The 49,979-nt window shown below is 69.2% G+C and carries 49 protein-coding genes (1 of these 49 running past the window's edge); 25 read left to right on the top strand and 24 right to left on the bottom strand.

Annotated elements, in window-relative coordinates; genetic code table 11:
- Positions 1-120 precede the first annotated feature (120 nt).
- From Q1A98_RS19550 to echA20, 6 genes are read right to left on the bottom strand one after another with little or no spacing between them, the layout of a single operon-like run.
- On the bottom strand, positions 121-867 hold the full coding sequence (locus Q1A98_RS19550) for a class I SAM-dependent methyltransferase (RefSeq protein WP_299576546.1): 747 nt from the start codon (positions 865-867) through the stop codon (positions 121-123).
- Positions 864-1,898: a TIGR03617 family F420-dependent LLM class oxidoreductase gene (locus Q1A98_RS19545; RefSeq protein WP_299576544.1), complete on the bottom strand. Its 1,035-nt coding sequence runs from the start codon at positions 1,896-1,898 to the stop codon at positions 864-866. Before Q1A98_RS19545 ends, Q1A98_RS19550 begins: the two co-directional genes overlap by 4 nt.
- A 19-nt stretch (positions 1,899-1,917) precedes the next feature.
- On the bottom strand, positions 1,918-2,994 hold the full coding sequence (locus Q1A98_RS19540; RefSeq protein WP_299576542.1) for a nitronate monooxygenase: 1,077 nt from the start codon (positions 2,992-2,994) through the stop codon (positions 1,918-1,920).
- Positions 2,991-3,755 carry a CoA-transferase subunit beta gene (locus Q1A98_RS19535; protein ID WP_299576540.1) on the bottom strand — a complete coding sequence of 255 codons (765 nt, stop codon included), beginning with the start codon at positions 3,753-3,755 and terminating at the stop codon, positions 2,991-2,993. The genes Q1A98_RS19540 and Q1A98_RS19535 overlap by 4 nt, the downstream gene beginning before the upstream one ends.
- The gene (locus Q1A98_RS19530) at positions 3,752-4,696 is read right to left on the bottom strand and encodes a CoA transferase subunit A (protein WP_299576538.1); all 945 of its coding nucleotides are present in this window, start codon (positions 4,694-4,696) and stop codon (positions 3,752-3,754) included. The genes Q1A98_RS19535 and Q1A98_RS19530 overlap by 4 nt, the downstream gene beginning before the upstream one ends.
- Entirely contained in the window at positions 4,693-5,451 is a 759-nt protein-coding gene (gene echA20, locus Q1A98_RS19525) for a (7aS)-7a-methyl-1,5-dioxo-2,3,5,6,7,7a-hexahydro-1H-indene-carboxyl-CoA hydrolase (protein WP_299576536.1), read from the bottom strand. The genes Q1A98_RS19530 and echA20 overlap by 4 nt, the downstream gene beginning before the upstream one ends.
- An 82-nt stretch (positions 5,452-5,533) precedes the next feature.
- Between echA20 and Q1A98_RS19520 the strand changes: the two genes are divergently transcribed.
- The 4 genes from Q1A98_RS19520 (at position 5,534) to katG (ending at position 10,147) form a co-directional block, all read left to right on the top strand.
- Positions 5,534-6,322, top strand: coding sequence for an SDR family oxidoreductase (locus tag Q1A98_RS19520; RefSeq protein WP_299576534.1), 789 nt, complete (start codon positions 5,534-5,536; stop codon positions 6,320-6,322).
- Positions 6,319-7,239: an SDR family oxidoreductase gene (locus Q1A98_RS19515; RefSeq protein ID WP_299576532.1), complete on the top strand. Its 921-nt coding sequence runs from the start codon at positions 6,319-6,321 to the stop codon at positions 7,237-7,239. The genes Q1A98_RS19520 and Q1A98_RS19515 overlap by 4 nt, the downstream gene beginning before the upstream one ends.
- Positions 7,240-7,263: 24 nt before the next feature.
- The gene (locus tag Q1A98_RS19510) at positions 7,264-7,617 is read left to right on the top strand and encodes a hypothetical protein (protein ID WP_299576530.1); all 354 of its coding nucleotides are present in this window, start codon (positions 7,264-7,266) and stop codon (positions 7,615-7,617) included.
- 274 nt (positions 7,618-7,891) lie between these two features.
- On the top strand, positions 7,892-10,147 hold the full coding sequence (katG, locus tag Q1A98_RS19505) for a catalase/peroxidase HPI (RefSeq protein WP_299576528.1): 2,256 nt from the start codon (positions 7,892-7,894) through the stop codon (positions 10,145-10,147).
- Positions 10,148-10,211: 64 nt separating this feature from the next.
- Here the strand turns inward: katG and Q1A98_RS19500 are convergent, their stop codons facing one another.
- The 4 genes from Q1A98_RS19500 to Q1A98_RS19485 all read right to left on the bottom strand — a co-directional run bounded on the left by Q1A98_RS19500 (position 10,212) and on the right by Q1A98_RS19485 (position 14,106).
- Positions 10,212-10,886 carry a GNAT family N-acetyltransferase gene (locus tag Q1A98_RS19500; protein WP_299576526.1) on the bottom strand — a complete coding sequence of 225 codons (675 nt, stop codon included), beginning with the start codon at positions 10,884-10,886 and terminating at the stop codon, positions 10,212-10,214.
- 61 nt (positions 10,887-10,947) lie between these two features.
- Complete coding sequence (locus tag Q1A98_RS19495) at positions 10,948-12,321, bottom strand: wax ester/triacylglycerol synthase family O-acyltransferase (protein WP_299576576.1); 1,374 nt, start codon at positions 12,319-12,321, stop codon at positions 10,948-10,950.
- A 111-nt stretch (positions 12,322-12,432) separates the two neighbouring features.
- Entirely contained in the window at positions 12,433-12,927 is a 495-nt protein-coding gene (locus Q1A98_RS19490; protein ID WP_299576524.1) for a nitroreductase family deazaflavin-dependent oxidoreductase, read from the bottom strand.
- A gap of 12 nt (positions 12,928-12,939) precedes the next feature.
- The gene (locus Q1A98_RS19485; protein ID WP_299576522.1) at positions 12,940-14,106 is read right to left on the bottom strand and encodes a steroid 3-ketoacyl-CoA thiolase; all 1,167 of its coding nucleotides are present in this window, start codon (positions 14,104-14,106) and stop codon (positions 12,940-12,942) included.
- Positions 14,107-14,230: 124 nt separating this feature from the next.
- Here Q1A98_RS19485 and Q1A98_RS19480 point away from each other — a divergent pair, with 124 nt between their 5' ends.
- Genes Q1A98_RS19480 through Q1A98_RS19470 form a run of 3 tightly spaced genes read left to right on the top strand, consistent with a single transcriptional unit; the run spans position 14,231 to position 16,660 of the window.
- Positions 14,231-15,508: a cytochrome P450 gene (locus Q1A98_RS19480; RefSeq protein ID WP_299576520.1), complete on the top strand. Its 1,278-nt coding sequence runs from the start codon at positions 14,231-14,233 to the stop codon at positions 15,506-15,508.
- A 10-nt stretch (positions 15,509-15,518) separates the two neighbouring features.
- The gene (gene bla / locus Q1A98_RS19475) at positions 15,519-16,424 is read left to right on the top strand and encodes a class A beta-lactamase (RefSeq protein WP_299576518.1); all 906 of its coding nucleotides are present in this window, start codon (positions 15,519-15,521) and stop codon (positions 16,422-16,424) included.
- Positions 16,421-16,660 carry a GNAT family N-acetyltransferase gene (locus Q1A98_RS19470; RefSeq protein WP_299576574.1) on the top strand — a complete coding sequence of 80 codons (240 nt, stop codon included), beginning with the start codon at positions 16,421-16,423 and terminating at the stop codon, positions 16,658-16,660. The genes bla and Q1A98_RS19470 overlap by 4 nt, the downstream gene beginning before the upstream one ends.
- A gap of 52 nt (positions 16,661-16,712) precedes the next feature.
- Here the strand turns inward: Q1A98_RS19470 and Q1A98_RS19465 are convergent, their stop codons facing one another.
- The 4 genes from Q1A98_RS19465 to Q1A98_RS19450 are packed head-to-tail and all read right to left on the bottom strand — an operon-like array spanning position 16,713 to position 20,375.
- Positions 16,713-17,150, bottom strand: coding sequence for a nuclear transport factor 2 family protein (locus Q1A98_RS19465; RefSeq protein ID WP_299576516.1), 438 nt, complete (start codon positions 17,148-17,150; stop codon positions 16,713-16,715).
- Positions 17,147-18,316 carry a thiolase domain-containing protein gene (locus Q1A98_RS19460; RefSeq protein WP_299576514.1) on the bottom strand — a complete coding sequence of 390 codons (1,170 nt, stop codon included), beginning with the start codon at positions 18,314-18,316 and terminating at the stop codon, positions 17,147-17,149. Before Q1A98_RS19460 ends, Q1A98_RS19465 begins: the two co-directional genes overlap by 4 nt.
- 2 nt (positions 18,317-18,318) lie before the next feature.
- Positions 18,319-19,359, bottom strand: a complete 1,041-nt coding sequence (locus Q1A98_RS19455) for a thiolase domain-containing protein (protein ID WP_299576512.1) — start codon at positions 19,357-19,359, stop codon at positions 18,319-18,321.
- Positions 19,356-20,375 (bottom strand): OB-fold nucleic acid binding domain-containing protein, encoded by a 1,020-nt coding sequence (locus Q1A98_RS19450; RefSeq protein WP_299576510.1) that lies wholly within the window; start codon positions 20,373-20,375, stop codon positions 19,356-19,358. Before Q1A98_RS19450 ends, Q1A98_RS19455 begins: the two co-directional genes overlap by 4 nt.
- Before the next feature lie 59 nt (positions 20,376-20,434).
- Between Q1A98_RS19450 and Q1A98_RS19445 the strand changes: the two genes are divergently transcribed.
- Both Q1A98_RS19445 and Q1A98_RS19440 read left to right on the top strand, forming a co-directional pair.
- The gene (locus tag Q1A98_RS19445) at positions 20,435-21,472 is read left to right on the top strand and encodes an LLM class F420-dependent oxidoreductase (protein WP_299576508.1); all 1,038 of its coding nucleotides are present in this window, start codon (positions 20,435-20,437) and stop codon (positions 21,470-21,472) included.
- Between the two features lie 71 nt (positions 21,473-21,543).
- Entirely contained in the window at positions 21,544-23,106 is a 1,563-nt protein-coding gene (locus Q1A98_RS19440; protein WP_299576506.1) for an acyl-CoA synthetase, read from the top strand.
- A 169-nt stretch (positions 23,107-23,275) separates the two neighbouring features.
- Here Q1A98_RS19440 and Q1A98_RS19435 read toward each other — a convergent pair whose 3' ends face one another.
- A complete protein-coding gene (locus Q1A98_RS19435; RefSeq protein WP_299576504.1) occupies positions 23,276-24,691 on the bottom strand; it encodes a cytochrome P450 in 1,416 nt (471 codons plus the stop codon).
- A 64-nt stretch (positions 24,692-24,755) separates the two neighbouring features.
- Between Q1A98_RS19435 and Q1A98_RS19430 the strand changes: the two genes are divergently transcribed.
- Positions 24,756-25,406, top strand: coding sequence for a TetR/AcrR family transcriptional regulator (locus tag Q1A98_RS19430; protein WP_299576502.1), 651 nt, complete (start codon positions 24,756-24,758; stop codon positions 25,404-25,406).
- Here Q1A98_RS19430 and Q1A98_RS19425 read toward each other — a convergent pair.
- Complete coding sequence (locus tag Q1A98_RS19425; protein WP_299576500.1) at positions 25,393-26,190, bottom strand: crotonase/enoyl-CoA hydratase family protein; 798 nt, start codon at positions 26,188-26,190, stop codon at positions 25,393-25,395. The genes Q1A98_RS19430 and Q1A98_RS19425 overlap by 14 nt on opposite strands.
- Positions 26,191-26,265: 75 nt before the next feature.
- Between Q1A98_RS19425 and Q1A98_RS19420 the strand changes: the two genes are divergently transcribed.
- Both Q1A98_RS19420 and Q1A98_RS19415 read left to right on the top strand, forming a co-directional pair.
- Positions 26,266-27,924, top strand: a complete 1,659-nt coding sequence (locus Q1A98_RS19420) for an acyl-CoA synthetase (protein ID WP_299576498.1) — start codon at positions 26,266-26,268, stop codon at positions 27,922-27,924.
- A 26-nt stretch (positions 27,925-27,950) separates the two neighbouring features.
- Positions 27,951-29,096 carry a nitronate monooxygenase family protein gene (locus Q1A98_RS19415; RefSeq protein WP_299576496.1) on the top strand — a complete coding sequence of 382 codons (1,146 nt, stop codon included), beginning with the start codon at positions 27,951-27,953 and terminating at the stop codon, positions 29,094-29,096.
- Between the two features lie 10 nt (positions 29,097-29,106).
- Here Q1A98_RS19415 and Q1A98_RS19410 read toward each other — a convergent pair whose 3' ends face one another.
- From Q1A98_RS19410 to Q1A98_RS19400, 3 genes are read right to left on the bottom strand one after another with little or no spacing between them, the layout of a single operon-like run.
- Complete coding sequence (locus tag Q1A98_RS19410) at positions 29,107-30,669, bottom strand: long-chain-fatty-acid--CoA ligase (protein WP_299576494.1); 1,563 nt, start codon at positions 30,667-30,669, stop codon at positions 29,107-29,109.
- Positions 30,666-31,775, bottom strand: coding sequence for an acyl-CoA dehydrogenase family protein (locus tag Q1A98_RS19405; RefSeq protein WP_299576492.1), 1,110 nt, complete (start codon positions 31,773-31,775; stop codon positions 30,666-30,668). Before Q1A98_RS19405 ends, Q1A98_RS19410 begins: the two co-directional genes overlap by 4 nt.
- Positions 31,776-31,785: 10 nt before the next feature.
- Positions 31,786-32,988 carry an acyl-CoA dehydrogenase family protein gene (locus Q1A98_RS19400; protein ID WP_299576490.1) on the bottom strand — a complete coding sequence of 401 codons (1,203 nt, stop codon included), beginning with the start codon at positions 32,986-32,988 and terminating at the stop codon, positions 31,786-31,788.
- Positions 32,989-33,122: 134 nt separating this feature from the next.
- Here Q1A98_RS19400 and Q1A98_RS19395 point away from each other — a divergent pair, with 134 nt between their 5' ends.
- The 12 genes from Q1A98_RS19395 to Q1A98_RS19340 all read left to right on the top strand — a co-directional run bounded on the left by Q1A98_RS19395 (position 33,123) and on the right by Q1A98_RS19340 (position 45,040).
- A complete protein-coding gene (locus Q1A98_RS19395; RefSeq protein WP_253647153.1) occupies positions 33,123-33,311 on the top strand; it encodes a ferredoxin in 189 nt (62 codons plus the stop codon).
- 78 nt (positions 33,312-33,389) lie between these two features.
- Positions 33,390-34,280: a 3-oxoacyl-ACP reductase gene (locus Q1A98_RS19390; protein ID WP_299576488.1), complete on the top strand. Its 891-nt coding sequence runs from the start codon at positions 33,390-33,392 to the stop codon at positions 34,278-34,280.
- A gap of 221 nt (positions 34,281-34,501) precedes the next feature.
- The gene (locus tag Q1A98_RS19385) at positions 34,502-35,266 is read left to right on the top strand and encodes an ABC transporter permease (RefSeq protein WP_299576486.1); all 765 of its coding nucleotides are present in this window, start codon (positions 34,502-34,504) and stop codon (positions 35,264-35,266) included.
- Positions 35,267-35,268: 2 nt separating this feature from the next.
- A complete protein-coding gene (locus Q1A98_RS19380) occupies positions 35,269-36,117 on the top strand; it encodes an ABC transporter permease (RefSeq protein ID WP_299576484.1) in 849 nt (282 codons plus the stop codon).
- Between the two features lie 3 nt (positions 36,118-36,120).
- The gene (locus Q1A98_RS19375) at positions 36,121-37,293 is read left to right on the top strand and encodes an MCE family protein (protein WP_299576482.1); all 1,173 of its coding nucleotides are present in this window, start codon (positions 36,121-36,123) and stop codon (positions 37,291-37,293) included.
- The gene (locus tag Q1A98_RS19370) at positions 37,286-38,359 is read left to right on the top strand and encodes an MCE family protein (protein ID WP_299576480.1); all 1,074 of its coding nucleotides are present in this window, start codon (positions 37,286-37,288) and stop codon (positions 38,357-38,359) included. The genes Q1A98_RS19375 and Q1A98_RS19370 overlap by 8 nt, the downstream gene beginning before the upstream one ends.
- On the top strand, positions 38,356-39,522 hold the full coding sequence (locus Q1A98_RS19365) for an MCE family protein (RefSeq protein ID WP_299576478.1): 1,167 nt from the start codon (positions 38,356-38,358) through the stop codon (positions 39,520-39,522). The genes Q1A98_RS19370 and Q1A98_RS19365 overlap by 4 nt, the downstream gene beginning before the upstream one ends.
- Positions 39,519-40,811, top strand: a complete 1,293-nt coding sequence (locus Q1A98_RS19360) for an MCE family protein (RefSeq protein ID WP_299576476.1) — start codon at positions 39,519-39,521, stop codon at positions 40,809-40,811. Before Q1A98_RS19365 ends, Q1A98_RS19360 begins: the two co-directional genes overlap by 4 nt.
- Positions 40,808-42,088, top strand: a complete 1,281-nt coding sequence (locus Q1A98_RS19355) for an MCE family protein (RefSeq protein WP_299576474.1) — start codon at positions 40,808-40,810, stop codon at positions 42,086-42,088. The genes Q1A98_RS19360 and Q1A98_RS19355 overlap by 4 nt, the downstream gene beginning before the upstream one ends.
- The gene (locus Q1A98_RS19350; RefSeq protein WP_299576472.1) at positions 42,085-43,518 is read left to right on the top strand and encodes an MlaD family protein; all 1,434 of its coding nucleotides are present in this window, start codon (positions 42,085-42,087) and stop codon (positions 43,516-43,518) included. The genes Q1A98_RS19355 and Q1A98_RS19350 overlap by 4 nt, the downstream gene beginning before the upstream one ends.
- The gene (locus tag Q1A98_RS19345) at positions 43,515-44,363 is read left to right on the top strand and encodes a hypothetical protein (protein WP_299576470.1); all 849 of its coding nucleotides are present in this window, start codon (positions 43,515-43,517) and stop codon (positions 44,361-44,363) included. Before Q1A98_RS19350 ends, Q1A98_RS19345 begins: the two co-directional genes overlap by 4 nt.
- On the top strand, positions 44,360-45,040 hold the full coding sequence (locus Q1A98_RS19340) for a hypothetical protein (protein WP_299576468.1): 681 nt from the start codon (positions 44,360-44,362) through the stop codon (positions 45,038-45,040). The genes Q1A98_RS19345 and Q1A98_RS19340 overlap by 4 nt, the downstream gene beginning before the upstream one ends.
- 3 nt (positions 45,041-45,043) lie before the next feature.
- Here Q1A98_RS19340 and Q1A98_RS19335 read toward each other — a convergent pair whose 3' ends face one another.
- The 4 genes from Q1A98_RS19335 to mhuD form a co-directional block, all read right to left on the bottom strand.
- Positions 45,044-45,661 carry an FKBP-type peptidyl-prolyl cis-trans isomerase gene (locus Q1A98_RS19335; RefSeq protein WP_299576466.1) on the bottom strand — a complete coding sequence of 206 codons (618 nt, stop codon included), beginning with the start codon at positions 45,659-45,661 and terminating at the stop codon, positions 45,044-45,046.
- 45 nt (positions 45,662-45,706) lie between these two features.
- Positions 45,707-47,188 carry an aldehyde dehydrogenase gene (locus Q1A98_RS19330; protein WP_299576464.1) on the bottom strand — a complete coding sequence of 494 codons (1,482 nt, stop codon included), beginning with the start codon at positions 47,186-47,188 and terminating at the stop codon, positions 45,707-45,709.
- An 83-nt stretch (positions 47,189-47,271) separates the two neighbouring features.
- On the bottom strand, positions 47,272-47,925 hold the full coding sequence (locus Q1A98_RS19325; RefSeq protein WP_299576462.1) for an LON peptidase substrate-binding domain-containing protein: 654 nt from the start codon (positions 47,923-47,925) through the stop codon (positions 47,272-47,274).
- Positions 47,926-47,984: 59 nt separating this feature from the next.
- Positions 47,985-48,293, bottom strand: a complete 309-nt coding sequence (mhuD, locus tag Q1A98_RS19320; RefSeq protein ID WP_299576460.1) for a mycobilin-forming heme oxygenase MhuD — start codon at positions 48,291-48,293, stop codon at positions 47,985-47,987.
- 19 nt (positions 48,294-48,312) lie between these two features.
- Here mhuD and Q1A98_RS19315 point away from each other — a divergent pair, with 19 nt between their 5' ends.
- Complete coding sequence (locus Q1A98_RS19315) at positions 48,313-49,119, top strand: alpha/beta hydrolase (RefSeq protein ID WP_299576458.1); 807 nt, start codon at positions 48,313-48,315, stop codon at positions 49,117-49,119.
- Here Q1A98_RS19315 and Q1A98_RS19310 read toward each other — a convergent pair.
- Positions 49,074-49,979 carry the 3' portion of an A/G-specific adenine glycosylase gene (locus Q1A98_RS19310; protein ID WP_299576456.1) on the bottom strand. 48 nt of this gene lie beyond the right edge of the window, so the window shows 906 of its 954 coding nt (coding positions 49-954); the start codon falls outside the window, past its right edge — the gene reads right to left on this strand; the stop codon is at positions 49,074-49,076. The genes Q1A98_RS19315 and Q1A98_RS19310 overlap by 46 nt on opposite strands.

Here is a 49,979-nt window from a genome sequence, read left to right as displayed (position 1 = left end):
CCGCGAAATCCACCACCACATCACCGCACCACATGCCCCGCTGGCGACTTGACTCTTATAGGAGCATCGCTCGGCGGACATTGTCCGCACGGTCGGCGGGATATGGTGCACGGTCGAAGGTCAGGTCGGCCATGCGTCGATCCAGTAGGTGTGTGCGGTCACGGTGAGACCGTCGGGCCCGATCGCGGCGGTCAGATCCGAGCGCAACCGCTCCGCCGCATCGGGTTCCAGCACGATGTGGTTGGAGAAGGTGAACGCGGTGTCGAGCCACTCCTCGGCGGTGACTCGGCGATCCGAACTCGTCGTGTGATCGACCAGATCCCATCCGGCCGTCCGCAACTGGTCGCTGATCGACGGGGTCGCCGACGGTCCGACGAGCTCCTGCATCTCCGACGCGGCGTACACGGCGTCGATCCGCTCCTTCGTCGGCCCGCTCGGGACCGTGGCGTGCCAGAAGAGCACGAGGTGTCCTCGGGGCGCCAGGATGTCCCGGATCATGGGCAGGGTTGCCTCCGCGTCGACCCAGTGCCACGAGTTCGCGAACGTGACGACCGAGAAGGTCCGACCGGACGGGTCCCAGGTCTCGGCGGTCGCCTCCTCGACGTCCAGGCCTCTGCCCCGTGCGACCTCGGCCATCTCGTGGTCGGGTTCGACACCGAGCACGGCGAGACCGCGACGTGCCAACGGGTCGGCGAGCAGCCCGGTCCCGCAGCCGACATCGAGCACCCGACCGCCGCGGGCCAGGGCCGCGATCTCGTCGACGACGTCGTCGGGATAGCGAGGCCGGTACCGGTCGTAGGCGGCGGCAACGGAGCCGAACGAGTCCGCGCGGTCCCGGTGCGCGTGCAGGGGTCGGTCCTCGGTCACCCGGCCGATGGTACGACCGGTTCCTGCAGATGCCGGACGAGTGCGGACAGATCCGACGAAACCGGCTCGTAGTGCGGGAAATAGCAGCAGATCTCCGACGCGAACTCCCCGAACCGCCGTCGGATCTCCGCCGCGCACTCGGCCGGCTGTCCGACGATCGCGAACGTGGCGACGTCCTCGTCCGAGATCAGGGCACGCATGTCCGCGAACCGCCCCTGCTTCGACAGGGCGTTCAGCTGCGGTTGCAGGTCGCCGCGACCCTCGGCGTCGAGCACGGGGCGGTACGCGGGCGTCGAGGCGTAAAACGCGATCAGCATCGCGACGCCGTCGACCGCCGTGCGTAATGACGATTCATCGGACCCGACAGCGACCATCGCCTGCCCGATGACCGAGAGCCCACCTCTGCGGTCCCGCAGCGACAACCCGGCCTCGACCGCGGGGAGCGTCCGGTCGACGAGGTGCCGCGCACTGTGGAACGGCATCACCAGGAGCCCGTCGGCGACCGCGGCGGCGGTGCGTGTCATCACCGGACCCAGTGCGCCCATGAGGACGTCGGGGCGGCCGTGTCCGGTGGGTGCCGGGATGAAGTTCGGTGGCATCAGGGTGTGGGTGGTGAACTCGCCCCGGAAGTCGAGCGGCGCACCGGTCTCCCACGTGTCGAAGATGGCGCCGATCGCCCTGACCGTCTCGCCGAGTCGCGCGGCGGGCCGTCCCCAGGTCGCGCCGTAGCGCTTCTCGATGTGTGGTCGGATCTGCGAACCGAGTCCGAGCCGGAAACGACCGCCGCTGTAGGACTGCAGATCCCAGGCGATGTGCGCCAGGTGCAATGGGCTACGGGGTCCCGCGATCGCGACGTTCGTCATCAGGTCGAGGTCACGGGCCTCGTCGACGGCTGTCGCTCGTACCAGGGGTGCGAACACGTCGTGCGGACCCTCGAACGTGAAGACCCCGTCGACGCCGAGTCTGCTCAGCGCGACGACGTCGTCGGTGACAGCGCGGGGATCGCCGGTCAGCTGCAGGTGAACGCGCATCGACCCATCCGGGGCCTCGTCAGCGGAGCTCGTCGAGTCGCGAGATGCGCTCGCGCGCCCCGGTGACGATGGACTGCATCAGGTCATCGCAGCTGGGCAGATCGTCGATCATCCCGACCACCTGGCCCGACGCGAGCACGCCGGCATCGGTGTTGCCCTCCACCAGTCCGGCTTTGAGCAGCATCGGGGTGTTGCCGGCCATGATGATCTGCTGCCAGGTGCGATCACCCGACTTCCGCATCGACCGACCGTCGCGCAGCATCGTCGTCCACTTCATGCCGGTCATCTGCTTGAAGTCGTTGGCGTTCTTCGCCGCCGCGGCCAGTGCCGCCGCAGGGTTGCCGCCCTCCAGCTTCTCGACGAGGGAGGTCTTCAGCACCCGGTGCGGCATGCCGTCGACCTTGGTGGAGACGACCGTGTCGTTGAGGCTGCGTTGCAGGTACTCCTGCTTGACGGAGTCGGGCACGGTGGAGTCGGAGGTCAGCAGGAACCGCGTGCCCATGGCGACACCCTCGGCGCCGTAAGCCAGCGCCGCGGCGAGACCGCGACCGTCGAAGAACCCGCCCGCGGCGACGACCGGGATCCCGTCGGCGCCGAGAGCGTCGAGCACCGACGGCAGCAGCAGCGTCGTCGCGACGGGTCCGGTGTGTCCGCCACCCTCGCCGCCCTGCACGATGACGGCGTCGGCACCCCAGGACGCGACTTTCACAGCATGTTTCGCAGCGCCGATGGACGGGATCACGACGACGCCGTTGTCCTTCAGCTTCGCGATGAGGTCCTTCTTCGGCGCCAGTGCGAACGATGCGACCCGCACACCCTCGCGGATCAGGAGGTCGATGCGCTCCGCGGCGTCGGTGGCATCGGCCCGGATGTTCACGCCGAACGGTTTGTCGGTCAACGATTTCGTGCGGGCGACGGCCTTCTCGAGCTCCTCGAAGGTCATCGTCGCCGACGCCAGGATGCCCAGGCCGCCGGCGTTCGACGTCGCCGACGTCAGCGATGCCCCGGACACCCACCCCATCCCCGTCTGCACGACGGGGTAGTCGATCCCGACGAGGTCGGTGAACCTGGTGCGCATCGGCGCGGCACGGGTCATCGTGCGGCCCCCACCGGCGCGACCTCTTTGTCGCGCAGGCTCGTCGGGTCGATGGTCTCGCGGATCAGCGACAGCTCCTCATCCGTCGGCGCGCGGGTCTCACCCGCGTCGGCGAGGCCCGCGACCTCGAAGCCGGTGTTCTCTGCGACCTCGTCGGCCGTGACGCCGGGGTGGAGTGACAGCGCCCGGAACGTGTGCCCGGGACCGCCGAAGTCGAACACACCGAGGTTGGTGACCACGCGATGGATGTTCAGGAACCGGAAGGCCGGGTTGCTCGGATCGACGTTGTCGTAGCCGACGCCGGAGACGATGTCGACGGTCTCGGTGAACACGCGGGCGGAGTGCTTGGCCACCCAGTAGCTCGTGGGGTGGTTGATCGTGTTGCCCGGAGCCCCTCGCACACCGAACATCTGGCGCTTCGGGTGCTGCAGGGGGCCGAACGCCGACAGATTCTGGTTGCCGTGCTGGTCGATCTGGTTGGCGCCCATCACGACGTGGCGGCGTCCCGACGCCACGACGTCGAACACCTTGCGGAACGGCATCCACCCCTCGATCGGCGCCGACTTCCCGACCGCCGGGGTGTCCGCGAAGATCAACGCCTCGCCGTCGGTGATCAGCAGGTCGGGCTCGGTGGTCATGCGCGCCAGGCGGGCACCGATGAGCGGGGTGGTCGCCATGGGGGAGGCCATGATCTCGCCTGCGCCGGAGAAGATCTCCGCACATGCGATGACGCAGGTCTCGGCCCGGGTCACGTCGCTCATGCGGGCGCCCCCTCCTTCTGTGCGGTGGCCTTCTGGGCCGCGCGCTCACGCGTCCACTCGACGACGCGCTCCTGGTAGGTCTGTTCGTCGACGTCGAGGAAGTGCTCGCGGAACGCCGCCCAGGAGTCGGGGTCGGCGGCCGACGCCGCGTAGTGCTTCTGGAAGGCCTCGTCGCGGCGGTATTCGCCGGCGAACGTGAAGTGTGCGCCGTTGGGGGCGTGGATCACCCGGTCGACGTTCATGCGGTTGAGCAGCAGGCGCTGCACCTCGACGGACTCGATGAGTTCGGCGGTGTCGACGACGCGGTCCACCTCAAGGAACCGTCGCCGTGCCGCACCGCAGAACAGGTCGTCGAAGTACGGGTCGACCCCGGTGTACGCGGCGTTGCCGTGGACGTCGGCCACGTCGAGATGGACCAGCGCGACGTCGAGGTCCAACGCGGGCATCGCGACGAGCGTCTCGATGCGACCGTCGGCGTCGGGATAGGGGGAGTCGACGGTGCGCAGCTCGTCACCCCAGAACTCGCGGACGGCCGAACCGAGCCCGGCGCGGATCGGCAGGAACGGCAGTCGCGCCGCGGCCGCCTCCAGACCGCACTTGACCATGCCCTCGTCCATCTCCCGCACCTCGATCGCGCCGCTGGTGCGCGCGGCGGCGAACCACGGGTCGTAGAACGGCGGGGAGTCCAGCGAGACGAAACCGTAGTAGGCCTTGCGCACCTTGCCTGCGGCGCACAGCAATCCGAGGTCGGGGCCGCCGTAGGTGACGACGGTGAGGTCACGGACGTCGGACCGGGCGAGCGCGCGGACGAGCGCCATCGGCTTGCGTCGTGACCCCCAGCCGCCGATGCCGACGGTCATGCCGTCGCGGATCTCGTCGATCGCCTCGTCGAGCGTCGAGGTCTTGTCCGTCTGGGCCCGACGGGTGCCTGCGGTGGTCACCGTCGAGCCCCCTTCGACGTGCCCGCGAACGCGTCGCGGTGCTCGTCGGCGACGCCCGCGAGGTTCAGCTCGAAGGTGTAGCCCTGCTCGAGGCGATAGCTGGTCTTGACGTCCACGGGATCGATGCCGTTGATGGCCTCCTTGGCGGCCCGGATCACGCGGGTGTCCTTGGCAGCGATGAGCCGCGCGACCTCGAGCGCCGCGTCCAGCAGACCCTCGCGGGGCACCACGCGATAGACCGAACCGAAGTGGTGGAGTTGCGCGGCGGTGACGTTCTGCGCGGTGAAGTAGAGGGTCCGCATCATGTGCTGCGGCACGAGGCGGGCCAGGTGCGTTGCCGCTCCCAGCGCTCCGCGATCGACCTCGGGCAGGCCGAACACGGCGTCGTCGGAGGCGACGATGACGTCGGCGTTGCCGACGAGACCGATCCCGCCGCCGACGCAGAACCCGTTGACCGCGACGATCACCGGCACCTTGCAGTCGTAGACGGCGCCGAAGGCGTGAGCACATCCGCGGTTCGCGCCGATGAGGGCGTCGAAGCCGTCGGTGTTCTGCATCTCCTTGATGTCGACGCCGGCGTTGAAGCCGCGACCCTCGGCCCGCAGGACCACGACGCACGTCGTCGGGTCGGCCCCGGCGGCCAGGATCGCGTCGCCGAGCTCGAACCATGCCGCCGACGGCAACGCGTTGACCGGCGGGAAGTCGACGGTGACCGCCACGATCCCCGGCTCGATCGTCGATGTGGTGATGGGCACGGGTGTCCCTCTCGCTATGGTTACCAACCAAACACTTGCTTGGTAGCGTAGCAGGGACACCGACGGCGAAATGGGGCAGCGGATGACGGACCTCGGTCTGCAGGGGCACGTCGTGGTGGTCACCGGCGGTGCGCGTGGGGTCGGTGCCGGGATCTGCGCGGTGCTCGCCGGGCTCGGGGCGACACCGATCGCCTGCGCGCGACGCCCACCGGACGACCCGTCGCGTCTCGCCGGGGCGGAATTCGTCGTGTGCGACGTGCGCGATCCGGTCGCCGTCACGGCGATGGTCGCGGACATCGTCCACCGGCACGGGCGTCTCGACGCCGTCGTCAACAACGCCGGTGGCGCTCCGTTCGCCCTGGCGGCCCAAGCGTCGGCGAGCTTCCACCGCAAGATCGTCGAGCTGAACATGCTGGCGCCGTTGACGGTGGCGCAGGCGGCGCGGGAGTTCCTGGCCGCACAGCCGGGCGGGGGTTCCATCGTGAACGTCTCGAGCGTCAGCGGTCATCGACCGTCGCCGGGCACGGCCGGGTACGGGGCGGCCAAGGCCGGTCTCGACAGCCTCACCGGGTCGCTGGCCGTGGAGTGGGCGCCGGCCATCCGGGTGAACAGCGTCGTCGCGGGTCCCGTGGAGACCGAGCTGTCGGTCATGCACTACGGCGATGCCGAGGGTGTGGCGGCGGTCGGGCGCACCATCCCGATGGGCCGTATGGCCGTACCCACCGACGTCGGCAACGCCGTCGCGTTCCTGATCTCACCGCTCGCCGCGTACATCACCGGCGCGTGTCTCACCGTCCACGGCGGCGGCGAGCGGCCGGCGTTCCTGGACGCCGGGACCACCGACAACCGATTGGAGCAGCAGACACCGTGAGTGGGATCAATGCGGGACGGGTCGTGGTCGTCACCGGTGCGGGGCGGGGCATCGGCCGCGAGCACGCCCTGGCCTTCGCGGCCTCGGGCGCGAAGGTCGTCGTCAACGACATCGGGGCCGGACTCGACGGCAGCGAGACCGGCGAGTCGCCCGGCGAGCAGGTGGTCGCCGAGATCACCGCGGCCGGGGGCGAGGCCGTCGTCAACGGCGCCGACGTCGCCGACTGGGAGGGCGCGAAGAGTCTCGTCACCACGGCCGTCGACACGTTCGGTGGACTCGACGTGCTGGTCAACAACGCCGGGTTCCTCCGAGACAAGATGCTGGTGTCGATGAGCGAATCCGACTGGGACGACGTCGTCCGCGTCCACCTCAAGGGCCATTTCGCGACACTGCGTCACGCCGCCGAGTACTGGCGCGGCGAGTCGAAGGCCGGTCGGCAGCGGCAGGCACGCGTCGTCAACACCTCATCCGGTGCCGGCCTCTACGGCTCGGTGGGACAGGGAAACTACTCCGCGGCCAAGGCGGCGATCGCCGAGCTGACCGTCCAGGCCGCCGCCGAGATGAAGGGCTACGGCATCACGGTCAACGCCATCGCCCCGTCGGCCCGCACCCGGATGACCACCAGCGCCGGCGACGCGATGGCCGCGCAGATGGCCGCGCCCGAGGACGGGTCGTTCGACGCCATGGACCCCGCGAACGTCTCGCCGCTGGTGGTCTGGCTGGGATCACCGGGGTCCGGTGACGTCACGGGCCGGGTCTTCGAGGTCGAGGGCGGGAAGATCTCGGTGTCCGACGGGTGGCAGCGCAGTGCCCAGCGGGACAAGGGCGCTCGATGGGATCCGGCAGAACTCGGCCCCGTCGTCGCCGACATCCTCGCCGAGGCGCCCAACCCGTTCCCGGTCTACGGCGCGCGATGACGTCCGCGGGGTGAGGATGGGGCGGTGACCGCAACCGCCGAGACCGTCGCCGCCGCCCGCGCCTACATCGAGGCACTCGCGAGCCACGAGGTCACCGCCGTCCGCCTCGCCGACGGCTGCCGTCGCGTGGAGAACGGGATCCCCACCGGATCCAGCGGACCCGCGATCATCCGCGACCTCGAGCGGGGCCGGAAATACCGCGTCATCCGTCGGGTCGAGATCACGAGCATCGGCATCGAGGGGGTCTCGGTCTCCGCGGAGTTCCTCGTCCACGTGCCGTTCGGGCTCTCGGCCGGCATCCGGGAGCGGTTCGACGCCGACGAGACCGGCGCCATCGACCGCATCACCGCGCGGATCGGACTGCCGCGACGCCGGTGAGCGTCACCCTGCCGCGACACTGCTCGACTCCAGCGACTGTGATCGCAGTCGCGGAAGTCGATGGTTGTCGCGGGAAGCCCTACTGACAAGCCCGACGGTCCCAGCGTTCACCAGAGATGTTCCCTCCACTTGTGTCCGAACCGATACATGGGGCACAGGGTCACAACGTTCGTTCCTCTCACGGCCTCACGTGCGTATGAATGGAGGAAGACCCAGACCCGGTCGACGGTGGTCTGGCCTGTGCACCCCACTGATCGACGAGAGGTCTCCGTCCATGACCACCTATTCCGAGTACTCCGAGGTCCTCGAGGGCAAGTGCCCCTTCGGGGGCAACACGATCGGCGGGGCGGAGACGTCCACGCCCAGCTTGTCGGACTGGTACCCCGACCGGCTGCGTGTCGAGCAGCTGCACACCGATGGCCCGGCCGCGAACCCGTTGCGCGACTTCGACTACGAGGCCGCATTCAACGCCATCGACCTCGACCAGCTGAAGGGCGAGATCAAGGAGTTCCTCACCACCTCGGTCGACTGGTGGCCCTCGGACTACGGCAACTACGGCCCGCAGATGATCCGCATGGCGTGGCACTCCGCGGGCACCTACCGCATCGCCGACGGTCGCGGCGGCGCCGGGCAGGCGCTGCAACGCTTCGCGCCGATCAGCAGCTGGTGGGACAACGGCAACACCGACAAGTCCCGTCGCCTGCTGTGGCCCATCAAGAAGAAGTACGGCAACGCGCTGTCGTGGGCCGACCTGATGATCCTCGCCGGGAACTGTTCGCTGGAGATCATGGGATTCCCCACGTACGGATTCGGCGGCGGTCGCCGCGACGCGTGGGAGGCCGACGACGCAACCTACTGGGGCGCGGAGTGGATCGACAACACCAGCCCCGAGTCGTACGACGCCATGGTCGACCGCAGCAAGCGCTGGACCGGTCAGCCCGGCGATGCCGACTACGAGCTCGAGCAGCCGCTCGCCGCGTCGCACCAGGCCCTGATCTACGTGAACCCCGAGGGTCCGAACCAGGAGGGTGACCCCGCCGCGTCGGCCGTCGACATCCGGATCACCTTCGGCCGCATGGCGATGAACGACGAGGAGACCGTCGCGCTCATCGCCGGCGGACACGCGTTCGGCAAGAGCCACGGCAAGGTGCCGTCGGAGGAGATCGGTGCACCGCCGGAGATCGCGCCGATGGAGGCCATGGGGCTCGGCTGGCACAACCCGCGCGGCAACGGCAACGCCGAGAACACGATGACCAACGGCATCGAGGGCTCGTGGACCCAGAACCCGACGGTGTGGGACAACTCCTACCTGGAGAACCTCTTCCGCTTCGAGTGGGAGAAGACCCAGAGCCCGGCCGGTGCGCTGCAGTGGACCCCGACCGACCCCGACGCGCCGCGGACCCCGGACGCGCACATCGCCGGCAAGGACGAGCCGCTGATGATGATGACCAGCGACATCGCCCTCAAGGTCGACCCGGTCTACCGCGAGATCTGCCAGCGGTTCCTGTCCGACTTCGACTACTTCACCGACCAGTTCTCCAAGGCGTGGTTCAAGTTGACCCACCGCGACATGGGTCCGAAGTCGCGGTACCTCGGACCCGAGGTGCCCGCCGAGGACTTCTCCTGGCAGGACCCGCTGCCGGCGGCCGACGGCCCCGCCATCGGCGACGCCGACGTCGCGTCGCTCAAGCAGGCGATCTCCGACTCCGGTATCTCCGTGTCCGATCTCGCGTTCACCGCGTTCTCGTCGGCGGTCACGTTCCGCATCTCCGACAAGCGCGGCGGGGCGAACGGTGCGCGCATCGCCCTGGAGCCGCAGAAGGACTGGGACGTCAACGCCCGCACCGTCGACGTCGTCGCGAAGCTCCGGGAGATCAAGGAGTCGAGCGGTACGTCGGTCAGTCTGGCCGATCTCATCGTGCTCGCGGGCTGTGTCGCCGTGGAGAAGGCCGCCGCCGACGCGGGTGTGACCGTCACGGTGCCGTTCACGCCGGGTCGTGTCGACGCCTCGCAGGATCAGACCGATCCCGAGCAGTTCGCCTGGCTCGCACCGGTCGTCGACGGATTCCGCAACTACGTCCTGCCCGACTACCACGCGGTCTCGTCGGTCGCACCGGAGCGCTTGTTCCTCGACCGGGCCGCGCTGCTCGGGTTGAGTGCGCCCGAGTGGGTCGCGTTGACCGGCGGTCTGCGCGTGCTGGGCTGCAACCACGACGGCTCATTGACAGGTGTTTTCACCGATCGGGTCGGGACGTTGTCGACCGACTTCTTCGACGCGGTGACGAGCATGGACTACGTCGCCACGAAGGTCGACGAGGCCGGGACGTCGTTCACCCTCGACGACCGGGCGACCGGCGAGACGCGGTTCCAGGCATCCCGCAACGATCTGCTGTTCGGGTCGAACTCGCAGCTGCGCGCGGTCGCCGAGGTTTACGCCGGGAGCGACGGCCAGGAGCGGTTCGTCCACGACTTCGTCGCGGTGTGGGACAAGGTGATGATGTCCGACCGCTACGACGTCGTGAAGGGCTGACCCCGCCCCAGACGAGCGACGGCCCTGCCTCCTCGAGGCAGGGCCGTTCTCGTGGTGGTGGCGCTCAGGCGGGTGCGCCGGGCGCGCGGACGACCATCGGCACGCCCGGGAAGGCCGACGCCATCTCCGAGCGCGACTTCCGCAGCGCGGCGGTGCCGTAGCCCTTCTTGCGGTGGTCGGGGTGGATCCAGATACGGACGTTCACCTCGCCGTCGACGAGTTCACCGAACACGAGCCCGACCTTCTGCGGCCCGTCGGAGGTCAGTTCCTCGGCGACGTACCAGGCGGCCTCCTCGACGCGGACGCGTTCGGTGGCCAGCGCGATCTCCTCGTCGAGCGCGGCGGCGGGGTTGCCGGAACCGTCACCCGCGGAACCGATCTCCGAGGTACGGGACCCGAAGATGTCGCTGTCGGCGGTGCCGGAGAACGTGCGGAGGGTGAGCGTCTCGCCGGTGCTGCCCGGGCGGTCGGACAGGGTGAAGGTCAGTTGCTGGTCCAGGTCCTCGAGCTCGGCCTGGTTCGCGCGCCGCTCGTCGACGGTGAGCTGCTGCAACGACATCCCCATCACCGCCTCGGCGCCCAGGGTCGACGCGTCGAGCAGTTGGGTCAGCGCGCGCACCGCGCCGCCCCGGTCGGGTGCGTCGACGATCGCGTCGAGCACCTCGTGGCGCTTGTCGAAGGCCGTCAAGAGGGCGTTGGTGATCTCTCGGCGCGCTGCTGCACGGTCGTGATCGGTCATGGCGTCATCGTAGGACAGCGGCCGCTCCCGGCAGTCCGGGATGGCGGCAACCCGGGGCGTGTCAGGCCATCGCCGCCTTCTCGAGGTCGGTCAGCGCGTCCTCGAGGTGATGGATCATGCGTTGCAGGCTGGGCAGTGTCTGCCGGCATCCGACGATGCCGAAGTCGAGGGCGTCGTCGTTGCTGGTGAACGTGATGTTCATGGCCTGACCGTCCAGGACGATGGACGCCGGGTAGACGCCGTCGAGCCGGGAACCGTTCCAGTACAACGGTTCCTTCGGGCCGGGGACGTTGGAGATGATGACGTTGAACGGAGGTCGGGTGAGCGAGACGTACCCCGGCAGCGGGGACAGCGCCAGGGCCGACATGTTCACGGCGCTGAGCAGCAGGATCTGCAGCGGCGTGAGTTCCTTCATCAGTCGCTTCGACGCCTGCGCCGACTCGCGGATCGACCGGAGGCGGGCCAGGGGATCCTCGAGATCGGTTGCCAGCGAACAGATGACGGCGCCGACGGCGTTGCCTCCGGCGCTCTCGGAATCCGATCGCAGCGACACCGGCACCATCGCGGTGAGCGATTTGTCCGGCAGGCCGTCGAGCTCCATCAGGTAGGTCCGCAGGGCGCCGCTGCACATCGCCAGGACGACGTCGTTCAGGGTGGCGTCGACGGCGTCCGCGACGGCACGCACGCGCTCGATCTCCCATGACTGGGCGACGAACCGTCGCGCCCCACCGATGGGGCCGTTGAGGATCGTCTTCGGGGCCTCGAACGGCGTGATGAAGTCGTGGTCGCGCACCGCCTGGTTGAGGATCTTCAACGACGCGGGTACGAGTCCGGCCGCGGTGGTCCCGAGTGAGACGCCCTTCCCGACCAGTGACATCGGCAGCGCGAGCGGGCCGCCGCCCCCGGACGCCGGCTTCGTGGACCGCTTGGGTCGCGGATCCCACGGCACCCGCAGATCGACGTCGTCGGGATCCTCGGTGAGCGTCGTCTGCAGCATCCGCAGGGCGGAGACTCCGTCGAAGAGGGAGTGGTGGACCTTGGTGTAGACCGCGAAGCGTCCGTCCTCGAGCCCCTCGACGAGGTGGGTCTCCCACATCGGACGGTGCCGATCGAGCAGTGTGCCGTGCCAGCGCGAGGTGAGTTGGAACAGCTCGCGGATTCGACCAGGACGTGGGACCGCGGAGTGCCGGATGTGGTAGTCGAGGTCGATCTCGGACTCCTGTGACCACCAGAGGTTGCCGACCGAACTGACCGGGTCGGCCGGACGCTTCCGGAAGCGGCTGCTCACCTCGGTGTGCGAGCGGATCTCCTCGACCATCTCGCGTACGTAGTCCGGCCCTGCATCGTCGGGTGGAGTGAACAGTTGCAGTCCCCCGACGTGCATGGGGTGCTCACGCGTTTCGGCGATCAGGAACATCGCGTCGGTAGGCGGCATGTACGTCACCGGATCAGTGTTCTCCCTGACGAGCCTGTTCGGAGGGGGTTTTCGTCGACCGACGCGCAGACCGTGACCCGTGTCACGAAAGGGTCACCACGAGTGGTGCTGTCAGGCCGTCGGCACGCAGACGACGAGGGGGATCGTGCGGTCGGCCCAGTGCTGGTACTGGTCGACGTCGGCGTAGAGCTCGGCCATCTTCGGCCACAGGCGCTCGCGCTCGGCGTCGTCGGCGGGGTGTGCCCGATAGGAGCGGGTGTCCTTGCCGATCTGGATCGTGACGTCGGGGTCGGCGACGAGGTTGAGGTACCACAGCGGGTGGTTCTTGCGGCCACCCTGCGACGCGACGAGGACCACGTTCTCGCCGTCGCGGAGACACAGCAGCGGCACGGTGCGCGGCTCGCCGGTCTTGCGGCCGGTGGTGGTCAGCAGGCAGACGGGGACGGGCTTCTTGAAGCCGGCGCCGATGCGCCAGTTGCCGCCGATGCGCCCGCCCGTCGCCTTGTAGAGCGCGGTGTTCGCCTTCGACCCCCACTTGAGGATCGTGCCGACCACGGCCGAGTCGAGGGCGTCCGGCTTCTCGCGGTGCTGCTTCTGCGACGTCATTGGAACATCTTCTCAGATTCGTTCCAATATGGTCCCGGTGGACAGCGCGCCACCCGCGCACATGGTGATCAGCGCCGTCGACGAGTCGCTGCGCTCGAGTTCGTGCAGTGCGGTCGTGATCAAGCGCGAGCCCGTGCTGCCGACCGGATGGCCGAGGGCGATGGCGCCGCCGTTGACGTTGACCCGGTCCATGTCGGGCTGGTGCACGGACGCCCAGCTGAGCAGCACCGACGCGAACGCCTCGTTGACCTCGAAGCGGTCGATGTCGCCCATCGACATCCCCGCCTTCGCCAACACCCGTTCGGTGGCCTGCACGGGCCCGTCGAGGTGGTAGTACGGCTCGGCGCCGACGAGCGCCTGCGCCCGCAGTCGGGCGCGCGGAGTCAGCCCGAGTTCCCGCGCCTTCGCCTCGTCCATGAGGAGGACGGCCGCGGCGCCGTCGGACACTTGCGACGAGGTCCCCGCGGTGTGGATGCCGCCGTCGATGACCGGCCGCAGATTCCCCAGCGACTCCAGGGTCGTGTCCCGCAGACCCTGGTCGCGGGTGACGTCGAGGATCTCGCCGGTCAGCTCGCCGTCCTTGGTGCGCTCGGGCGCCTTCATCGACAGCACCTCGCGGTCGAAGCGGCCCTCCTCCCACGCCTGCTTCGCCAGTCGCTGGCTGCGCTCGCCGAGTGCGTCGGTGTCGGCGCGGGTGATGCCGCGGCGTCGTGCGATCCGCTCGGCCGCCTCGAACTGGTTCGGCATGTCGATGTCCCACGACTCGGGGCGGCGCGGACCCGCACCCTCGAGCATGACGTTGGCGCCCAGCGGCACCATGCTCATCGCCTCGACGCCACACGCGATCCCGATGTCGATGGTGTCGGTGGCGATCAGCCCGGCGATCAGGTGGTTCGCCTGCTGGGCCGAGCCGCACTGGCAGTCGACGGTCGTCGCGCCGGTCTGCCACGGCAGGCCTTCGTTCAGCCACGCGGTGCGGGTGATGTTGTTGCCCTGCGACCCCACCTGCATGACGCAACCGCCGATGACCTGTTCGACGAGTGCGGGATCGATGCCGGCACGCTCGACCACGCCGCGCTGGACGGCGCCCAGCAGCTCCGCGGGATGCAGACCGGAGAGCCAGCCGGCTCGCTTCCCGATCGGGGAACGCACTGCTTCGACGATGACCGGAACACCCATGCGTCAAAACTAGAACACGTTCTCGTCTGAGTCCACATCGCATGTCCGAAATGGCTCACCAACGGCCGGGATGGGTCCACACTGGCGGGTGGAACAGGTTCACCCACGTGAAGGAAGCTCGATCATGACCGGAGCCGACGCCCTGACCAACTCCGCCGGATGCCCGGTGTTCACCGATCCGGTGCTGCGCGACGGGACCGACCTCACCAGCCCGTCGCTGCTGCAGTACGGCATCCCCCACGCGACCTTCGCCGAACTCCGGCAGACCGCGCCCGTGCACTGGATCGATCAACCCGCCGGCAGCGGCGGCGGGTTCCACGACGGCGGGTACTGGGCGGTGACACGGCACGAGGACATCCGGGCGATCTCGAAGAACAACGAGTTCTGGTCGGCGAACGCGAACGGTGTCATCGTGCGGTTCGACGACGGGATGGACCCCGAAGCGCTCGAGGTGACCAAGGCGCTCGTCATCAACCACGACCCGCCGGAGCACACCCGGCTGCGCAAGCTGGTGTCCAAGACGTTCACGCCGCGGTCGGTGCATGCGCTCGAGGAGGGTCTGGCGCAGCGGGCGCGCGAGATCGTCGAGAAGGCCGCCGTGCACGAGGGTCCGAGCGACTTCGTCCACGACGTCGCCGTCGAACTGCCCTTGCAGGCGATCGCCGATCTCCTCGGCGTGCCCCAGGGCGACCGGCAGAAGCTGTTCGGCTGGTCGAACGCGATGATGAACTACGACGACCCCGACTTCACCGACGACCCACAGCTCGCGTCGGCGCAGATCCTCGGCTACGCCTACGAGATGGCGGAGGCGCGCAAGAAGTGCCCCGTCGCCGACATCGTCACCGAGCTCGTCCACGCCGACATCGACGGGCACGCGCTCGACGAACTGGAGTTCGGGTACTTCTTCATCATGTTGGCCGTCGCCGGCAACGAGACCACGCGCAACGCGATCACCCGCGGCATGAACGCCTTCCTCGACAACCCCGAGCAGTGGGAACTCTTCGTGCGGGAGCGTCCCGCGACCACCGCCGACGAGATCGTCCGCTGGGCGACGCCGGTCAACTGCTTCCAGCGCACCGCGAAGGCCGACCTCGAACTCGGTGGGGCGCAGATCGAGCAGGGTCAACGGGTCGGCATGTTCTACGGCTCGGCCAACTACGACACCGCCGTCTTCGACGACCCGTTCACCTTCGACATCACCCGGGACCCCAACCCGCACGTCGGGTTCGGCGGCCACGGTGCGCACTACTGCGTCGGGGCGAACCTCGCGCGGATGGAGATCGACCTGATCTTCGGCGCGATCGCCGACCACATGCCCGACATCGCGAAGGTGGCCGAACCCCGTTACCTGCGCCACGGCTGGATCAACGGCATCAAGGAGTTGTCGGTGCGCTATCGGTGAGGGGTGTGTCGTGACGTACCGCTACGGCACACTGTTCGCCATGCGTATCGTCACGCCGTTCGCGCTGTTGCTGTCGGCCCTGGTCGCCGTCGGTCTCCTGTCGGGCCCGGCGCAGGCTGCGCCGTCCGTCGATGCGCAGATCCGGTCGGCGGCCGACGCCAAGGGCGTCGAGGTGGGCGTGTGGGCCCAGGACGTCGCGACGGGACGGGTGATCGCGTCGGTGGGTGCCGACCAGAGGTTCCCCGTGCTGTCGATGTCGAAGGTGTACCTCGCGGCCGCGGTCCTCGACGCCGCCCGGCAGGGCCGGCTACGCCTCGATGCCCCGGTTCCGGTACGCAGGGGTGACATCGTCGCGAACTCGCCGGTCACGCAGACGCGGGTCGGGAAGACGATGACCTATCCCGAGATCGCCACGGCGGCACTGCAGCAGAGCGACAACGCCGCCGCGAACCTGATGTTCTCCGCCATCGGCGGGCCCGCGGCGGTGACGGCGTTCGCGCTGACCGCGGGGGACACCGCCACGGTCATGGTCCGCACCGAGACCGCGTTGAACTCCGCGTACCCCGGTGACATCCGGGACACGACGGTCCCCCAGGGCTGGGCGGCAGGCCTGCGGTCGCTGATGGTCGGCAACCGGCTCGACCCGCGCGACCGCGACACGCTGGTCGGGTGGATGGGCGGAACCCGCACCTCGGACAAGAGGTTCCGCGCCGATCTCCCCGCGGGCTGGACGACCGCGGACAAGACCGGTACCGGCGACTACGGGACGGCGAACGACGGTGGACTGCTCCTCGCCCCGAACGGGCGGCGGATCCTGCTGGTGGTGCAGACACGCGCCAGCCGCTTCGATGCCGACGCCACTCCGGTCGACGCCGTGATCGCGTCGATCGCGGCGCTGGTCGCGCGCGCGGTCTGACGCGCGTCCCGGGAGGGGAGTTCGACGGCCGTCACCTCCGCGAGCACCGCTTCGTCGCGACATCGCGAGGTGGCGATGTGGTCGGTTGGGTCGCGGCGGTGGCGGTGTCGACGCGACGTGCCTACGCGGGCGTGATCGAGCACAGCGTCTACGTGGCACCGGGCTGGTCGGGCAGGGGAATCGGCACTGCTCTCCTGCAGGAGTTGATCCGGGCTGCGGGACGCCCGGTGGCGTGACGTGGTCCTTCTCGAACGCAGGAACCCGCGTATCTGATGGCCGGGGCGCCTGTCAGGCGCGGGTCATCGACTCCATCGTCTTCTGGACCTCCCAGAAGGCGCGAAGTGCGACCAGCTTTCCGGCGTCGTCGGCGCGATAGGTGAACACGCCACGCGAGGTGGTGACGTGCCCGCCGATGTGGGTCACGATGCGCCCGATGTAGGCGACCTCGCTCCCGCAGATGATCTCCTCGTCGAACTCGAAGTCGAGCCGCTCGGTGGTCGCGATCGTCATGTCCCAGAACGCAGCGATCGCGTCCCGCCCGCGGTGACCGACTCCGTGCTCGTCGAACATCGACGGCCCGACCGGATCCTCCACGACGGCGTCGTCGGCGAAGTTGTCGAGCCAGCCCTGTTTGTCGCGGGCCGCGACCATCTCCCGCGAGACGCGTCCCGCGACGACGGCCGGGTTGTTCTCCCGGTCGATGTCGAGATAGGCGGGCTTGCTCACGGCTTGTCCGCCCCGAGCAGCCACATCGAGAAGTACTGCGAACCACCGCCGTACGCGTGTCCCATGGCTGTGCGGACTCCGTCGACCTGGTGGTCGCCGGCTTTGCCCTGCACCTGTCGCGCGGCCTCCGCGCAGCGGATCATGCCGGACGCGCCGATCGGGTTGGAGGACAACACCCCGCCCGACGGGTTGACGGGCATCCGACCGCCGAAATCGGTCTCACCCTTCTCGGTGAGCTGCCAGCCCTCGTTCTTCGCGGCGAACCCGAGGTTCTCCAGCCACATCGGTTCGAACCACGAGAAGGGCACGTAGATCTCGGCGACGTCGACCTCGTCGAGGGGGTCGGTGACACCGGCATCGCGCCAGAGGGCGGCCGAGGCGTCGCGGCCGGCCTGAGGGCTGACGACGTTGCGGTGGGCGAAGGCCAGCGGCTCGGTGCGCATCGCGGTGGCGCGGATCCAGGCGACCGGGGTGCCGGCCGCGACAGCGTCGTCGGCCGACTTCTCGTCGCCGATGACGACCGCGCAGGCGCCGTCCGACGACGGGCAGGTCTCGTCGTATCGGATGGGGTCCCACAGCATCTGGGACGCCATGACGCTCTCGACGGTGATGTCGGGCTGGTGCAGGTGCGCGAGCGGGTTCTTCGCGCCGTTGCGCCGGTCCTTGGCCGCGACGATGGCGCCGATGTGCTCGGGCGCGCCCGACTGGCGGATGTACGCCCGGACGTGCGGGGCGAAGAAGCCGCCCGCCCCGGCGCCGACCGGCATGGTGAAGGGGACGGGGATCGACAACGCCCACATGGCGTTCGACTCCGACTGCTTCTCCCAGGCCACTGCGAGGACCCGCTCGTGGATCCCCGACTTCACCAACGACGACGCGACCACCGCGGTGGAGGCGCCGACCGAACCGGCCGTGTGCACGCGGATCAGCCGCTTGCCGACGGCGCCCAGCGAGGCGGCCATCGACAGCTCCGGCATCATCGACCCCTCGAACAGGTCGGGGGCCTTGCCGACGACGATTGCGTCGATCTCGTCCATGGTGTAGCCGGAGTCGGCGAGCGCGGCGTCGATCGCCTCGCGACACATGCCCGCCATCGTCACGTCGTGACGCTTGGCGACGTACTTGGTCTGCCCGGTCCCGATGACCGCGGCGCGGTTGGCGCCCATGCTCATTCCCCGCTTCCGGTGGCGCCGGACAGGGCGACCACCATGTTCTGCTGCAGCAACGGCCCGCTCGTGGCGTGCGCGAGAGCGGTCTGCACCTCGCCGGAGAGGATCGCCGTGGCCGCGAACCCGATCCGTTCCAGGCCGGCCGCGAACATCGGGTTGGCCGCGAGCGCGCCACCCGACGGGTTGATCTGCACCGAGTCCGGCAGTCGCAGTTCGTTCCGCAGGATCAACTCCTGGTGTGTGAACGGTGCGTAGAGCTCGGCGATGTCGAACGCGCGGTCGTCGCCGAGTGCGCTGTCGCCGGCGAGGCGGGTCGACGGCGAGGTGGTGAGATCCCGCGCCCCGAAGTTCGGGGTGTCGATGCGGTGGTCCCACCCGGTCACCCACGCGGGGTTCGCGACGAGCTGCTTCGCGCGCTCCTCGCTGGCGAGGATCAGCGCGGCGGCGCCATCGGTGTAGCGCGACGCGTCGTGCGCGCGCAGCGGATCGGCGGTCACCGGCTGGGCGAGCAGCTCGTCGACGTCGCGGCCGAGGGTGCGAGCGGCGACCTCGGCCATCTGGCGCTCGGTCCATGCCCCGGACTCGAGCCCGAGACGGGCCTGCAACCCCGCGAGCGACGTCGCGTCAGGCCACAGCGGGGACACCGTGTACGGATCGGTCTGCAACGCGAGGGTGAGGTCCATCGTCCCCGCCGACGGCTTGCCGAAGCCGTAGGTGAGCGCGAGATCGACCTCGCCGGTGGCGATCTTGACGTAGGCCTCGTAGGCGGCCCAGGCGGCGTCCATCTCGACGTGGGATTCGTTGATCGGCGGCACGGCCCCGATCGAGTCGATGGCGGAGATGAACGAGAACGCCCGTCCCGCCAGGTAGTCCGACGAACCGCTGCACCAGAAGTCGATGTCGGTGCGGGCGATGCCGAGCTCGGCGTAGAGCTTCGCGAAGCACGGCATCAGCATCTCGACACCGTTGGTGGTGCCGAACGTCGAGTCGACGTGCGGGCTGTGGGCGAATCCGACGATCGCCACGCGTGGTGCGGTCACAGGTGACTCCGGTAGGTCTCGTAGTCGGCGTCGGGCTCGCCGGACGGCTTGAAATGGCTGATGTTGCGGGCCGTGTGGCCCCACTCGGACTTGTCGCGCCACACGGCCTTCACCCGCATGCCCATCCGGACCTCGTGCGCCTCGCACTCGAGGATCAGGTGCAGGAAGCCGATGTCGGTGCCGTCGAGGACGACGTAGGCGGCGACGTACGGAGGCTTGATCTGCTGACCCATGAACGGGACGTTGACGATGCAGAACGTCGTGACGATGCCGGTGTCGGGCAGTTCGACCATCTCGGTGGTCGGGTCGCCGTTGGCCGGGCTCGACGTGCGCGGCGGGAAGTACACGCCGTCACTGGTCCGCCCGCCGACCAGCTTCCCCTCTGCGAGACCCCGCAGGTACAGCGTCTCGACGACGGTGGCGGCGTGCTCGACCTCGAGCCCGATGGGGTAGCTGACGACGCCGGGTGTCTCCTGCTCGACGGTCGACGTCGGTGCCTCCTGCGCCGAGTCGCCGAGGGCGAAGTGCGTGATGTCGGTGATGCGGCCGGTCCGCTCGTCGGCCCAGACCGGGACGACGCGCGCCCCGACGGACATCGCGTCGGGGGAGTCGGCCGCGACGGTGTGCAGCAGATCGGTGTCGGCGCCGTCGAACCGGATCAGCGCCCACGCGAACGGGCGGTCGAGCGGCTGGCCGGGGAGGGGAGCGGGTTGCCACGACCAGCTCGTGACGCTGCCGACCGGTCCGACGTCGACGAACTCCGTTGTGGCGGCGCCGGTCTCCGGGTCGAACTCGCTCGGCGGGACCATGACCACCCCGGCGGCGGTGCGACCTCCGACGATCCGTCCCTCCCGGATCCCGTCGGCGAACCGGCCCAGCACGGGCCCGAGGGACCGGGTGTAGTCGAAGCTGTTGCGCAGCGGCGCGGTCAGCGGCGGCGTCTCTGGTTCGGGCACGTCGGCCACCGCCGACGCCAACACGGCGGCCAGTCCGGGCCCGGTCTCGCTGATGGTCACCCAGCGAGTAGAACAGGTTCTAGTATTGGTCCGCAAGGAACCGTCTCCGGGAGGCTCGCGTGAAGCTGGGACTGCAGTTGGGCTACTGGTCCGCCGGGCCGATCGAGAACGCCCCCGAGCTGATCGCCGCGGCCGAGGAATCGGGCTTCGACGCCGTGTTCACGGCGGAGTCCTGGGGGTCCGACGCGTTCACGCCGCTGGCGTGGTGGGGGAGTTCGACGGCCCGCGTGCGGCTGGGGACCGCCGTCGCCCAGATCTCGGCGCGACCGCCGACGTCGCTGGCGATGCACGCGCTGACGATCGACCACCTCTCGGGCGGGCGGCACATCCTCGGCATCGGCGTCTCCGGGCCGCAGGTCGTCGAGGGTTGGTACGGGCAGCCGTTCGCCAAGCCTCTGGCCCGAACCCGCGAGTACGTGCAGGTCATCCGGGACGTGCTCGACCGCCAGGGGCCGGTCACCAACGGCGGGTCGCACTACCCGCTGCCGTATCCGTCCGATGCGCCCGGCGCGACCGGGCTGGGCAAGTCGCTGAAGCCGATCACCCACCCGCTGCGGTCGGACCTCCCCATCTGGCTCGGCGCCGAGGGGCCGAAGAACATCGCCCTGACCGGCGAGATCGCCGACGGCTGGCTCGCCATCTACTACACGCCGCGCCTGGCCGACCGGTACGAGGAATGGCTGGCCGAGGGGATGAGCAGGCCCGGCGCCCGGCGGACCCGCGACGAGTTCGAGGTCGCCGCGACCGTGCAGGTGGAGATCACCGACGACGTGGCCGCCACGGTGAACTCGTACAAGCCGATCACCGCCTTCTACCTGGGCGGGATGGGCGCCAAAGACCTGAACTTCCACGCCGAGGTCTATCGCCGGATGGGCTACGCCGAGGCGGTCGACGAGATCGGCGCGCTGTTCGCCGAGGGGCGTCGCGACGAGGCGATCGCGGCCGTCCCCGACGAGCTGGTGCGCGAGACGATGATCGTCGGGGACGAGGAGACGGTCCGGCGGGAGATCGAGCGCTGGGAGGCCGCCGGCGTCTCGATGCTCATGGTCACCGCACGATCGGCCGACCTTGTCCGGCGGTTGGCAAAGCTGGTCTAATGGCCGATCGAGACGACTAGAACGTGTTCTAGAAATCTGCGGCAACGTGCCGCTCCTGCGAGGAGGCAACCGTGTCCGAGACCGCCGCACCGATCGGCCTGTGGAACATCGCCCGGGAGACGCCCGACGCGATCGCGCTCGTCGACCCCGACGGCGTCGAGCACACCTACGGCGAGATCGCGTCACGGGCCAACCGCGTGTCGAACGGGTTGCGTCGGCACGGGTTCGTCACCGGTGACACGCTCGTCATCGCGACGCCCAACTGTGTCGAGACGGTGGTGCTCCAGTTCGCCGCACTGCAGATCGGCCTCTACCTCGCACCGGTGAACTGGCACCTCACGGGACCCGAGATCGCCTACATCCTGGGTGATTCCGAGGCAAAGATCTTCGTCGCGCACGAGCGGTTCGCCGAGACCGCCCGGATCGCCGCCCGCGAGGCGGGCCTTCCGCCCGAGGACCTCTTCGCCGTCGGGACCGTCGACGGGTTCCGTCCGCTCGACGAGCTCATCGACGGCGTCGACGACAGCCTGCCGGCCGATCGCACGACCGGTGCGCCGATGCTCTACACGTCGGGGACCACCGGGAAGCCCAAGGGCGTCCGTCGTCCTCTGACGGGCGTCGCGCCGGAGCAGGCGGCCATGGGAGGCATCGGGTTCTTCGGCGTCATGGGCCTCGTCCCGTACGACGATCACGTGCACATCTGCGGATCACCGCTCTATCACACGGCCGTCGTGAACTTCGTGATGATCTCGATGCAGCTGGGCCACAAGGTCGTCCTCATGGACAAGTGGGACCCCGAGGGCATGCTGGCCCTCATCGAGAAGCACAAGGTGACCCAGAGTCACATGGTGCCCACGCAGTTCCACCGCCTGCTCGCGCTGCCGGAGGAGGTGCGCGCGAAGTACGACGTGTCGTCGCTGCGCAACATGATCCACGGCGCCGCACCGTGTCCCCGTGAGATCAAACAGCAGATGCTCGAGTGGTGGGGTCCGGTTGTCACCGAGTACTACGCCGCCACCGAGGGCGGTGGCACCACCATCTTCGGCGACGAATGGCTCACGCACCCGGGATCGGTCGGCAAGGCGTGGTCGTACTCGGTGGTGAAGGTCCTCGACGACAACGGCGACGAGGTTCCGCGCGGCGAGAGCGGCCAGGTCTACATGGAGATGAAGGGCTCCTCCTTCGAGTACTACAAGGACAAGGAGAAGACCCAGAAGGCTCGCGTGGGGAACATGTTCACCACCGGCGACATCGGGTACATGGACGACGAGGGTTACCTGTACCTCCTCGACCGCAAGAACGACATGATCATCTCCGGCGGCGTGAACATCTACCCCGCCGAGATCGAGGGCGAGCTGGCCGTGCATCCCAAGGTCGGCGACGTCGCCGTCTTCGGTGTGCCGCATGCGGATTGGGGCGAGGAGATCAAGGCCGTCGTGCAGCCCGCGCAGGGTGTCGTCGGCGACGACGCGCTCACCGAGGAACTGATGGCCTACGCCCGGGAGCGGCTCGCCAAGTTCAAGCTTCCACGGTCGATCGACTACATCGACGAGATGCCCCGCGCCGACAACGGGAAGCTCTACAAGCGGCGTCTGCGCGACCCCTACTGGGAGAAGGCCGACCGCGCCATCTGACCCACCGTCTGTTGCGCTGCTGGAACCGTCCGTTGGGCGGTCGGGACCGTCTGTTGGGCAGCAGGAGCTCTCGAGTGGGCAGCCGTGTCCGACGGCGCGTTCCAAGCGCCCAACGAACGGTTCCAAACGCCCAACCGATGGTTCCTGATGCCCAACGGACGAGTGGGGGTCAGGAGGCCGCGACCTCCGACCGTGCGCGAGGACGCAAGGTCAGCTCGAAGCCCTCGGGGAGCATGGTGAGGCGTTCGGTGACGCGGAGGTCGTAGCCGGGGTCGCCCTCGAAGTCGAATCGGTGGATCAGGGTCGCGAGGACCAGGACGGCCTCGTGGATCGCGAACTGGCGCCCGATGCAGGACCGCAACCCCGCCCCGAACGGCTTGTAGCTGTGGGGTGGTCGCTTCTTGACGTTCCCGGGGAGGAACCGGTCCGGGTCGAAGCGGTCGGGGTCGTCCCAGACGGCTGGATCCTTGTGCACCGCGCCGAGGCTCACGATCGCGTAGTCGTCGGGATCCATGCGGTACTCGTCGGCGAGCACCGTCGACTCCCGCGGAGCCCGGGCGAATCCCGGGACGGTCGGCCAGATGCGCAGCGACTCGTCGAGCACCCGACGGATGTACCGGAACTTGGCCACCTGCTCGAACTCGGGCATCGCGGTGGGGTCGTCGCCGAGGATCTCGTCGGCCTCGGACCGTGCCCGAGCGAGGCAGTCGGGGTTGCGGGCCAGATAGTGCAGCGCGAACGACAGTGCGCCCGAGGTCGTCTCGTGTCCGGCGACCAGGAAGGTGAGGATCTGATACCGGATGTTGACCGGCTCCAGCTTCTCGCCGGTCTCGGGGTGGGCGACGTTCAGCATGATGCCGAGGAGGTCGTGCTGCTCGTCGGAACCGCTCCGGGTGGCGATGAGCTCGTCGAGCATCGAGTCGAGGTAGTCCGTGTGGCGTGCGTAGCGGCGGTCGAGCAGCCACGCGAGCGCCGAGCCGCCCGGCAGCGTGCGCACCGTGCCCTTGCGGCGGCCGGTCTCCAGCGCAGTGACCATAGCGGCGACGAAGGGGTGTGCCTCCGCTGTCCGGAACGACCCGAAGTCCCGGCTGAACGCGGAGCGCGTGAGGGTCTCCATGGTCAGCTTGGTCATGTCGCGCGAGACGTCGACGGGACCGTCGGCCAGTCGACGCTCCCAGTAGTCGAACAGTTCCGACGCCGTCTCGACCATGACGGGGTGGTAGGAGCGCATCGCCGACTTGGTGAAGGCGGGGACCAGGAGCTCGTGCGCCAGTTGCCAGTTCGGCTCGTGGTTGTAGGCGGTGAACAGCCCGTCGCCGGCGTAGTCGCGCAGGGCGTCGACCGCGGGCGGCAGCGCCTTGCAGAAGCGGGTCTCGTCGCACAACTCCGCGGTGAGCTCGGCGGTCCCGACGAACACCAGTCGCTCGCGCAGGACACGGAGTTCCCAGATCGGACCCAGGCCGCGCGACGCCTCGAGCATGCTCTGGATCGGACTCGAGCGGTCCACGGTCAGGAGGTCACCGATCACCGGTCGGCGGCGACCCGGGTGGGGGAACTGTCGGCCGTGCCAGTCGTTGCGTGCCACGCCCTGACTCTCCCGCGCTATTGAACCAGCGTCAAGTAGCGACCCGGCCGGGTAGCGTGAGCGCGTGGCCGGACGAACGCGGATGAGTCCCGAACGTCGGCGTGAGGCGTTGCTGGACCTCGGCGTCGAGCTCTTCGCGACCCACCCGTACGACGAGGTGCACATCGAACGCGTCGCAGAGCTCGCGGGTGTCTCCCGCGGCCTGCTCTACCACTACTTCCCGGGGAAGCGGGAGTTCTTCGTCGCGATGCTCACCCGCGAGAACGAACGCCTCATGGACGAGACGGCACCGGATCCCACGCTGTCGCCCGTGGAGCAGCTGGTGAACGGCATCCGTGCCTTCGTCGACCACTGCCTGCAGCACGAACACGGCGTGCGCGCGGTGTTCCGCAGTGGCGTCAGCTCGGATCCGGAGGTCGTGTCGCTGGTCTCGGTCTCGAGCGACGAGCAGATATCCCGCATCCTGTCCGTCACCGGCGCCGACGACCCCGCGCCGATCCTCGTGCTCGCGTTGCGGAGCTGGATCGGCCAGCTGCGTGCGGCCTGCTACGAGATGCTGACCGACAAGCGGATCGACCCCGACGACGTCGTCGCCATGTGTCGCTCGTCGTTCTTCGGGACGCTCGCGGGCCTGCCGCCGTCGGTGCTGCCCCCGCTCGTCGTCGAGATCCTCGGCGACGAGACCACGGCGACGGGTTCGCTCACCGGCCGGTGAAGACCGGCTTCTCCTTGTTCGCGAACGCCTTCGGGCCGATCTTCGCGTCGTCGCTGGAGAACACCTTCTTGCCGAGCGCGGCCTCGATGGGGAACGCGTCCATCTCGTGCATGCCCTCGGTGTCGCGGATCGTGCGGAGGATGTTCTGCACCGCGACGGGACCGTTCGCGGCGATGCGGTCGGCGATCTCGAGTGCCTTCTCCAGTGCGGTGCCGTCGGGGACGACGTACCCGATCAGCCCGTAGGACAACGCCTCGGCGGCGGTGACCTGGCGGCCGGTCAGCAGGATGTCGGCGGCGATCGTGTACGGGATCTGGCGGACGAGCCGGACAGCGCTGCCGCCGAGAGGGAACAGGCCCCAGCGCGCCTCGGCGACGCCGAACCGCGCGCTCTCGCCGGCGACGCGGATGTCGGTGCCCTGCAGGATCTCGGTCCCGCCGGCGATCGCCGGTCCCTCGACCGCGGCGATCAACGGCTTGGTCAGGCGTCGACCTTTGAGGAGCGCGGGAAGGTGGGTGGGGTCGAATTCGCCGGAGTCGAAGCTGTCACCCGGCGCGTTCCTGTCCATGTTCTTCAGATCCGCGCCCGCGCAGAAGTACCCGCCCGCCCCGGTCAGGATCGCGACGCGGATGTCGTCGTCGGAGTCGATGCGGTCCCAGGCCTCGACCATGATGCGCATCATCTCCGTCGACAGCGCGTTGCGCGCCTGCGGACGGTTCAGGGTCACGATCAGCGTGTGTCCGCGCTTCTCGACGAGGCATTCGGGCTCCGGGGTGTCGGGCACGACGACTCCCTCTCGATCAGGCAGGTGTTCTGCGGTGTCCTTGCCCAAAACGGTAACACGTTCTAGTTTTGTCCCATGGCCTTCACCATCGCCGATCTCGTCGAGCACGCCGTCGATCTGATGCCCGATCGCGTCGCGCTGGAGACCGACGGCGCGTCGCGGACGTACGCCGAACTCGAGGCGCGCAGCAACGCGCTCGCCCATCAGCTCCGCACCCTCGGCGTGCAACCCGGGGACACGGTCGGGCTCTACAGCCGCAACACCCTCGAGTGCGTCGAGGCGATGGTGGCGATCTTCAAGGCACGTGCGGTGATGGTGAACGTCAACTTCCGCTACGTCGAGGCCGAGCTCGAGCACATCTTCACCGACTCGCAGATGTCGGTGCTGATCTACGAACGGCAGTACACGCAGAAGGTCGCGAAGGTGCTGCCGAAGGCGCCCGACCTCAAGCACCTGATCGTCATCGAGGACGGTACGGGCAAGGACATCGCCGACGCGCTCAACCACGGGCACCTCACCGCCGACGCGATCGAGTTCGACGACGCCGTCGCGAACAACCCCACCGAGCGCGATTTCGAGGAGCGCTCCGACGACGATCTCTACATCCTCTACACCGGCGGGACGACGGGGAAGCCCAAGGGCGTGGTGTGGCGTCAGTACGACGTGTTCCGCGTCCTCGGCGGTGGAACCGACTGGTACACCGGCGAACCCGTCACCGACGAGTGGAAGTTCGCGAACGAGGGTGCGGCCGGTGGCCAGCTGGTGCGGTTCCCGATCCCGCCGTTCATCCACGGCGGGTCGCAGTGGGCGGTGTTCCAGGCGCTCTTCGGCGGCCAGAAGGCGATCATCTACCCCGAGTTCGGCGCGCACCAGACGTGGGAGATCGTCGAGCGGCACAAGGCGAACGTCGTGTTCATCACCGGGGATGCCATGGGACGCCCCATGATCGAGGCGCTGCTGGAGAAGGACTACGACACCTCGTCGGTCCTGTCCATCGCCTCGTCGGCGGCGATCTTCTCCCAGAGCGTCAAGGACCAGTACGTCGACCGCTTCCCGAACGCGGTGATCGTCGACGCGATCGGGTCGTCCGAGACCGGCTTCGGCGGCATGACCGCCGTCGAGAAGGGGCAGGCGCACGCGGGCGGGCCGCGTGTGAAGGCCGATCCCAACACGGTCCTGCTGCGCGAGGACGGCACCGTCATCCCCGTCGGTTCCGACGAGGTCGGTCTGATGGCCCGCACCGGCAACATCCCGTTGCGCTACCACAACGACCCGGAGAAGTCGGAGAAGACCTTCACGACCTTCGACGGCGTGCGGTACTCGATGCCCGGCGACTTCGCCCGCTACGAGTCCGACGGCACCATCACGATGCTCGGCCGCGGATCGGTGTCGATCAACTCCGGCGGCGAGAAGATCTTCCCGGAAGAGGTGGAGCAGGCGCTGAAGGCACACCCCGACGTGTTCGACACCGTCGTCGTCGGCGTCCCCGACGAGCGGTACGGCAACCGCGTCGCGGCCGTGATCGCCGCCCGCGACGGCCATCGGCCGGGCCTGGAGGACATCAACGCCGTCGCCCGCGAGCAGATCGCCGGCTACAAGTGTCCGCGCAGCGTCTGGTTCGTCGACGAGATCAAGCGCTCGCCCGCGGGGAAGCCGAACTACCGCTGGGGGCACGAGGTCACGGAATCCCGTCCCGCCGACGAGACCCTCGAGGTCACCTCCACCCGTACCTGACGGTCATCGACACAGACAGGCTCACCATGCGCACCGCACTCGCCGACCGTTTCGGCATCGAGTACCCGATCTTCGGTTTCACCCCGTCGGAACACGTCGCCGCCGCGATCAGCCGGGCCGGCGGTCTCGGTGTGCTCGGGTGCGTCCGCTTCAACGAGGCCGACGAGCTCGACCGCGTGCTCACCTGGATGCACGAGAACACCGACGGCAAGCCGTTCGGCGTCGACATCGTCATGCCGGCGAAGATCCCGACCGAGGGCACGAAGGTCGACCTCGACGCGATGATCCCGCCGGAGCACCGGGCGTTCGTGGAGCGCACGCTCGACGAGCTCGGTGTGCCGACCCTCGAGGGCGAGGAGCGCGTGAACGCGGGCGTGCTCGGCTGGCTGCACTCCGTCGCCCGCTCCCACGTCGACATCGCGATGGAGCACGCCGACCGACACGGTCAGATCAAGCTGATCGCGAACGCTCTCGGCTCGCCGCCGGAGGACGTGATCGCCGCGTCCCACGCCCACGGCGTGCAGGTCGCGGCACTGGCCGGCGCCCGTTCCCATGCTCTGCACCACGTCGACGCCGGCGTCGACATCGTCATCGCGCAGGGCTACGAGGCCGGTGGCCACACCGGGGAGATCACGTCGGTCGTGCTGTGGCCGGAGGTCGTCGATGCCGTGGGGGACAACGCCTCCGTGCTCGCCGCCGGTGGTGTCGGCAGCGGTCGCCAGGTCGCCGCCGCACTCGCCTCCGGCGCCGACGGTGTGTGGATGGGGTCCTACTGGCTGACCGCCGCCGAGTACCGGCTCGGTGCGAAGGGCGACGGGCCGACCACCATCCAGCAGGCGCTGCTCGCGGCGACCTCGCACGACACCGTGCGTCGTCGCATCTACTCCGGCAAGCCCGCTCGGCTGTTGAAGACGAAGTGGACCGATGCCTGGGATGCCCCGGATGCGCCTGCGCCACTGCCGATGCCGCTGCAGAACCTGCTCGTCGCGGATGCCCACTCGCGCATCTCGGCCGCCGACGACCCGCAGGTCGTCGCGATGCCGGCCGGACAGATCGTCGGCCGGATGAACGCCATCACCCCCGTCGCGGAGCTGATCGACGGGCTCGTCGAGGAGTACACCCGCACCGTCGAACGTCTCGCCGCGACCCTGCCGCACACCGCCCCGGCCTGACCGCCGGCCGTCATCGGTAGGTGCGGGTCACCGGGTCGAGGGTCCACGTCGGCTCCGGTGCCGACGCCGCGATCTCGCGCCGCAGCACCTTGAAGGTCGCCGTGGTCGGTAGCGTGTCGACGAGGCAGATCTGCGACGGCCACTGCTTGGGGCCGAGATCCGACTGGGCCGCGAGGAACGACGAGAGCATGTCGGCGGTGAGCCCGTCGGCGACGAGTGTGGCGACGATCTGATCGCCCACCTCGGCGGCGACCCCGTGGACGCTCGCCAGGCGGATGTCTTTGTTCCGCAGGAGGATCCGTTCGATGGGTCCGGTACCGACGTTCTCGCCGTCGACGCGCACCCAGTCGCCCATGCGGCCGGCGAAGTACACGAAGCCGTCGTCGTCGACATAGGCCAGATCGCCGGTGTGGTAGACACCGCCGCGCATCCGCTCGGCCTCGGCGGCAGGATCGCCGTAGTAGCCGGTGAACGCGCCGGGACCCGCGGTGTTGACGACCTCGCCGACCGCGTCGTCCGCGTTGAGGAGCCGACCGGCGGCGTCGAACTCGGCAGGCGGGCAGGGGAGTCCGGTCGTGATGTCGACGACCGCGACCGGTGGGACGAGCGGACCGAGCGCCTCGGGTGGGGTGTCCGGGGTCCGGCCGATCGCGACACCGCCCTCGGTCGACCCGAACCCGTCGACGACGCGGACGTCGAAGCGCTCGCCGAATGCCACGATGTCCCCCGCGGAGGCCTCGTTGCCGTAGACGATCCGAAGCGGGTTGTCGGCGTCGTCGGCGCGGGCCGGCGTCGCCAGGACGTAACTCAGTGGCTTGCCCACGTAGTTGGCGTAGGTGGCGCCGAAGCGACGGACGTCGTCGAAAAACCCCGAGGCAGAGAACCGCGGCCGCAGCGCGATCGACGCACCCGCGGCGACCGCGACACCCCACCCGGCGATGATCGCGTTCGAGTGGAACATCGGCATCGACAGGTAGACGACGTCGTGGGCGCCCAGTCCGAACCGGTCGGCGAGCATCGTGCCGGCGGCGGTCACCTTGGCGTGATCGCATCGGACGGCTTTCGGGTCGCCACTGGTGCCGGAGGTGAAGATCAGCATGAACAGGTCGTCCGCGGCCGGTCGGTTGATCGGGGACCCGACCGTCTGGGCGGCGACCTCCGACAGCCACGCGGGCCCGGTCACGTCGACGACGGGCACTCCGGCGGTGTCGACGCCGTCGAGGAGGGCGGCGGTCGAGGGTTCGACGAGCACGAGTGCACAGTCGGCGAGAGCCATGTCGCGCGCGAGTGCCGCCCCCCGCCGCGTGGTGTTCAGCCCGACCACCACGAGTCCGTCGAGCGCGGCGGCAGACAGCACCGTCGCGAACGCCGGGGTGTTCGCGAGGAGCACGGCGACGTGCGCCGGTCGGTCGGGATCGAGACGCGCGCGCAGCGCGCCGGCCCAGCGGCGCGCGTCCACGAGGTGGTCACGCCAGGTGATCGTGGTGTCCCCACAACGGATCCCACGATCGTCGACGTCGACGAGGCGGTCGAGCAGATCGGCGATCGCGAGGGCGCCCGCCCCGGTGGTCACACGGGTTCGGCTGCCAACGCCGCGCCGATACGACGCAGCGCGGTGGTCGCCGACCCCGTCGCGAACTCGTTCTGCTTGGCGCGCAGGAAGTACCGGTGCAGGGGATGGCTGGTGTCGATGCCCACGCCGCCGTGCACGTGGACCGCGGTGTGCGCCACCCGGTGTCCTGCCTCGGCGGACCAGAACTTCGCCGTCGCCAACTCGGTCCCCGCCGGTTCCCCGGCCCCGACGAGATAGGCCGCCTGCAGCGTGGTCAGCGTCGCCGCGCGGACGTCGATGTAGCCGTCGGCGAGTCGCTGCGCCACGGCCTGGAACGACCCGATGGGCCGCGAGAACTGCTCGCGTTCGCGCGCGTACTCGGCGGTCCGGTCCAGGGCGCCGGTGACGACCCCGACCTGGTCGGCGCATTGCGCCAGGGTGAGTCGGTCCACGACGGCCGTCACCGCGTCGGATCGTCCGAGGACGTCCTCGGCGGCCACCCTCACACCGGTGAGGTCGATGTGTGCCGACGGCACGAGGCCCGTCGTGTGGGCGTCCTCTCGGGTCAGCCCAGCGGCGTCGGTCGGCACCAGAGCGGCCAGCGTCCCGTCGGGCGCGGTCGCCGTCACGATGACCGCCGCCGCGGAGGCGCCGAAAGGCACCGACAGCGCCGTGCCGTCGAGCACCCATCCGTCCCCGTCTGCACGGGCGGTGATGGTGGGGGCGAGCGGATCCTCGGCGAGCTCGCCGTCCGCGGCGACGGTCACCACGGACGACCCGTCGGTGACGCGCGGCAACCACGTCGCCCGCAACCGCTGCCCGCCGAGTCGCGCGATCAGCGGCACGGCCACCATCGCGTGCGGCCCGAAGGGCACCCGCGCCAACACCGCGCCGAGTTCCTGCGCGACGGCGAGGTTCTCGACGACACCGAGCCCGGCCCCGCCGTCGGCCTCGTCGGCCTCGAGCGCGAGCAGCCCGGCGTCGGCGAGCGCCGACCACAGCGCGGCGTCGATCGGATCCCCGGCTGTCTCGGCCGCGGCGATCGCCTCGGGCGTGGAGATCGTGGCGGCGATGTCGCGGGCGAGTCCGGCGACGTCGGTCATCTCGTCGGTGGGACGGAAGTCCATGTCTGGCCTCTCAGCGCTTCTGGGCGGGCTGTCGGAGGGCGAGCATCGCGATGATGTCGCGCTGGATCTCGTTGGTGCCGCCGCCGAAGGTGAGGATGAGCGACGACCGGTGGAACCGTTCGATGCGTCCGGCGAGCTGGGCTCCCGGGGAGGTCCGTCGCAGCGTCGCCGCCGGGCCGAGCACCTCCATGAGCAACCGGTAGGCCTCGGTGGCGAACTCGGTGCCGAACACCTTCGTCGCGGAGGCGTCGGCCGGGGACGGCGACCCACCCTGCGTGGCCGTCGACGCGATGTTCCAGTTGATCAGCTTCAAAAACTCCACCTTGGCGTGCACCCGGGCGAGGTTCAGCTGCACCCACTCGGCGTCGATGACGCGGTTGCCGTCGGCCCGCTTGGTGTTCTGCGCCCACTCCACCGTCTCGCGCAGGGCCTGCTGGATCGGTGCGGCCGAACACAGCGCGACGCGTTCGTGGTTGAGCTGGTTGGTGACCAGCGGCCACCCGCCGCCGAGCTCACCGACGAGCGCCGACCGCGGGACACGAACGTCGGAGTAGTAGGTCGCACTGGTGTCGACGCCGGCCATCGTGTGCACCGGCGTGTAGCCGAAGCCCTCGGCCGACGTGGGCACGATGATCATCGAGATGCCCTTGTGCTTCTTCCCGCCGGGCTCCATCGAGGCCGGGTCGGTGCGGCAGGCGAGCCAGATGTAGTCGGCGTACTGGATCAGGCTCGTCCACATCTTCTGGCCGTTGATCACGAACTCGTCGCCGTCGAGCACGGCCGTGGTCCGCAGCGACGCGAGGTCGGTGCCGGCGCCCGGCTCGGAGTAACCGATGGAGAAGTGCAGCTCGCCGGCGGCGATCCTCGGCAGGAAGAACGCCTTCTGCTCGTCGGTGCCGTAGTGCATGATCGTCGGCGCCACCGAGTTGATGGTGAGGAACGGGACCGGCACACCGGCGATGGCCGCCTCGTCGGTGAAGATCAGCTGGTCCATCATCGGGCGGTTCTGGCCGCCGTACTCCTCGGGCCAGCCCAGCGCGAGCCATCCGTCGGCACCCATCTGCGCGACGATCTCGCGGTAGACGTTGCCCGCCCCGACCTCACCCGAGTCCGACGCCAGTGCGGCGCGGCGTTCGGGCGTCATCAGCCGCGCGAAATAGGTGCGGAGCTCGCGACGGAGCTCCTCCTGGGCCTCGGTATAAGCGATGCGCATCGCGGACTCCGTGAGAGTATCGGTGACGGAACGTTCGGTCGGTGGTCCGGCCTGTGGTGGGATTCTAGAACACGTTCTAACGCGAATCGATCCAGTGCGTCAACGCACGCACTCGGGGAACGGAAGGTCACGGCATGCGCATCAAGGCAGATTTCGACCTCTGCGAGTCCAACGCGGTCTGCGTCGGCATGGCTCCCGACGTGTTCGACCTCGACGACAACGACTACCTGGTGATCCTGCAGGAGGAGGTCCCCGACGACCGCCTCGAGGAGATGCGCCAGGTGGTCGCCAACTGCCCGAAGGCGGCACTCTCCATCGAGTGACCCGCGCGCGCCCGGCCCCGGCGCCCGAGACGGTGCACGCCCCTTGACATCACGGCAGAATTAGAACAAGTTCTAGCTGTGCAATCTCTCGAAGGGCGTGTCGCCGTCGTGACCGGGGCGGCCGCGGGGCTGGGCCGTGCCGAGGCCATCGGACTGGGCGCACTCGGTGCGACCGTGGTCGTCAACGATCTCGCCGGGGCGCTCGACGGCAGCGACGTCGTCGATGCCGTCTCCGCGGCCGGGGGGACGGCCGTCGTGGTCCCCGGCGACATCGGCGAGTCCGCGACCGCCACCGAGATCGTCCGGACGGCTGTCGAGGACCACGGATCGCTCGACGTGCTCATGTGCAACGCCGGCGTCGTCCGCGACCGGATGCTCTTCAACATGAGCGACGACGAGTGGGATCTCGTCGTCCGTGTCCACCTGCGTGGTCACTTCCTGCTCAACCGCAACGCCGCCGCGCACTGGCGCGCGGCGTCGAAGGCCGCGGGCGGCCCGGTGTACGGCAGGATCATCAACACTTCGTCGGAGGCGGGCCTCCTCGGGCCCGAGGGGCAGGCGAACTACGGCGCCGCCAAGGCCGGGATCACCGCGCTGACGCTCTCCGCCTCGCGGGTCCTCGCACGCCACGGGGTCACGGCCAACGCCATCTGCCCCCGTGCCCGGACCGCGATGACCGCGTCGGTGTTCGGGGAGGCGCCGGCCGACGGCGTCGACCCGCTCGCCACCGACCACGTCGTGTCGCTGGTGCAGTTCCTCGCCGGGCCCGACTCGGCGGCCGTCAGCGGTCAGGTGTTCGTCGTGTACGGCCCGAAGGTGACGCTCATGGCGGCGCCGACGGTCGAGGAGACGTTCACGGCCGACGGCGACGCGTGGGACCCCGCCGCGCTGTCGACCCGTCTGAGCAGCTATTTCGCCGATCGGGACCCGTCGCGGACCTTCTCCGCGGCGAATGCGCTGGCGCAGTGAGGACGACTCGCTGTGTATTCGACCAACACGCACGGCAACCAATTGGACGCATGCTAAGTTCCCTTCGACCGAGCGCCGTCGACGACGTGAAAGCCGTTGTCGCGCCGAGCCGAGAAGCGGCGTCGGACGTCGGTCGCGGTGATCGGACGTCGTGGGTTCGCCTCCCGGAACGGGGCCGAACGGGTCGGGCCCCACGGCGCGGCTGGGTGTGAGGAGAGTCGGTGAGAACCAGACTGGCGGCCCCGTTCGCAGGAGTCGGTGACTTCGTCGGACTCGCCGTCGCGGCAGCACGTGAGCTGCCGCGCCGCCCGTTCCAGGCCCGCGAGACCGTCGAGCAGTCGTGGGCGATCGCCCGGGTCTCGATGGTCCCGACGCTGTTGGTCGCCATCCCGTTCACCGTGCTCGTCAGCTTCACCCTGAACATCCTGCTGCGCGAGATCGGCGCGCAGGACCTGTCCGGCGCCGGTGCCGCGCTCGGCACCATCACCCAGATCGGCCCGATCGTCACGGTGCTCATCGTGGCGGGCGCCGGCGCGACGGCCATCTGCGCCGACCTCGGGGCCCGCACCATCCGTGAGGAGATCGACGCCCTGCGGGTGCTCGGCATCGACCCGATCCACCGTCTCGTCGTCCCCCGCGTCATCGCGTCGACGATCGTGGCACTGCTGCTCAACAGCCTCGTGTGCACGATCGGCCTCGGCGGTGGCTTCGTCTTCTCCGTCTACCTGCAGGACGTCAACCCCGGTGCGTTCATCGCGAACCTCACGCTGCTGACCGGTCTGGGTGAGCTGATCATCTCGATGGTCAAGGCAGCTCTGTTCGGTCTCTTCGCCGGGCTCGTCGGGTGCTACCGCGGGCTGACGGTGAAGGGCGGCGCGAAGGGCGTCGGCGACGCGGTCAACGAGACCGTCGTCTACTCGTTCATGGCCCTGTTCGTGGTGAACGTCGTCGTCACCGCGGTCGGTCTCAAGGCGACGGGAGGGTAGTCATGGTCCTGCCACACAGCCTCACCTTCCGCGGATCCCGCCTGGCGCAACGCTCGACGGGCGAGTGGGACGCACTCGGTGACCAGGCGATGTTCTACGTCGACAGCATCGTCGCGATCCCGCGTGCGCTGCGTCTGTACAAGAAGGAGACGCTCCGGCTGATCGCCGAGATCAGCATGGGCACGGGGGCTCTCGCGCTCATCGGTGGCACCGTCGTCGTCGTCGGCTTCCTCACCCTGTTCACCGGCGGAACCATCGCCGTGCAGGGGTACAGCTCGCTGGCGAACATCGGCGTCGAGGTGCTCACCGGCTTTTTCTCCGCCTTCATCAACGTGCGCATCGCCGTGCCCGTCATCGCGGGCATCGCACTCGCCGCGACGATCGGTGCCGGTGCCACAGCGCAACTCGGTGCCATGCGTGTCAGCGAGGAGATCGACGCGCTGGAGTCGATGGCCATCTCGTCGATCCCGTATCTCGTCAGCACCCGCATCATCGCCGGCCTGATCGCGATCATCCCGCTGTACGCACTGGCGTCGGTGGCGTCGTTCCTGGCCGCACGGTTCGCCACGGTCCTGTTCTACGGACAGTCGTCCGGCGTCTACGACCACTACTTCTCGACCTTCCTCATACCGTCGAACATCCTGTGGTCGTTCGTACAGGCGATCTGTATGGCCGTGGCGGTCATGATGATCCACACCTACTACGGCTACAACGCGTCCGGCGGTCCGGTCGGCGTCGGCATCGCCGTCGGCAACGCCGTGCGGGCCTCGCTCATCGTGGTCGTCGTCATCACCCTGCTCCTCTCGCTCGCCATCTACGGCGCCGACGGCGACTTCAACCTGGCGGGCTGAGGCATGGCGACCGGTCACTCCACGTTCGCGCGGCGTCTCGCCGCGGTGCTGCTCGTCGCGGCGATCGTCGGTGCGGTCACGCTCTCGGTGATGCAGTTCTTCGACGCGTTCCGCTCGACGGTGCCGGTGACGCTCACCGCCGACCGCGCCGGGCTGGTGATGAATCCCGACGCCAAGGTGCGCCTGCGGGGCGTCACCATCGGGCGGGTCGCGAAGATCAGCCCCGACGGTGACCGCGTGACGCTGCACCTCGACGTGAACTCCGACGAGCTGTCGCGGGTACCGGCCGACGTCACCGCACAGATCCGCTCCAACACCATCTTCGGCGCCAAGTCGGTCGACCTCAGCGTCCCGCCGAACTCGTCGGGCCCGAACCTCCGCGCCGGCGACACCATCGCCGCCGACCGGGTGCAGGTCGAGCTGAACACCGTCTTCGGTCGACTCGTCGACGTGCTCGCGCAACTGCAACCGGAGAAGCTCAACGCGACGCTCGGTGCCGTCGACACCGCGCTGCACGGCCGGGGGGAGCAGATCGGTCAGGGGCTCGACGACCTGTCACAAACGGTCGGGAAGCTCAACCCCGCCCTCGACGCGCTCAACGCCGACTTCCGCGACACCGCCACGGTGACCGAGGTCTACGCCGACTCCTTCGCGAACATCGCGCGAGCCCTCGACAACGTGACCACCACCGGGAACACGTTGCTGGACAACGCGTCGTCGCTGGACGCTGTTCTCGTCAACACCACCGGTCTGGCGAACACCGTCAACTCGATCGTCGGGCCGAAGAAGCAGACGTTGATCGGGGCGCTGACCGACCTCGACCCGGTCTCGCAGATGCTGGGCTATCAGGCGCCGGGTCTCGCCTGCTTCCTGAAGACCGCCGCCGGCGTCCTGCCGAAGGCGCTGCCGATCTTCGGTGACAAGACGGGATACATCTCGCTCAACGCGGGAGTGCTGCCGGGCAAGGAGCCCTACCGCTACCCCGAGGACCTGCCGAAGGTCAACGCGCAGGGTCCGCCGACGTGTGCGTACGGACTGTCCGACTTCAACGACCCCGCACATCCGCCGTTCTACGTCACCGACAACGCCGCCCAGCCGTACCAGCCCCGCTTCACGGCGAAGCTGAACCCGGAGAAGCTCTTCCAGATCATGTTCGGACCGACCGCCCGTGGTTGACCCTCTCAAGCAGCGCCACATCGAGTTCCGCCGCACCGCGATAAAGCTCGGCGCGTTCGCGGTCGCGATGGTGCTCGTCTTCGTCGGGCTGGTCGTCGTGTTCAGCCAGTACCGCAGCGGTTCGACCAGCGACTACTCGGCGACCTTCTCGAACGCGTCGCAGCTGAAGTCGGGGACGAAGGTGCGTATCGCCGGCGTCGAGGTCGGCAAGGTCGCGAGCGTCTCGCTGAACCGGGACAACACCGCGGCCGTCGACTTCTCGGTCGACGAGCAGTACCGCCTGCCACGGTCGGTCCACGCGAACGTCCGCTACGAGAACCTCACCGGCGACCGGTATCTCGAACTCACCGAGGGAACCGGTGACCCGGCGGCCCTGCTGCCCGCCGGCGGGCACATCCCCGTCTCGCAGACCTCGCCCGCGCTCGACCTCGACAAGCTCCTCGGCGGGTTCAAGCCGCTGTTCAACACCCTCGCCCCCGACGAGGTGAACAAGCTGTCGAACTCGCTCATCCAGGTCTTCCAGGGGCAGGGCGCCGGTCTGACGCAGCTGCTGCGGACCACGGCGTCGTTCACGAACTCGATCGCCGACCGCGACCGCCTCATCGGCAGCGTCATCGACAACCTCAACACCGCGCTGGGTACCCTCGACGCCGACAAGTCCGGACTCGACTCGTCGCTGGACCGCCTGCAGCAGTTGGTGTCCGGCTTGGCGAACGACCGCGGGACCATCGGCCAGGCGGTGACCGACATCTCGCAGGCCACGAACGGACTCGCCGACCTGCTCGACACCAACCGCCCGAACCTGCAGCGCATCGTCAGCAGCACCGGGGCGGTCGCCGGCGCCGTCGACGCCGACGCGCCCTACCTCCGAGGACTGCTCGGACGTCTGCCCGAGGACTTCAAGAAGCTGACGAACCTCGGCAGTTACGGTGCGTGGCTGCAGATCTGGCTCTGCCGTGTCGATCTGTTCTTCACCGGCCCGAACCACGAGGAGATCGTGTACAGGTCGGTCAACAACGCGAACCCGACGACGAACCCGGGCGGGAGGTGTGCGACCCCGAGATGACGTTCTCCTTCACCCCCCGTCGCGGCAACGGTCGCGCGCGCATCGGCATCATCGGCGTGGTCGTCACCGCGCTCGTCGTGATCACCGCCCTGCAGATGGACAAGCTGCCCTACCTGTCCACCGGCAGTGTGTACACCGCCTACTTCTCCGACGCCGGTGGTCTGCGCCCCGGCGACGTCGTCGTGGTGTCCGGTGTGCAGGTCGGCACCGTGAACGGGATCTCGTTGGCGCACACCGACGACGGGACCGCCCGCGGCCGTACCGCGGCGAAGGTGTCGTTCACGATGGCCGACGGCACGGACGTCGGAGCGGACAGCCAGGCGTCGATCAAGACCGAGACCGTTCTGGGACGTCGGAACCTGACCGTCGAGCCGCACGGCAGCGGCCGGCTGCGGCCGGGTGACTCCATCCCCTTCCGCAACACCCTGGCGCCCTACTCGCTCACCGACGCCCTGGACGACACGACGTCGACGCTGGAGCAGACCGACACCGCGACTCTCAACCGCGCGCTGAACACGTTGTCCGACACGTTCTCCGACACCCCGCCCCAGGTCCGCGGCGCCGTCGACGGCGTCGCGCGGCTGTCGAAGTCCATCTCCGACCGAGACGATGCGCTGCGGTCGCTGCTCGCGCGGGCGAACTCGGTGACCGACATCGTCGCCAAGCGCAGCAAGCAGATCGACCAGCTGCTGGTCGACGGGAACTCGCTGCTGGGGGAGCTCCAGGCGCGCCGGATGGCGCTGGGCGAGTTGATCGTCGGCGTCAAGAACGTGGCTGCGCAGGTCAGCGGGTTCATCGCCGACAACAACGCGCAGCTGGACCCGGTGCTGACCAACCTGAACAAGGCGCTGACCATCCTCGAGGACAACCGGCAGAACCTGAACGCCACCCTCGACCGGCTCGGTCCGTACGCCAACGTCGTCGGTGAGGCCGTCTCGAGCGGACCGTACTTCTCGTCGTTCGTGGGCATCCCGACGTTCGGTGACTACACGAACACCTTCCTGCTGCTCCTGCAGCAGAAGTACCCGGAGGCGTACAAGGCGTTCACCTACAGCGGCAACCCGCTGTTCCTGTCGAACTTCTTCGCCCGGCCCGACGCGGAGAGCGACCCGAACCGGTCGATCCCGATCCCCGACACCCCCCGCGACAGGGGGCAGGGATGACCTTCAGCGTGCAGAACCTCAGCCCCGCCAACCTCGGTCGCCGATTCTGGATCGGTCTCGTCGCGACGCTGGTCATCATCGTCGTCGTGATCGCGGCCTACATGGCCTACGAGCGCGTGACCTACAAGAGCTACACCGCCTACTTCACCGAGGTGAACGGGCTGTACCCCGGCGACCCGGTGAAGGTCATCGGTGTCGACGTCGGTTCGATCGCCTCCATCACACCGCGGTCGGACGACGTGAAGGTCGAGTTCCACGTCGACCGTGATGTCCGCGTCCCCGCGGACGCCACCGCGGTGATCGTCGCGCAGAGTCTGGTGTCCGGGCGGTTCATCCAGCTGAACCCGGTGTTCGACACCGGTCCGGAGATGAAGGCCGGTTCGTCGATCCCGATGAACCGCACCGCGGTCCCGGTGGAGTGGGATCAGATCAAGGCGCAGCTGACGAAGCTGTCCGAGGCGGTGGGTCCCGACGGCGCCGACCCGGGTTCGGTCGCGCGCCTGGTCGACACGGCCGACAAGAACCTCGACGGCAACGGTGCCGCCATCGGCAACTCGGTCCGTGAGCTCTCGGCGCTGACGAAGACCCTGGCGGACAACCGCGGTGACCTCTTCGCCACCATCCGCAACCTCCAGACGCTCACCGACGCGCTCTCCCGTAGCCACGACGAGATCGTCCAGTTCAACGGCCGGATCGCCTCGGTCAGCCAGGTTCTCGCCGACAACACGCGCAACCTCGACGGCGCGCTCACCAACCTCGACAGCGCGTTGGGGGACCTCAAGACGTTCATCGACACCAACGGGCGTCGCCTCACGGAGTCGGTGGCCCGCCTGGCGGACACGACCGACATCCTCGCCCGCAAGGACGAGCAGATCCGGGGTCTGCTGCACTCGGCGCCCACGCAGCTGTCGAACTTCTACAACATCTACAACCCCATGACGGCGTCGTTGAGCGGCATCTTCGGTCTCGGCCAGTTCGGCAACCTGATCAACCTGCTGTGCGGGACGATCGCCGGCAACGACCGTCCGGGCAGTACACCGCAGGACGCGGCGAAGTGTGTCGACGTCCTGGGCCCGTTGATCTCGACGATCTCGGTGAACTACCCGCCGTTCCTGACGAATCCGGTGACCGGCCGCAACGCGCTCCCCGGGCAGGTCACCTACCAGAACGCGTCGACGGAGGCGCGGGCGAAGCAGGGCATCATCGACCAGGACGCGCAGACCCGGAAGGCGTTCGGTGGCAACGTCGGACTCGCCGGCCTGCTCGTGCCGTTCGGGGGCCAGGGATGAGCGCCCGCCGGATCCGGACCGCGGCGATCGGCGTGACGGTCGCCGCCGTCCTCGCGACCTCCGCCTGTTCCTTCCAGGGTTTGAACTCGCTGCCCATCCCGGGCGCGCAGGGCACCGGCGACGGGTCCTACGAGCTGACGGCGGTCCTGCCCAACGCGGCCAATCTCGTCGAGAACGCCCCCGTGCTGATGAACGACGCGACCGTCGGCAGCGTCGGGCGGACCACCGTCGAGAACTGGAAGGCCCGGATCACCCTGCGGCTGAACAAGGGCACCCGTGTGCCCGCCGGCTCGTACGCCGTGGTCGGTCTCACCAGCGTCCTCGGCTCGCTGAACCTGCAGATCGTGCAGCCGGAGAAGCCGTCCGGCGGTGTCCTCCCGCCGGGAGGTCGTCTGACGTCGACGAACTGCCCCGACCAGGCGGAGGTCCCCACCCCCGACAACCGCCCCGCCATCGCCGACGTGACGGAGGCGCAACAGGTCTCGCAGTGCACCTACCCCACGGTCGAGCAGGTGCTCAGCTCGCTGTCGGTGGTCCTCAACGGCGGCGGCCTCGCGCAGATCGGTGACGTGGTCCACGAACTGTCCAACGCGCTGAACGGCCGGGAGGACACCATCCGTGCCCTCATCCCGCGCCTCACCACCCTCGTCTCCGACCTCGACGCCCAGCGCGACGACATCATCGACGCCATCTCGGGCATCGATCGGCTGGCGGCGAGCATCGACGACCAGCAGCCCGCCGTCGACCGTGCGCTGACCCAGCTCCCGGCGTCGCTGAAGCTCCTCGTCGACCAACGAAGCAACCTCACCGACACGCTCGGCTCGACGGGGCGGCTGAGCAAGACCGTCGACGACATCCTCGACGCGAACAGCCAGGACATCACGACCATCGTGAGCAACCTGCGTCCCGTGTTGGCGCAGCTGCAGGACAGCGGCCAGTCGTTGACGCGGTCGCTCGGCGTACTGATCACCTTCCCGTTCGCGGAGTCGGTGATCCCCAAGATCGTCAAGGGCGACTTCGTGAACGGCGTGATCCAGCTCGACCTGACCAACGGACGCCTCGGCCGCGGGCTCTTCCGGAGCCTCGGTCTCAACAACCCCGCATCCGTCTACGGACCGGAGGCCGCGCTGGGAACCCCCGCGGGCGCGGCGAAGCGCAACGTGAACCCGTTCCTCGCGCCGCTGCAGGACGACACGGGCGCGACGAGCTCGCCGCCGGCAGGGTCGTCGACCGCCCCGTCGACCCCGAAGCCCGCACCGAGCGGAGGCCGACCGTGACCATCTCCCGGTTCGTCCGCATCCAGCTGGCCATCTTCTCGCTCGTGGCCGTGGTGTCACTCGTCGTGGTCGGCGTCTTCTACGTCCAGGTGCCGACGATGCTCGGGATCGGGCGCTACACCGTGCATCTCGACCTGCCGAACACCGGCGGCCTGTACCCGAACGCGAACGTCACCTACCGCGGGGTGACCGTCGGTCGGGTCGAATCCGTCACGCTCACCTCCACCGGGGTCCGCGCCGACCTGTCCATCGCCAGCGATCACAAGATCCCCGCGTCCTCCGCGGTCTCGGTCCAGAGCGTCTCCGCGGTCGGCGAACAGTTCGTGCAGTTCACGCCGAAAGACGCCACGGGCGGCGGGATGTTGCGCGACGGGTCGACGATCCGCAACGGGACGGTGCCGACCGAGATCTCCACCCTCGTCGACCGCACCGACGCGCTGCTGAAGTCGGTACAGAGCAGCAAGCTGCGGCGGGTGCTCGACGAGACGTTCGACGCATTCAACGGCAACGCCGATGAGCTGCAACGACTCCTGGACTCGCTGACGCTGTTCGCGGGGGAGGCGAACCGCAACTCCACTGTCACCCGCACACTGATCGAGCAGGCCGAGCCGCTGCTGGAGACGCAGACCGCGACCGTCGGCGAGATCCGGCAGTGGACGGCGAACGTCGCCGCGTTCACCGACCAGCTCCGCGAGAACGATCCCGAGGTGCGCGACATCCTCGCAAAGGGCCCCGCAACCGTCTCGCAGGCACGGGATCTCTTCACCTCGTTCAACCAGACGCTGCCGCTGCTCATCGACAACATCGCGACCGCCGGCAAGACACTGGCCGTCTACCTGCCGAACCTGCGCCAGGTGTTGGTGCTCTACCCGCGGGTCCTGCAGGCGCTGGTGTCAGCGGTGAACAACGAGGACCCCCGCAAGGGCGCCAACGTCGACTTCGCGCTCGGCTTCCAGGACCCCGGTACCTGCACCGTCGGATTCCTGCCCGCCTCGCAGCGGCGGTCCCCGGCCATCCAGACCCCGCAGGAGATCCCGCCGGGTCTGCTGTGCCGCGTCCCGCAGGACTCCAACGTCGCAGTACGCGGCACCCGCAACTTCCCGTGCGTCGAGTTCCCGGGCCGGCGTGCACCGACGCCCGAGGAGTGCCGGACCGGGTACAAGCCGCTGGCCGAGAACGTGCCGTTCCCCCAGGGCCTGCCGGGCATCAGCGGCCTGCCCGACGGCAAGCTCACGCCGGCCACCCCGTCCGCCTACGACGGGAAGCCCTCGGTCTACGCCGGCGCGTACGATCCGGGGTCGGGCACGGCGATCGGCCCTGACGGCAAGACCTACGCCGTCGCCGCGGGCGACGCGACCGGCGGGCAGGACGCCGCCCGAGGAGGAAGCACCACATGGCAGGGCCTGATCACCGGGACGGTGTCGGGATGAGCGCGGACGCAGACGTTCGCGTCGATGCCGACGCACGCCGCACGCGACGGCGGGTTCGTCGCCCGGCCGGACCGCCCGCGGGAGAGACGTCGTCGGCCGGCGCGTCACCGACGACCGCCTCGTCGACGTCGACCACCGCCGCGCGCCCCATCCGTCGATCGGCCCCGATCACCTCGCTCCGGAAGAGCCGCCTCACCGACGGCGCCGCTCACAAGCCCTCTGCAGCACCGGAATCCGACACGCCTTCGGCCCAGGCCACCGAGGCGGCGTCGACCGAGGCCGCACCCGCCCGGTCGGGTGCGACGCTGAGCTATCGCGAACGCCGCCGCGGCGCACCGTCGGTCGCGAAGAAGGCGCCCGTGCGCCGGTCGCGTCTCGGTCTCTACCTGAGCGGGACACTCGCGATCCTCGTGATCGCCGGACTCGCCGCGGTCTCGGTGTTCTTCGCCGTCAGCACCTCGCGCATCGACGACCGCGCCGCTCAGCGCGCCGAGTATGTCGCGTTCGCGCGTCAGATGGTGGTGAACCTGACGTCGTTGAGCCCGTCCACCGTCGACTCCACGCTCGACGAGTTCCGCAGGGACGCGAGCGGCAAGGCGCTCGAGGACACGTCGCAGACGCTGCAGCAGACCGTCGACCTCATCAAGTCCCAGAACGTGACGACGAAGGGGACCATCCTCGCCGACGCCGTCGTCTCCAGCGACGCCGATCAGGCGACCGTGCTCATCGTGTCCGGCTGGACGATGAACAACCCGCAGCCGGTGGTGCAGACGTTCCGGTGGAAGGTCACGGTCTCACGGATCGACGGTCAGATGAAGCTGACCGGATACGAGTGGGTGACATGAGCACCGACACCGCGGTCCACGAGACCGACCAGGAATCACCGGCGTCCGACAACCCGTGGAAGTCGACCCGGGTGCGGATCGTCGCCGCGATCCTCGTCCTGCTGGTGATCGCCGGCGCCGTCGCGGCCACCGTGCTCGGTCTGCGGTGGTCGTCGGCGACCGATCGGGAGGACGCCCGCGTGGCGGCCCTCGACGCCGGGAAGCGCTACGCCGTGGTCATGTTCGGCTTCGACCCCGCCACCGTCGACGGCAATGTCACCCAGGCCACGGCGGGGCTCGTCGGGAAGGCCCGCACCACCTACGACGACATCATGAAGTCCAGCGACCTGTCGGCCCAGGTGAAGCAGCAGAAGGTCACCTCGACGGTGACCATCCAGGAGGCGGGCGTCTCGTCGGCGTCGGCGAACCGTGCGACGGTGCTCATCTTCATGAACCAGTCGGTGTCCAAGGGAGACAACCAACTGGTGCGCGTCGAACCGAGCCGCGTCGAGTACTCGATGGTGCGCTCGGGCGACCGGTGGCTCATCGACGACATCACCGTCATCACCGACGACTCGCTGCGCCAGAAGCTGAAGCTCGACCCGTCGAGCGCGCCGTCGGCCAGTGGGGCAGTGGCCCCGCCGGGATCGTCGATTCCTGCGCCCCCGGTCGGGTCGACCCCTGCCCCCGCGGGCTGACGCTCAGCTGATCCCGACGAGGTCGACGACGAAGACGAGAGTCGAGTTGGCGGGCAGTCCCGGCTGTGCCTGGTCGCGGTAACCGAGGGCCGGGGGGATGACGATCTCGCGGCGACCGCCGACCTTCATGCCGACGATGCCGTCGGCGAAGCCGGGGACCACGCCGGACAGCGGGAAGTCGACGGGGGTGTCGCCCGCCTTCCAGCTCGCGTCGAAGACGGACCCGTCGGAGTAGAGCGCGCCGACATAGCGCACCGAGACGGTGTCGGCCGCGGTCGCGGTGCGACCGTTGCCGGGGACCAGGTCGGCGATGCGCAGGTCGCTGGGCGGGGTACCCGTGCCGGCGGCGATCGTCGGCTCCTTGCCGGTGTCGGTCGCGTTCGCGGTGATCTGCGGGATGCCCTGGGAGCCGGGCGTACCCGACTGCACCGGTGCGGCGCTCGTGGGTGCAGCGGCCGTCGTGTCGGTGGTGTCGGTACCGGCCGACGCCGTGTCCGTCGTCGTGGTGGTGCTCGACGCCGACGAACTCGACGAGTCGGAGTCCCCGCAGCCCGCACCGACGATGGCGACGGCGACGGCGAGGGACACGGCGGCGGTGGCGGACTTCAGATCACGGCGCATGCACCGACCGTATCCTGCGCTCGCACAACCCCGGCGGACCCGGCGCTACGCCGTGGGTTCGTACCCCATCGGCAGGATGATCGACTTCGACTCGAGGTAGCTCATGACTCCCTCGGGACCGTTCTCACGGCCGACACCGGAGTTCTTGTAGCCGCCGAACGGCGAACCGGGATCGATGGCGTACCAGTTGATCCCGAGCGTCCCCGTCCGGATCCGCCCTGCGATCTCGATGCCGCGCTCGACGTCGGCGGTGTAGATCGCGCCGGCGAGCCCGTACTCGGAGTCGTTGGCGATCTCGACGGCCTCGTCGACGGTGTCGTAGTCGATGATGGCCAGGACAGGACCGAAGATCTCCTCCTGAGCGATGCGCATGTCGTTGGTGACGTCGGCGAAGACAGTCGGCGACAGGTAGTAGCCGGAGTCCATGCCCTCGGGGCGACCACCCTCGACGACGGTCGTCGCGCCGGCCTCCTTGCCGAGGCGGACGTAGTCCTCGATCTTGTCGCGCTGCTTCTCGGTGATGATCGGGCCCAGCACGAGACCGGGCGCCATCGCCTCCGCGGCGGCGGACACCGCGGCGACGATCTCGTCGTGGCGGCTGCGAGGGATGAGGATGCGGGTCTGTGCGACGCACGCCTGGCCGGTGTTGAACAGGCCGTAGAAGGCGAGCATCCCGGCGATCTCGTCGATGTTCGCGTCCTCGAGGACGATCGCAGCGGACTTGCCGCCGAGTTCGAGCTGGCAACTCTTCAGCTGCTCGCCGCAGGCGGCACCGATCTGCTTGCCCGCCCGGGTGGAGCCGGTGAACGTGATCTTGTCGACTCCCGGGTGGTCGACGAGGGCCTTTCCGGTCTCGACGCCGCCGGTCACCACCGACAGCACACCCTCGGGCAGGCCGGCCTCGGCGAAGATCTCCGCGACGACGAACGCGCTGAGCGGGGTCTCGGGCGCGGGCTTCAGCACCACGGAGCACCCCGCGGCGAGCGACGGCCCGAGCTTGTTGCACGCCAGGAACAGCGGGACGTTCCACGCGGTGATCGCGCCGACGACACCGACGGGTTCGCGCTCGACACGGGTGGTGCCGAACAGGCCGGTGCGGTGCTCGACCCAGGCGATGTCGTTCTCGATCGCGTCGGCGTAGGCGCGCAGCACGCCGGTGCCGGGTAGCTGCTGCAGCGTGGCGATGTCGCCTTCGCTGGCACCCATCTCGCCGGAGACCAGTGCGGCGATCGAGGCGATGCGCTCCTCGATGAGGTCGGCCGCCCGGCGCAGCACCGCGGCGCGGTCGGAGGGCGCGGTGCGGCTCCACACGCCGGACTCGAAGGAGGCCCGCGCAGCCTGCACGGCGGCGTCGACATCCTGCGCGTCACCGTCGGGGGCGCTGCCCACGTGCTCGCCCGTGGCCGGCGATCGCACCTCGAGGCGGGCGGTGGAGTGCGGCGCCTGCCGGCGTCCCCCGATGTAGAGCTCGTCGTGGTCGTGCGAGTCGGGGGAGGCCGCAGCCAGGGTGTCGATGGTGTCGGTCATGAGGGTGCGCGCTCCAGTGTGCTCGGGTGTGATGCTCGACACCCGATACTAGAACACGTTCCAGTTCTGTGGAACGGGCCGCCTCACTCCATCAACTGGAAACGGATCGCTGCCGTCACCGATTCGACCGCGTCGCCGAGCGTCTCGATCCGCTCCAACGGCGACGGCGCGGCCAGGATCGCGTACCGGTCGGCCTGCCCGATGGGCAGCTGACCGGCCCAGCGGAATGCGCGGTCGATGTCGTCCAGGTCGTCGGTGTCGGATGTGTCGTCGAACTGCACCTCGGTCCGTCCTGCCGAACGCACCAACTCGAACAGCTCACGGATCTTCCCGGCGACGGCCGCGTACTGCGACTCCAACGACTCCGCACCGAACGACACGATCGGCTCGTCGGGGTACTCCTCGACCAGCGCGCGCGGGTAGGGGTCGTCGGGCAGCCAGTCGACGACGCGCAGCCGGTCGGTCCCGACGCAGCGCACGAGGGCACGCCCGTCGTCCTTGACGTGGTGTTCGACGATGGCCGCGCTGGTCGCGATCATGTGCCGCTCGTCGCTGCCGCCCACCTCGGCGCCGCGGGCGATGAGCACGACGCCGAACGTCGGGTCGTCGGACTCCAGGCAGTGCGCCAGCATCTCGCGGTAGCGCGGCTCGAAGATCTGCAGGGGCAACAATTCCCCGGGGAGCAGCGCCATACCCAGCGGGAACATCGCCATCTGCTGCACCGGGGGAGCGGCCATGACTCCACGGTAGCCGCGCTCGGCGGCGGCGCGGGTCCGCGCGGGTGAGCGCCTGACCGTCAGGTCGACGGTCGGGCGTCCAGCACGACCTCGAACTCGAGCAGATCGGCGCCGCTGGACACAGGGTTGGCACGCTCACCGGCGTGCGCCTCGCGCGCCGGACCGCCGGCCCACGCCGCGAACGCCTCATCCGACTCCCACTGCGTCACGACGAAGTAGCGATCGTCGCCTTTCACCGGCCGCAGCAGCTGGAATCCGAGAAATCCCGGCGTCCCGTCGACGGTGTGGGCGCGGTTCGCGAACCGCTTCTCCAGTTCCGGGCCCGCGCCCTCGGGGACCGAGATCGCGTTGATCTTCACGACTGCCATGCCCGCTATCGTATCGGCCGTGCCCGCCGAGACCGGACTGCGCGATCACGGCACCGTGGTGCGCCGCGAGGAGGGTGGTGCAGCGGGCGATGTGCCGCCGATCCTCCTGCTGCACGGGCTGATGGGACGCGGCCGGACGTGGCGCCGCCAGATCCCCTGGCTGAGGCGGTACGGACGGGTGTTCACCGTCGACGCCGCGTTCCACACCGGCACCGGGGGCGTCGACCTCGACGACCTCGCGGCCGACGAGATCGCCACCGAACGGTTCGTCGCCGACATCGCCGAGACGCTGGTCTGGATCGACAGCGGCCCCGCGGTCCTCATCGGGCACTCGATGGGCGGCCTGCACGCCTTCTGTACAGCTTCGGCCTACCCCGAGCTGGTCTCCGCGATCGTCGTCGAGGACATGGCCCCGGACTTCCGCGGCCGCACCACCGCCGAGTGGTCGGAGGTGTTCGCGCACTGGCCCGCTCGCCTCGAGTCGGCCGAGCACGCGGCGACGGTGTTCGGACCCGTCGCGGGCCGCTACTTCCACGACGCGTTCGACGACGGCGCGATGCACGGCGACCTCGCGGTGTGGCAGGCGATCGCCGACGAGTGGGGCGCGCGGTCGTTCTGGGACGAGTGGGCCGCTGCCGCGGTGCCGTCCCTGCTGATCGAGGCGGGCAACGGCGTCACCCCACCCGGGCAGATGGCGCGGATGGCGGAGATGCACGAGAACGCAACGCATCTCGTCGTGGAGGGGGCCGGACACCTCGTGCACGACGACCGCCCCGAGACCTACCGCGGCGCGGTCGAGGCGTTCCTGTCCGCGACGCTGCCCTGACCGTCGCCCTCGCCCGCGAGCCAGAAGAGCGAGCCGTCGGAGGTCTCGACGAGACCGTCGGCGAGCAGCGAGTCGAGCGCGCGTTCCCGCTGTCCGGGGTCCTTCGGCCAGACCGTGTCGAGTCGTCCTCGCTCGACGGGTCCTGTCGCCGAACGGAACTCGTCGAGGATCAATCCGCGGACCTGGCGATCGGTGCCCGCGAACCTCTGCACCTTCTTCGGCGTGGTCACCGCCGGACGACCCGCCTGCACCCAGGCGCAGTCGGGGAGGGGGCACGCCGCGCACGACGGTGTCCGCGCAGTGCAGACGAGCGCGCCGAGCTCCATCAGCGCGGCGGAGAAGCGGGGCGCGAGATCGACGCGTGTGGGCAGCAAAGCCTGCGCGTCCGCGAGGTCGGTGCGTGCGGGGCTGCCGGCGTCCCCGCGACCGTGGATGGCACGGGCGATCACCCGCCGGACGTTGATGTCCACCACCGGAACCGGTGCGTCGTAGGCGAAGCAGGCGACCGCGCGGGCGGTGTAGTCGCCGACGCCGGGCAGGGTCAGCAGCGTCTCGACGTCGCGTGGCACCTCGTCGCCGAAGCGGTCGGCGAGGACGGTCGCACACTCGTGCAGTCGCATGGCGCGTCGCGGGTAGCCGAGCTTTCCCCAGGCGCGGACCACCTCGCCGACGTTCTCCCGGGCCATCGCCGACGGGACCGGCCATCGCTCGATCCACTCCAGCCACTTCGGGATCACGCGCGCGACAGGGGTCTGCTGCAGCATGATCTCGCTGATCAGGATCTGCCACGCCGACACGTCGTCGTGACGCCACGGGAGGTCGCGTTCGTGGTCGTCGAACCAGGTCAGCAGGGATTCGTG

The sequence above is a fragment of the uncultured Williamsia sp. genome, assembly GCF_947494875.1.
Taxonomy (GTDB): domain Bacteria; phylum Actinomycetota; class Actinomycetes; order Mycobacteriales; family Mycobacteriaceae; genus Williamsia_A.
Note: the sequence above shows the minus strand (reverse complement) of the source record. Positions and strands in the feature narration are given on the sequence as shown.

Coding starts and splice junctions, on each gene's coding strand:
- Q1A98_RS19420 (WP_299576498.1), top strand. CDS start 26,266: ATGGCCTTCACCATCGCCGATCTCGTCGAGCACGCCGTCGATCTGATG.
- Q1A98_RS19360 (WP_299576476.1), top strand. CDS start 39,519: ATGACCTTCAGCGTGCAGAACCTCAGCCCCGCCAACCTCGGTCGCCGA.
- Q1A98_RS19340 (WP_299576468.1), top strand. CDS start 44,360: ATGAGCACCGACACCGCGGTCCACGAGACCGACCAGGAATCACCGGCG.
- Q1A98_RS19380 (WP_299576484.1), top strand. CDS start 35,269: ATGGTCCTGCCACACAGCCTCACCTTCCGCGGATCCCGCCTGGCGCAA.
- Q1A98_RS19495 (WP_299576576.1), bottom strand. CDS start 12,321: ATGCCGCCTACCGACGCGATGTTCCTGATCGCCGAAACGCGTGAGCAC.
- Q1A98_RS19480 (WP_299576520.1), top strand. CDS start 14,231: ATGACCGGAGCCGACGCCCTGACCAACTCCGCCGGATGCCCGGTGTTC.
- Q1A98_RS19355 (WP_299576474.1), top strand. CDS start 40,808: ATGAGCGCCCGCCGGATCCGGACCGCGGCGATCGGCGTGACGGTCGCC.
- katG (WP_299576528.1), top strand. CDS start 7,892: ATGACCACCTATTCCGAGTACTCCGAGGTCCTCGAGGGCAAGTGCCCC.
- Q1A98_RS19365 (WP_299576478.1), top strand. CDS start 38,356: ATGACGTTCTCCTTCACCCCCCGTCGCGGCAACGGTCGCGCGCGCATC.
- Q1A98_RS19325 (WP_299576462.1), bottom strand. CDS start 47,925: ATGGCCGCTCCCCCGGTGCAGCAGATGGCGATGTTCCCGCTGGGTATG.
- Q1A98_RS19545 (WP_299576544.1), bottom strand. CDS start 1,898: ATGCGCGTTCACCTGCAGCTGACCGGCGATCCCCGCGCTGTCACCGAC.
- Q1A98_RS19520 (WP_299576534.1), top strand. CDS start 5,534: ATGACGGACCTCGGTCTGCAGGGGCACGTCGTGGTGGTCACCGGCGGT.
- Q1A98_RS19485 (WP_299576522.1), bottom strand. CDS start 14,106: ATGGGTGTTCCGGTCATCGTCGAAGCAGTGCGTTCCCCGATCGGGAAG.
- Q1A98_RS19500 (WP_299576526.1), bottom strand. CDS start 10,886: ATGACCGATCACGACCGTGCAGCAGCGCGCCGAGAGATCACCAACGCC.
- Q1A98_RS19415 (WP_299576496.1), top strand. CDS start 27,951: ATGCGCACCGCACTCGCCGACCGTTTCGGCATCGAGTACCCGATCTTC.
- Q1A98_RS19330 (WP_299576464.1), bottom strand. CDS start 47,188: ATGACCGACACCATCGACACCCTGGCTGCGGCCTCCCCCGACTCGCAC.
- mhuD (WP_299576460.1), bottom strand. CDS start 48,293: ATGGCAGTCGTGAAGATCAACGCGATCTCGGTCCCCGAGGGCGCGGGC.
- Q1A98_RS19405 (WP_299576492.1), bottom strand. CDS start 31,775: ATGGACTTCCGTCCCACCGACGAGATGACCGACGTCGCCGGACTCGCC.
- Q1A98_RS19540 (WP_299576542.1), bottom strand. CDS start 2,994: ATGACCCGTGCCGCGCCGATGCGCACCAGGTTCACCGACCTCGTCGGG.
- Q1A98_RS19400 (WP_299576490.1), bottom strand. CDS start 32,988: ATGCGCATCGCTTATACCGAGGCCCAGGAGGAGCTCCGTCGCGAGCTC.
- Q1A98_RS19335 (WP_299576466.1), bottom strand. CDS start 45,661: ATGCGCCGTGATCTGAAGTCCGCCACCGCCGCCGTGTCCCTCGCCGTC.
- Q1A98_RS19490 (WP_299576524.1), bottom strand. CDS start 12,927: ATGACGTCGCAGAAGCAGCACCGCGAGAAGCCGGACGCCCTCGACTCG.
- Q1A98_RS19375 (WP_299576482.1), top strand. CDS start 36,121: ATGGCGACCGGTCACTCCACGTTCGCGCGGCGTCTCGCCGCGGTGCTG.
- Q1A98_RS19460 (WP_299576514.1), bottom strand. CDS start 18,316: ATGGGCGCCAACCGCGCCGCGGTCATCGGGACCGGGCAGACCAAGTAC.
- Q1A98_RS19535 (WP_299576540.1), bottom strand. CDS start 3,755: ATGAGCGACGTGACCCGGGCCGAGACCTGCGTCATCGCATGTGCGGAG.
- Q1A98_RS19345 (WP_299576470.1), top strand. CDS start 43,515: ATGAGCGCGGACGCAGACGTTCGCGTCGATGCCGACGCACGCCGCACG.
- Q1A98_RS19395 (WP_253647153.1), top strand. CDS start 33,123: ATGCGCATCAAGGCAGATTTCGACCTCTGCGAGTCCAACGCGGTCTGC.